The 57,671-nt window shown below is 32.0% G+C and carries 54 protein-coding genes and 2 tRNA genes (1 of these 56 only partly in view); 26 read left to right on the forward strand and 30 right to left on the reverse strand.

The window, feature by feature from the left end:
* Window positions 1-416 carry the 5' end (the start) of a TolC family protein gene (locus Q0945_RS01180; RefSeq protein ID WP_299429937.1) on the reverse strand. The gene continues 1,927 nt to the left of window position 1, outside the view, so the window shows 416 of its 2,343 coding nt (coding positions 1-416); the start codon lies at window positions 414-416; the stop codon falls past the left edge of the window.
* 9 nt (window positions 417-425) lie between these two features.
* Window positions 426-848 (reverse strand): hypothetical protein, encoded by a 423-nt coding sequence (locus Q0945_RS01185; protein ID WP_298501655.1) that lies wholly within the window; start codon window positions 846-848, stop codon window positions 426-428.
* Window positions 849-2,060: 1,212 nt separating this feature from the next.
* On the opposite strand from Q0945_RS01185, the gene Q0945_RS01190 reads away from it, so the two are divergent.
* The 3 genes from Q0945_RS01190 to Q0945_RS01200 all read left to right on the forward strand — a co-directional run bounded on the left by Q0945_RS01190 (window position 2,061) and on the right by Q0945_RS01200 (window position 3,363).
* Window positions 2,061-2,282 carry a hypothetical protein gene (locus Q0945_RS01190; RefSeq protein ID WP_298487780.1) on the forward strand — a complete coding sequence of 74 codons (222 nt, stop codon included), beginning with the start codon at window positions 2,061-2,063 and terminating at the stop codon, window positions 2,280-2,282.
* Between the two features lie 106 nt (window positions 2,283-2,388).
* Window positions 2,389-2,946: a YeeE/YedE thiosulfate transporter family protein gene (locus tag Q0945_RS01195; RefSeq protein ID WP_299429939.1), complete on the forward strand. Its 558-nt coding sequence runs from the start codon at window positions 2,389-2,391 to the stop codon at window positions 2,944-2,946.
* 3 nt (window positions 2,947-2,949) lie between these two features.
* On the forward strand, window positions 2,950-3,363 hold the full coding sequence (locus tag Q0945_RS01200; RefSeq protein ID WP_299429941.1) for a DUF6691 family protein: 414 nt from the start codon (window positions 2,950-2,952) through the stop codon (window positions 3,361-3,363).
* A gap of 1 nt (window position 3,364) precedes the next feature.
* On the opposite strand, the gene Q0945_RS01205 is transcribed toward Q0945_RS01200, so the two are convergent.
* The 6 genes from Q0945_RS01205 to Q0945_RS01230 form a co-directional block, all read right to left on the reverse strand.
* Complete coding sequence (locus tag Q0945_RS01205; RefSeq protein ID WP_299429943.1) at window positions 3,365-3,640, reverse strand: ATP-dependent Clp protease adaptor ClpS; 276 nt, start codon at window positions 3,638-3,640, stop codon at window positions 3,365-3,367.
* Window positions 3,641-3,661: 21 nt separating this feature from the next.
* A complete protein-coding gene (prmA, locus tag Q0945_RS01210) occupies window positions 3,662-4,498 on the reverse strand; it encodes a 50S ribosomal protein L11 methyltransferase (protein ID WP_299429945.1) in 837 nt (278 codons plus the stop codon).
* Between the two features lie 78 nt (window positions 4,499-4,576).
* Window positions 4,577-5,326 carry a triose-phosphate isomerase gene (tpiA, locus tag Q0945_RS01215; RefSeq protein WP_299429947.1) on the reverse strand — a complete coding sequence of 250 codons (750 nt, stop codon included), beginning with the start codon at window positions 5,324-5,326 and terminating at the stop codon, window positions 4,577-4,579.
* A 5-nt stretch (window positions 5,327-5,331) separates the two neighbouring features.
* Window positions 5,332-5,826 (reverse strand): thioredoxin family protein, encoded by a 495-nt coding sequence (locus Q0945_RS01220; RefSeq protein WP_299429949.1) that lies wholly within the window; start codon window positions 5,824-5,826, stop codon window positions 5,332-5,334.
* 6 nt (window positions 5,827-5,832) lie between these two features.
* Window positions 5,833-6,930: a BT_3928 family protein gene (locus Q0945_RS01225; protein WP_299429951.1), complete on the reverse strand. Its 1,098-nt coding sequence runs from the start codon at window positions 6,928-6,930 to the stop codon at window positions 5,833-5,835.
* Between the two features lies 1 nt (window position 6,931).
* Complete coding sequence (locus tag Q0945_RS01230; RefSeq protein WP_299429953.1) at window positions 6,932-7,480, reverse strand: DUF1599 domain-containing protein; 549 nt, start codon at window positions 7,478-7,480, stop codon at window positions 6,932-6,934.
* A 102-nt stretch (window positions 7,481-7,582) separates the two neighbouring features.
* Here Q0945_RS01230 and folP point away from each other — a divergent pair, with 102 nt between their 5' ends.
* The gene (gene folP, locus Q0945_RS01235; protein ID WP_299429955.1) at window positions 7,583-8,410 is read left to right on the forward strand and encodes a dihydropteroate synthase; all 828 of its coding nucleotides are present in this window, start codon (window positions 7,583-7,585) and stop codon (window positions 8,408-8,410) included.
* A 7-nt stretch (window positions 8,411-8,417) separates the two neighbouring features.
* Here folP and Q0945_RS01240 read toward each other — a convergent pair whose 3' ends face one another.
* Both Q0945_RS01240 and Q0945_RS01245 read right to left on the reverse strand, forming a co-directional pair.
* Window positions 8,418-8,831 carry a VOC family protein gene (locus tag Q0945_RS01240; RefSeq protein WP_299429957.1) on the reverse strand — a complete coding sequence of 138 codons (414 nt, stop codon included), beginning with the start codon at window positions 8,829-8,831 and terminating at the stop codon, window positions 8,418-8,420.
* A gap of 2 nt (window positions 8,832-8,833) precedes the next feature.
* Window positions 8,834-9,763: a glyoxylate/hydroxypyruvate reductase A gene (locus tag Q0945_RS01245; protein ID WP_299429959.1), complete on the reverse strand. Its 930-nt coding sequence runs from the start codon at window positions 9,761-9,763 to the stop codon at window positions 8,834-8,836.
* A 276-nt stretch (window positions 9,764-10,039) separates the two neighbouring features.
* On the opposite strand from Q0945_RS01245, the gene Q0945_RS01250 reads away from it, so the two are divergent.
* Window positions 10,040-10,471 (forward strand): Lrp/AsnC family transcriptional regulator, encoded by a 432-nt coding sequence (locus Q0945_RS01250; protein WP_299429961.1) that lies wholly within the window; start codon window positions 10,040-10,042, stop codon window positions 10,469-10,471.
* Between the two features lie 83 nt (window positions 10,472-10,554).
* The gene (locus Q0945_RS01255; protein ID WP_299429963.1) at window positions 10,555-11,340 is read left to right on the forward strand and encodes a diadenylate cyclase; all 786 of its coding nucleotides are present in this window, start codon (window positions 10,555-10,557) and stop codon (window positions 11,338-11,340) included.
* Between the two features lie 3 nt (window positions 11,341-11,343).
* Here the strand turns inward: Q0945_RS01255 and Q0945_RS01260 are convergent, their stop codons facing one another.
* Both Q0945_RS01260 and truA read right to left on the reverse strand, forming a co-directional pair.
* Window positions 11,344-13,110, reverse strand: coding sequence for an ABC transporter ATP-binding protein (locus Q0945_RS01260; protein WP_299429965.1), 1,767 nt, complete (start codon window positions 13,108-13,110; stop codon window positions 11,344-11,346).
* A 1-nt stretch (window position 13,111) separates the two neighbouring features.
* Window positions 13,112-13,852 carry a tRNA pseudouridine(38-40) synthase TruA gene (gene truA / locus Q0945_RS01265; protein WP_299429967.1) on the reverse strand — a complete coding sequence of 247 codons (741 nt, stop codon included), beginning with the start codon at window positions 13,850-13,852 and terminating at the stop codon, window positions 13,112-13,114.
* Window positions 13,853-13,931: 79 nt separating this feature from the next.
* On the opposite strand from truA, the gene Q0945_RS01270 reads away from it, so the two are divergent.
* The 6 genes from Q0945_RS01270 (at window position 13,932) to Q0945_RS01295 (ending at window position 18,982) form a co-directional block, all read left to right on the forward strand.
* Window positions 13,932-14,426: a metallophosphoesterase family protein gene (locus Q0945_RS01270; RefSeq protein ID WP_299429969.1), complete on the forward strand. Its 495-nt coding sequence runs from the start codon at window positions 13,932-13,934 to the stop codon at window positions 14,424-14,426.
* A 387-nt stretch (window positions 14,427-14,813) separates the two neighbouring features.
* A complete protein-coding gene (locus Q0945_RS01275) occupies window positions 14,814-16,163 on the forward strand; it encodes a HEPN domain-containing protein (protein WP_299429971.1) in 1,350 nt (449 codons plus the stop codon).
* Between the two features lie 234 nt (window positions 16,164-16,397).
* A complete protein-coding gene (locus tag Q0945_RS01280; RefSeq protein ID WP_299429973.1) occupies window positions 16,398-16,925 on the forward strand; it encodes a hypothetical protein in 528 nt (175 codons plus the stop codon).
* Window positions 16,926-17,071: 146 nt separating this feature from the next.
* Window positions 17,072-17,572: a hypothetical protein gene (locus tag Q0945_RS01285; RefSeq protein WP_299429975.1), complete on the forward strand. Its 501-nt coding sequence runs from the start codon at window positions 17,072-17,074 to the stop codon at window positions 17,570-17,572.
* Window positions 17,573-17,596: 24 nt separating this feature from the next.
* The gene (locus tag Q0945_RS01290) at window positions 17,597-18,412 is read left to right on the forward strand and encodes a helix-turn-helix domain-containing protein (protein WP_299429976.1); all 816 of its coding nucleotides are present in this window, start codon (window positions 17,597-17,599) and stop codon (window positions 18,410-18,412) included.
* A 75-nt stretch (window positions 18,413-18,487) separates the two neighbouring features.
* Entirely contained in the window at window positions 18,488-18,982 is a 495-nt protein-coding gene (locus Q0945_RS01295) for a VOC family protein (RefSeq protein WP_299429979.1), read from the forward strand.
* Window positions 18,983-19,201: 219 nt separating this feature from the next.
* On the opposite strand, the gene Q0945_RS01300 is transcribed toward Q0945_RS01295, so the two are convergent.
* Window positions 19,202-19,612: a DUF4293 domain-containing protein gene (locus Q0945_RS01300; RefSeq protein WP_299429981.1), complete on the reverse strand. Its 411-nt coding sequence runs from the start codon at window positions 19,610-19,612 to the stop codon at window positions 19,202-19,204.
* Window positions 19,613-19,815: 203 nt separating this feature from the next.
* On the opposite strand from Q0945_RS01300, the gene rho reads away from it, so the two are divergent.
* Window positions 19,816-21,486, forward strand: a complete 1,671-nt coding sequence (rho, locus tag Q0945_RS01305; protein WP_299429983.1) for a transcription termination factor Rho — start codon at window positions 19,816-19,818, stop codon at window positions 21,484-21,486.
* An 82-nt stretch (window positions 21,487-21,568) separates the two neighbouring features.
* Here rho and Q0945_RS01310 read toward each other — a convergent pair whose 3' ends face one another.
* The 5 genes from Q0945_RS01310 to proS all read right to left on the reverse strand — a co-directional run bounded on the left by Q0945_RS01310 (window position 21,569) and on the right by proS (window position 24,756).
* Window positions 21,569-22,552 carry a hypothetical protein gene (locus Q0945_RS01310; protein ID WP_299429984.1) on the reverse strand — a complete coding sequence of 328 codons (984 nt, stop codon included), beginning with the start codon at window positions 22,550-22,552 and terminating at the stop codon, window positions 21,569-21,571.
* Window positions 22,553-22,722: 170 nt separating this feature from the next.
* Complete coding sequence (gene rpsT, locus Q0945_RS01315; RefSeq protein ID WP_121068456.1) at window positions 22,723-22,974, reverse strand: 30S ribosomal protein S20; 252 nt, start codon at window positions 22,972-22,974, stop codon at window positions 22,723-22,725.
* A 47-nt stretch (window positions 22,975-23,021) separates the two neighbouring features.
* A tRNA-Glu gene (locus Q0945_RS01320) sits at window positions 23,022-23,093 on the reverse strand.
* Window positions 23,094-23,131: 38 nt separating this feature from the next.
* Window positions 23,132-23,203: transfer RNA gene (locus tag Q0945_RS01325), tRNA-Glu, on the reverse strand.
* 77 nt (window positions 23,204-23,280) lie between these two features.
* A complete protein-coding gene (gene proS, locus Q0945_RS01330) occupies window positions 23,281-24,756 on the reverse strand; it encodes a proline--tRNA ligase (RefSeq protein ID WP_299429987.1) in 1,476 nt (491 codons plus the stop codon).
* A 96-nt stretch (window positions 24,757-24,852) separates the two neighbouring features.
* Between proS and Q0945_RS01335 the strand changes: the two genes are divergently transcribed.
* Both Q0945_RS01335 and Q0945_RS01340 read left to right on the forward strand, forming a co-directional pair.
* Entirely contained in the window at window positions 24,853-26,139 is a 1,287-nt protein-coding gene (locus Q0945_RS01335) for a hypothetical protein (protein WP_299429989.1), read from the forward strand.
* A gap of 33 nt (window positions 26,140-26,172) precedes the next feature.
* Complete coding sequence (locus tag Q0945_RS01340) at window positions 26,173-27,675, forward strand: aromatic hydrocarbon degradation protein (protein ID WP_299429991.1); 1,503 nt, start codon at window positions 26,173-26,175, stop codon at window positions 27,673-27,675.
* Between the two features lie 49 nt (window positions 27,676-27,724).
* Here Q0945_RS01340 and Q0945_RS01345 read toward each other — a convergent pair whose 3' ends face one another.
* On the reverse strand, window positions 27,725-29,191 hold the full coding sequence (locus Q0945_RS01345) for a T9SS type B sorting domain-containing protein (RefSeq protein ID WP_299429993.1): 1,467 nt from the start codon (window positions 29,189-29,191) through the stop codon (window positions 27,725-27,727).
* Window positions 29,192-29,303: 112 nt separating this feature from the next.
* Window positions 29,304-31,109 (reverse strand): T9SS type B sorting domain-containing protein, encoded by a 1,806-nt coding sequence (locus tag Q0945_RS01350; RefSeq protein WP_299429995.1) that lies wholly within the window; start codon window positions 31,107-31,109, stop codon window positions 29,304-29,306.
* A gap of 137 nt (window positions 31,110-31,246) precedes the next feature.
* On the opposite strand from Q0945_RS01350, the gene folE reads away from it, so the two are divergent.
* From folE to Q0945_RS01385, 7 genes are all read left to right on the forward strand, one after another.
* Complete coding sequence (folE, locus tag Q0945_RS01355; protein WP_299429997.1) at window positions 31,247-31,927, forward strand: GTP cyclohydrolase I FolE; 681 nt, start codon at window positions 31,247-31,249, stop codon at window positions 31,925-31,927.
* Window positions 31,928-31,945: 18 nt separating this feature from the next.
* On the forward strand, window positions 31,946-33,427 hold the full coding sequence (gene cysS, locus Q0945_RS01360) for a cysteine--tRNA ligase (RefSeq protein ID WP_299429999.1): 1,482 nt from the start codon (window positions 31,946-31,948) through the stop codon (window positions 33,425-33,427).
* Between the two features lie 10 nt (window positions 33,428-33,437).
* A complete protein-coding gene (gene yidD / locus Q0945_RS01365) occupies window positions 33,438-33,662 on the forward strand; it encodes a membrane protein insertion efficiency factor YidD (protein ID WP_299430001.1) in 225 nt (74 codons plus the stop codon).
* An 85-nt stretch (window positions 33,663-33,747) separates the two neighbouring features.
* Complete coding sequence (gene lgt, locus Q0945_RS01370; protein WP_299430003.1) at window positions 33,748-34,713, forward strand: prolipoprotein diacylglyceryl transferase; 966 nt, start codon at window positions 33,748-33,750, stop codon at window positions 34,711-34,713.
* A gap of 8 nt (window positions 34,714-34,721) precedes the next feature.
* The gene (locus Q0945_RS01375) at window positions 34,722-35,213 is read left to right on the forward strand and encodes a DUF192 domain-containing protein (protein WP_299430005.1); all 492 of its coding nucleotides are present in this window, start codon (window positions 34,722-34,724) and stop codon (window positions 35,211-35,213) included.
* A 4-nt stretch (window positions 35,214-35,217) separates the two neighbouring features.
* On the forward strand, window positions 35,218-35,736 hold the full coding sequence (locus tag Q0945_RS01380; RefSeq protein ID WP_299430007.1) for a GNAT family N-acetyltransferase: 519 nt from the start codon (window positions 35,218-35,220) through the stop codon (window positions 35,734-35,736).
* The gene (locus tag Q0945_RS01385) at window positions 35,733-36,977 is read left to right on the forward strand and encodes an ATP-binding cassette domain-containing protein (protein ID WP_299430009.1); all 1,245 of its coding nucleotides are present in this window, start codon (window positions 35,733-35,735) and stop codon (window positions 36,975-36,977) included. The genes Q0945_RS01380 and Q0945_RS01385 overlap by 4 nt, the downstream gene beginning before the upstream one ends.
* A 66-nt stretch (window positions 36,978-37,043) precedes the next feature.
* Here Q0945_RS01385 and secDF read toward each other — a convergent pair whose 3' ends face one another.
* The 3 genes from secDF to Q0945_RS01400 all read right to left on the reverse strand — a co-directional run bounded on the left by secDF (window position 37,044) and on the right by Q0945_RS01400 (window position 41,840).
* Window positions 37,044-40,040, reverse strand: coding sequence for a protein translocase subunit SecDF (gene secDF / locus Q0945_RS01390; RefSeq protein WP_299430011.1), 2,997 nt, complete (start codon window positions 40,038-40,040; stop codon window positions 37,044-37,046).
* Between the two features lie 112 nt (window positions 40,041-40,152).
* Entirely contained in the window at window positions 40,153-40,776 is a 624-nt protein-coding gene (locus Q0945_RS01395; protein WP_299430013.1) for a hypothetical protein, read from the reverse strand.
* A gap of 137 nt (window positions 40,777-40,913) precedes the next feature.
* Window positions 40,914-41,840, reverse strand: coding sequence for a malate dehydrogenase (locus Q0945_RS01400; protein WP_299430015.1), 927 nt, complete (start codon window positions 41,838-41,840; stop codon window positions 40,914-40,916).
* 250 nt (window positions 41,841-42,090) lie between these two features.
* Here Q0945_RS01400 and Q0945_RS01405 point away from each other — a divergent pair, with 250 nt between their 5' ends.
* Window positions 42,091-42,471 (forward strand): hypothetical protein, encoded by a 381-nt coding sequence (locus Q0945_RS01405; RefSeq protein ID WP_299430017.1) that lies wholly within the window; start codon window positions 42,091-42,093, stop codon window positions 42,469-42,471.
* Between the two features lie 59 nt (window positions 42,472-42,530).
* Here Q0945_RS01405 and Q0945_RS01410 read toward each other — a convergent pair whose 3' ends face one another.
* The 3 genes from Q0945_RS01410 to asnB all read right to left on the reverse strand — a co-directional run bounded on the left by Q0945_RS01410 (window position 42,531) and on the right by asnB (window position 47,627).
* Window positions 42,531-43,535 carry a DUF6588 family protein gene (locus Q0945_RS01410; RefSeq protein WP_299430019.1) on the reverse strand — a complete coding sequence of 335 codons (1,005 nt, stop codon included), beginning with the start codon at window positions 43,533-43,535 and terminating at the stop codon, window positions 42,531-42,533.
* 71 nt (window positions 43,536-43,606) lie between these two features.
* Window positions 43,607-45,547 (reverse strand): DNA topoisomerase (ATP-hydrolyzing) subunit B, encoded by a 1,941-nt coding sequence (gene gyrB / locus Q0945_RS01415; protein WP_299430021.1) that lies wholly within the window; start codon window positions 45,545-45,547, stop codon window positions 43,607-43,609.
* Window positions 45,548-45,962: 415 nt separating this feature from the next.
* Entirely contained in the window at window positions 45,963-47,627 is a 1,665-nt protein-coding gene (gene asnB / locus Q0945_RS01420) for an asparagine synthase B (protein ID WP_299430023.1), read from the reverse strand.
* Window positions 47,628-47,871: 244 nt separating this feature from the next.
* Between asnB and Q0945_RS01425 the strand changes: the two genes are divergently transcribed.
* Complete coding sequence (locus Q0945_RS01425; RefSeq protein WP_299430025.1) at window positions 47,872-48,411, forward strand: DUF2911 domain-containing protein; 540 nt, start codon at window positions 47,872-47,874, stop codon at window positions 48,409-48,411.
* Window positions 48,412-48,482: 71 nt separating this feature from the next.
* Here the strand turns inward: Q0945_RS01425 and Q0945_RS01430 are convergent, their stop codons facing one another.
* Window positions 48,483-48,899 carry a hypothetical protein gene (locus Q0945_RS01430; RefSeq protein WP_299430027.1) on the reverse strand — a complete coding sequence of 139 codons (417 nt, stop codon included), beginning with the start codon at window positions 48,897-48,899 and terminating at the stop codon, window positions 48,483-48,485.
* A 163-nt stretch (window positions 48,900-49,062) separates the two neighbouring features.
* Here Q0945_RS01430 and Q0945_RS01435 point away from each other — a divergent pair, with 163 nt between their 5' ends.
* Window positions 49,063-50,700 carry an ABC-F family ATP-binding cassette domain-containing protein gene (locus Q0945_RS01435; RefSeq protein WP_299430029.1) on the forward strand — a complete coding sequence of 546 codons (1,638 nt, stop codon included), beginning with the start codon at window positions 49,063-49,065 and terminating at the stop codon, window positions 50,698-50,700.
* 49 nt (window positions 50,701-50,749) lie between these two features.
* Here the strand turns inward: Q0945_RS01435 and Q0945_RS01440 are convergent, their stop codons facing one another.
* The 3 genes from Q0945_RS01440 to Q0945_RS01450 all read right to left on the reverse strand — a co-directional run bounded on the left by Q0945_RS01440 (window position 50,750) and on the right by Q0945_RS01450 (window position 56,779).
* Window positions 50,750-51,874: an OmpA family protein gene (locus Q0945_RS01440; protein WP_299430031.1), complete on the reverse strand. Its 1,125-nt coding sequence runs from the start codon at window positions 51,872-51,874 to the stop codon at window positions 50,750-50,752.
* Between the two features lie 81 nt (window positions 51,875-51,955).
* Window positions 51,956-53,716: a TonB-dependent receptor gene (locus Q0945_RS01445; protein WP_299430033.1), complete on the reverse strand. Its 1,761-nt coding sequence runs from the start codon at window positions 53,714-53,716 to the stop codon at window positions 51,956-51,958.
* A 45-nt stretch (window positions 53,717-53,761) separates the two neighbouring features.
* Window positions 53,762-56,779, reverse strand: coding sequence for a tetratricopeptide repeat protein (locus Q0945_RS01450; RefSeq protein WP_299430035.1), 3,018 nt, complete (start codon window positions 56,777-56,779; stop codon window positions 53,762-53,764).
* 187 nt (window positions 56,780-56,966) lie between these two features.
* Between Q0945_RS01450 and Q0945_RS01455 the strand changes: the two genes are divergently transcribed.
* Window positions 56,967-57,656 carry an ATP-binding cassette domain-containing protein gene (locus Q0945_RS01455; RefSeq protein ID WP_299430037.1) on the forward strand — a complete coding sequence of 230 codons (690 nt, stop codon included), beginning with the start codon at window positions 56,967-56,969 and terminating at the stop codon, window positions 57,654-57,656.
* Window positions 57,657-57,671: the final 15 nt, after the last annotated feature.

Genomic DNA, 57,671 nt, shown 5'->3' on the forward strand with positions numbered 1-57,671 from the left:
ATGATATAAGCTAAATTATTTATCCCAGTAGTATTCTGCTGCGCTGGTAAATCAATAAAATCACTATTAACAGATCCGAAAACAATTACTGGTTTGCCATAAGACTTTTGCTGGTATAAAGCTATATTATTAATTACACCAAAAGCCAAAATGATATTTACTTCGCTTTTTTCTAGAGCTATAAAATTTGTTTTGGCCAATTCTAAATCATAATTATTCTCTAAAGGACTTTTAAAAATCATATTAGTATCTTGTCCCATTACAGAACGAATTTCATTTTTAAGCTTTTCGAATAAAGCCAAATTTTCCTTCGAATCCTTATCGACAAGTACTCCAATATTAATAGTCTTTGAACTTTGAGCAAATGAAAAAAACGATGCTAAAAGAAAGACAACTACAACTAATTGTTTTTTCATAATTTTAATTTATTTCCAACCTTTTCTTTCATAGACACCTTTTAAAAGTTTTTTATAGGTATCTAAGTAATAACCATATTGCTTATCATCTAAAATTGGCTTAACTTCTGAATGTTGTTTTTGTAAAAGCTCTTCGAATTTAGAGCGTATTTCTTTGGGAGTGTATCCTTTTTCTTTTTTTTCTAGAGCCGTCATCTTATAAGTATGATATAAGATTATATTATAAAATTCCTTTCTTTTCTCTCCAGTAACACCCATTATGGTAGCCCTATCATAAAACCATAATTGCAAGCTATCTCTTTCTGTACTTTTAAATATATCTACTCGCTTAGATTTTTCTTGACCATTATCCTCCTGAGAATAAATTGGGCTAGATAATATTACTAAAAAAATTATAAAAGCAACTATTTTTAGAAAGGATTTAATCATCATGTTTTCCATTGTTTGTTTTAAATATAAATAACTTAGCGCAAATATCTAAATAAAATAACTTAGTGCAAATATCTCAATAGAATAACTTTTAATGATAAAAAACATATTAGTAAATTACTTTTTCATTATTAGTAATCACATTAAAAAATTGAATATTGGCTTTAACCTCTAAACCAAAAAAGTTTAGTTTTAATACTTATTGATAATTAATAAACGCCAAACACTCATAAATCTAGTCAAATTCTTTAAAACCTTAAAGCTTTATTAAAAAACGAGCTGATTCGGGGTCACTAGTTTTTTGAACCTCTCAAAACGCTTTTAAAACCTGACAAAATAAGATTTTTGGATAGATCTTCTTTGTCTCAAGCTTAATAAAGAAAATAAATTTTTAAAAGATTATTTTTCAAAAATATATACATTTGTGTTAGACGAAATACCAAATAGTAATATTGAGTATTAGATTGAGTTCACAATCCGTCAACATAAAACATAGAATTTAGCATAGAGCCTAGAAACATTGGAATAAAGCCATAAGGTTTGAATCCTGTCGAGGTCACAAAAAAGCCATTCAACTGGTAACAAAACCATGTAAGTCTTATGATTTACATGGTTTTTATTTTTTTAGGAATGTACAAACCCTTTTTTACTATCCAGTCCAGTGTATCTAAGCACAACGTAGTTTTGGAGGAATCAAAAGAAGACTTTATCGAAGAACAGCTAGATATAAGGGATAAAAAATACACACCCAAAACCTTATGGGAGCTATTTACTATAATTTATATAGAAGTCCATAGCAGCTTATAATTCTAAAAAACAAACCTAAAAACACTTTTTCAAAACTAAATTCGACAAAAAAATAGATACAAAACTTAAAAATTAACTAATCAAAAAAATCTCTTTTCAAAGGTTATACAACGATCTCTATTAAATAATAAAACATATTTTTTAATCATTTCTTAATACAAAACTCTTTTATATGAAATAGAAAAAACTTTTATTAACACCTATTGTTTATAACAAAAAAGAATACAATAAGTGCATCAAAAAACGCATAAAAACCTATATAACAACAAATTAAAACCAATTAAACACAACACTAATATCCTTAAAAAAATCTTAAATATAAAAACCTAATAGCTTTATAAGAAGTAACAATTACAATGATATTTGGAAATGTTCTATATTATATTAACTTTAGCAAAAATTTAATTTATGGATTTAACGGAAAGAGCTCTTGAGTTTGAAACCAGAAAAATGAGTAACATGTCTACTAGTGACCGTGTTGAAGCATCAAGAGAGGCAAAGGCTTTAATATTAGAAATTAACGAAATTTATAAGGAAACTAAAGATTCTGAGTTAATGGATATGATGAAGCGTTTAACAGAAAAGAAAAAGAAAATAGAGAAACGCCTTAAAGGTGCGCCTTTAGTATAACACATTAAAACAATCATTTTATTTTACATTAAAATGTAAAATATAAAAAGGTGTATAGTTTAAACTATACACCTTTTTATATTTTAAGATAAACCCTAGTAAAATTATGGAGTATATATTAAATCCTTGGCCATGGTATATTTCTGGACCTTTAATTACTCTTGTAATGGTGATTCTAATTCTTTTTGGAAAGAATTTTGGAATGTCATCTAACCTAAGAACACTTTGTACTATTAGTGGTGCAGATAAATATGCCGATTTTTTTAAAATAGACTGGAAATCTTACAGCTGGAATTTAGTAGTTGTATTAGGAGCCATTATTGGTGGTTTTATTGCTACACAATTTTTATCTAACGGAGCGCCAATAGATTTGAGCGTGGAAACTATAACAGACTTAAAAAACTTAGGGTTTTCTAATGCTGGTGAAAATTTATTACCACCAGAAATATATAGTTGGGATGCCATTTTATCTTTAAAAGGCTTGAGTGTTTTAATTATAGGAGGTTTTTTAGTTGGTTTTGGAGCTCGTTACGCGGGAGGTTGCACATCTGGACACGCCATTAGCGGACTTAGTAATTTACAGATTCCTTCTTTAATTGCTGTAGTTGGCTTTTTTATTGGTGGTTTGGTAATGACACATTTTATTTTACCCTTAATTTTTTAAAATATGAAGTTTTTAAAATTTTTATTTGTTGGAATTCTTTTTGGAATAATTTTAGTAAAGTCTGAAGCTGTTTCTTGGTACAGAATTTTTGAAATGTTTAAGTTTCAATCCTTCCATATGTATGGCATTATTGGCTCCGCTGTAGGTTTGGGTATTTTATCTATCTACCTTATTAAAAAGTCTAAAATTAAAAGTATAGAAGGGCAGGAAATAAAAATTCCTACTAAGAACAAAAGCTTTATAAATTACTTGTTAGGAGGTACTATATTTGGATTAGGATGGGCTTTAGCAGGTGCTTGTCCTGGGCCAATGTATATTCTTTTAGGAACTGGTGTTTTTAGTATGCTTATTGTTATTGCGGCAGCAACACTAGGAACTTTTGTATATGGCTTACTAAAAAGTAAGTTACCTCATTAAACTATATAATTTCAGCATTAAGCCCAGCTTGTAATAATCTTGTACAACGCGGTTTTAAATCTTTAAACTCTCCAGTTTTAACGGTACACTTACCGTTATAATGTACAATTAAAGAACATTGCTCTGCTTGTTCTGAAGTATGATCACAAACAGCAATTAGGGTATCTATTACATGATCAAAAGTATTTACTTCATCATTAAATAGAACAATTTCGTTTTGGTTTACCGTTTCTTCTTCTAGTAATAACTCTTCTGATAATTCTTCTCTAGTGCTCATAATAATAGAGTTTTATTACAACTAAAATACATATTTTGCAGCTACCCAATTATTTTTTTCCAGTTTTTTTTCAAACTTTAACGAATATTCCTTACACTTAGAAGTAATCTTATCTAAATCTTCTAAATAAAAACCACTAAGAAATAAAGTACCACCAGGGTTTAAACTTTTTACATAAACAGGAATATCTTCTAGTAAGATATTTCTATTAATATTCGCTATAATAACATCAAACTTTTTGTCAGTTAATAGACCAGCATCCCCCTCAAAAACCTGAATATTAGAAAACCCATTTCTTTCTACGTTTTCTTTAGCATTTAAATAACACCAATTATCAATATCTATAGCTTCTATAGGAGAAGCTCCTTTCATAGCTGCTAAGATTGCTAATACACCTGTACCACTACCCATATCTAAAACAGATTTCCCTTTAAAATCATTTTCTAATATATGAGAAAGCATCATAAATGTAGTTTCGTGGTGCCCTGTTCCAAAACTCATCTTGGGCTCTATAACAATATCATATTCCACTCTAGGTGCATCATGAAAAGGAGCTCTAACTACACAAGCATCTCCTACCTGTATGGCTTTAAAATTCTCTTCCCAAGTAGCATTCCAATTTTCTTGTTCTATTTCTTTTACAGAATATTCTATTTTAAAATTTTCATTTTTAAGTATTGCAATATCTTCTACAGCAGATTCTTTCCAATCTGTTTTTTGGATATATGCTAAAACACCATTTTCATTTTCCACAAAACTTTCAAAGCCTATTTCTCCTAATTCTGCAATTAAAATATCGGATGTTGGTTGTACAGGAAAAACTGTAAAAACATATTCTATATATATGATATTTGCCATACTTATTTACTTTAAGTGTACTAAAAAAAGCTGCTTAGAAGATAGCTCCTAAACAGCTTTTACTTATTTATTCTAAAACTAAATAGCTTTAATTATATCTACAAAATTATCGGCAACTAAAGCAGCACCTCCAATTAAACCGCCATCTACATCTGGTTTAGAAAATATCTCTTCTGCATTAGCTGGTTTTACACTTCCACCGTATAAAATAGAAACATTGTTTGCTATTTCTTCGTTATAAGCCTCTGTTATTGTTTTACGAATAAAAGCATGCATTTCTTGCGCTTGATCTGCAGAAGCTGTTTCTCCTGTACCAATAGCCCATACTGGCTCATAAGCCAATATAATAGAACTCCAAGCACTAGCATCTAAAGAAAATAATGCGTTTTTAATTTGACTTTCTACAACTTTAAAATGGTTTCCAGACTTTCTATCTGCCAACTCTTCTCCAAAGCAAAACATTACACGTAAGTTCTTAGCTAAAGCTGCTTTTACTTTTTTTTCAAGAATCTCATCAGTCTCTCCAAAATAGGCTCTCCTTTCCGAGTGTCCTAAAATAACTGTACTAACACCAATACTTACTAACATATCTCCAGAAATCTCTCCTGTGTATGCGCCACTTTCTGCAAAATGCATGTTTTGCGCTATAGCATTAATAGTAGAAGATTCTAAGCTATGTACTGCAGTTGCTAAATTTACAAAAGTAGGCGCTACCATAACTTCTGCATTAGTATCTGGTAATTTAGCTGCAAGCTCTGTTAATAAAGCTTCTGTTTCTGCTAAATTTTTATTCATTTTCCAATTTCCGGCTACGATTTTACTTCTCATTTTATTTATTTTGTAAGTTGTTTTATAATCTCTTTATCTCCTGCCTTAATGGCTTTATATAACTTTATGGTACCATCCTTATCTATCACCATATAACGAGGAATCCAATCCAAATCTATAGCAGTAAACAAATCGGACTTCCATCCTTTACTTGCCCAATAATGGGTTCCATCTTCTATTCCGAATTTTTTTATTCCTTTCTTCCAACTTTCTTTTGTTCTATCTAAAGATATATATAGAAAAGATACCTCCTTAAAATCATTTTTCAGCTTCTTTACTGTAGGCATACCAACAACACAATCTTTACACCAAGAAGCCCAAATATCTATTAAAACAACTTTACCTTTAAATGCCTCTAAAACATCTTCAAAAGTATCTTCTCCTCCTTTTAAATTAACTAATTTATCTTGTAAAGCCTTTTCTGAAAAAGTTTTTTCTTGAGCATTAATGCTCATTAAATTTGCATATAAAAAAACAAGTCCTATTAAAATTTTTCTCATAAGTAATTAATTGAAAGAAAGTTCTTCTAAATCGTTATAATGCACTTTCTGCTTTATTGTTCCTTTTTCTAACACTAAAACTCCTGGATTAGAACGCACAATTGTTTTTAAAGCAGTTTCATCTGTAAAGTAAAAAGGAAACTCTAAATTATATGCTTTACTAATTTCCTGTGTTTGTTTTGGCCCAGAGGCAGACATACCTATAATCTTATACCCTTTTTTCTCTGCTGCAACAGACATTTCTTTTATTTCTACGTAAAAATCGGTATTCGTTTTTCTTAAATCATACGCAACAACCATTACCAATTTAGGTTCTTGTAATAAAGAATCTGCAAAATCCTCCCCATTTTGCTCTATAGTAAAATCGTGTATAGGTGGCTCATATCCTTTTTGAATTTCTGTAGTTTCTACATCTATAAAATCTCCTGCAACAGTTGGGTAATCTCCTTTGGTATGGTGTATTTCCTCTACTCCGTTAACCTTAAATTTCCAAGCATAATCAAAAACAGCTTCTGGAGCTCCTTCAGGAACCACCATACCATCTTTAATATTTGCTCCTATTTTATATGGCCTAAAATCTATAACCGGTAAATGGTTTAAAACATAATACCCGTAACCAACACTTAATATTAAAGCTATTGCAACTGCAATTCTATTAGGGTAAGGCCTAAATAATGGTGTTATTAAATTTCTTTTTATAAAAAGAAATACTATTAAAATTAATAAGATAATATCTTTAGAAAAAGACTCCCAAGGGGTTAGTTTTATAGCGTCTCCAAAACAACCACAATCTGTAACTTTGTTAAAATAAGCAGAATAGAAAGTTAAAAAAGTAAAGAAAATAATCATTAAAAGAAGGTTCCACAAGGTAAATTTTACACGAAAACCAACCAAGAGCATTACTCCCAGAAGTACTTCAAAAATAACTACGCCTATAGATACCCATAATGCATAAGGCTCTAAAAAAGTTAAATTTAAAACTGCTTCGCTAAAATATTCTTGCAGCTTAAAAGAAAATCCTACTGGGTCATTTAACTTTATAAACCCACTAATAATAAAAAGAATTCCAACAAATAGCCTACAAAAACCAACTAAATATTTCATATTATTTAGCCTTGTTTTCGTTAATATGAATCATAGCAAATACTGCATAATTAATCATGTCTTGGTAATTAGCATCTATACCCTCGCTAACTATAGTTTTTCCTTTATTGTCTTCTATTTGCTTTACGCGTAAAAGTTTTTGCAAAATTAAATCGGTTAAAGAGCTTACACGCATATCTCTCCAAGCTTCTCCATAATCATGATTTTTATTTTCCATCAACGTTTTCGTTTCTGAAATATGTTTATCATAAAGAGCCACTGCTTTTTCTAATTGCAAATCTGGTTGTTCTACAACACCAAGTTCTAACTGAATTAATGCCATAATACTGTAATTAATTATGCCAATGAATTCTGAAGCTTCTCCCTCATCTACTTTACGAACCGAGTTTTGTTGTAAACTTCGTATTCTTTGCGCCTTTATAAAAATTTGATCCGTTAAAGATGGAAGTCTAAGAATACGCCATGCGCTGCCATAATCTTTCATCTTTTTCTGAAATAAATCTCTACAAATTTTTATAACCTCATTATATTGTTCCGAAGTATGCTGCATGTAAATCTAATTTCCGTAAATTTCGCTTAAAATATTGTAAACGTCAAAGTTCTCAATTTAATCTTTCTTTGTCAAGTAATTACAACGCTATTATTTAGTAAAATGACTATTAATTGTAACGAAAACCTTATAGATTTATCTACTCCCAAAATTATGGGTATTTTAAATGTTACTCCAGACTCTTTTTTTGATGGTGGTAAGTTTAAAAATATAGAAGATGCTCTTTTACAAACCAATAAAATGCTGCAAGATGGCGCTACTTTTATAGATATTGGTGCTTATAGTTCTAAACCTGGTGCAAATCCAGTTTCCGAAGAAGAAGAGTTAGCACGTATACTGCCTATTGTTACTCAAATACAAAGCTCTTTTCCTAATTGTATTTTATCTATAGATACTTTTAGAAGTTCTGTTGCTAAAGCATGCGTAGAAGCTGGCGCTGCTATAGTAAACGATATTTCTGGCGGAAACTTAGACCCTAATATGTTTACAACCGTTGCCGAATTGAAAATACCTTATATTTTAATGCATATGCGTGGCACTCCACAAAATATGCAGCAAAACACTACTTACGATAATTTAATAAAAGATATTATTTTTTATTTTTCGGAACAAATATATAAAGCTAAGGAAGCTGGTATTAACGATATTATTATTGACCCTGGTTTTGGTTTTGCAAAAACCTTAGAACAAAATTATGAACTTTTACATAAGTTAGATTTACTACAAAACCTAGATGCTCCAATTTTAGCGGGACTAAGTAGAAAGTCTATGATTTACAAAACACTAAAGACCGATGCTAAAAATGCACTAAATGGCACTACTGCACTAAACATGGTATGTTTAAACCATGGAGCCAATATTTTACGAGTACACGATGTTAAGGAAGCTGTGGAATGTGTTCAATTATTTAATGCTTTAAAGAAAAACTAAAAATAGCTTATTCAAAAATAGCAGTGTTACTCTTAAAGCTTTTAAACTCTAGTGCATTATTACTATAATCTAACACAAACATAGTCTGTTGTTCTCCTTTTTTGCCTTTATATCTAGTTTGCGGTTTTACTAAAAAAGTAATGTCTTTACTTTCTAACTTTTCTTGTATTTTTTTAAACTCTTCCTCTTCTAAAATACATCCAAAATGAGGAATGGGAACTTTAAGATTTTCTACTTTACCACAATAATCTAAGTCCGAAATATCTTTAGAAACGTGCGCCGAGAGTTGGTGGCCAAAAAAATTAAAATCAACCCAATCTTTAGTTTGTCTTCCTAAAGAACAACCCAAAATATCTTGATAAAACAAAATAGTACTCTCTATATCTTTTACTTTAAATGCAAAATGAAAAACTGTGTTCATACTTAATATCCTTTTTTTAATGAAACTACATTTACTAGGGTCTTTTTGTTTAGAAAATTCCGATAGTTCTCTATAACTTGTTCTGCAGCACTTTCTATATTAGTAAGACTAGCTACATGCGGTGTAATTTTAATTTTACCATGTTCCCAAAATGGATGTTTTTCTGGTAATGGTTCTTCTCTAAAAACATCTAATAAAGCTCCAGATAGCCTAGAAGAGTTTAATAGTTGTAGTAAATCTTCCTCGACCAAATGTTCTCCTCTACCTACATTAATTAAAAATGCACTAGTTGCTAAGCTTCCCAGTATATCTGCATTTAAAATATCTCTTGTATCTTTAGTTAAAGGCAAAAGGTTAATTAAAAAATTAGTATCCCTTAAACAATCTTTAAACCCTTCTTTTCCATGAAAACTAGTAACACCAGAAAGCTGTTTTTTAGAATTACTCCAACCCTTTACTTTAAAACCAAAATCAGAAAAATTCTGAGCCACATACCCTCCTATACTACCCAAACCAAGTATTGTTACTGTAACATCTTTAAAAGAAGCATACCTATGCTGCTTCCACTTTTTTTCTTTTTGTTGGGCCATATAAAGACTTGTATTCTTAAGTTCTCCTAAAACTACTGCCACTAGAAACTCCCACATATCTTGCGTTAGTTTAGTATCAACAATTCTAGTAACTACAGTATTTGGCTGCAGCGTTTGCGAATTTGTTATATGGTCTATAGAAGCCCCTACAGACTGCACCACTTTTACATTTGGATATTTATTAAATATGTCTTTTTTAGGTTTCCAACATACTATAAAATCTACCAAAGAAGCGTCTTTTACATCTGGATAAACTTCTATTGTGCCCCCTGGTAATTTTTCTTTTAATAGTTTATACCATGGATCTGGGTTCTTATTTTCAAAAATTAAAAGTATGCTCATTACTAATATATTTTACGAAGGAAAGCTAGTAGCCACCTTTTATTTTAACTCTTTTTTAAAACAGATGCTATTTTCTTCTTTATAATAAATTTCCAAACCCACATCTAATTCCTTAAGCTAGTTTCAAAAATCTTGATTATTAGAATCTGTTCTTTTTAACTGTTATCATTTTTTCTACTATCAAAAACTTAAAAGCAAAGGTATGTTGAATTCCAAAAAACTTAAAGCAGATTCATTGGTCAAAACATGAAATTTAGCTATAAAAAGTTTAATTTTATGAAAATTAAGACAGATTCCATGGTTGACACTATTGATATGCAATTATTACGATTTTTAAAAGATAATTCTAGATTGTCTTTTGCTGATTTAGGAAGAAAAATAAACCTATCTCCTTCTGCAGTAAGGGAACGTGTTCAGAAAATGGAAGATTTAGGCATTATACAGAAATATAGTATTACTGTAGACAATAAAAAACTAGGTTATGATTTAGAAGCCTTTATTTTACTTAAAATTTTTCCAGGCCAACTAAAACATATTCTAGAAATAATTAAAGATTTTCCAGAAGTTAAAGAAGCACATAGAATTACTGGTAGCCAGAACATACATTTAAAAGTAGTATTAAAGAACCAAATTGCTTTACAAAAACTTTTAGACCAACTAATGGTTTTTGGAGATACTAATACATTTCTTATTTTATCAGAAATTTAGTTCTTAACATAGCATTTTAGAAAAAATAGCGTTACACTAATAATAGATTTTATTTTCCCTAATTTTACAAAAACGATTATTCATTGGATTTTTTAAATTTTCTAGACTTAAGAATAACAGACATTATAGATATTATCTTAGTGGCTATTCTACTCTATTATATTTATAAATTAATTCGAGGTTCTGTAGCCATAAATATTTTTATTGGTATTGTTATAGTTTGGGCTTTCTGGAAACTTACCGAACTACTTGGCATGGAAATGATAAGTAGCATGGTTGGCGCTTTTATGCAAGTTGGTTTAATTGCGCTTATTATAGTTTTTCAGCAAGAAATACGAAAATTCCTTTTAATGATTGGTTCTACCAATTTTTCTAACAAACGAAATTTCATAAAACACTTTAAATTCTTAAAACAAGAAAGCCTTTCTACAAATGTAAATGTAGACGACCTTATAGGTGCTTGCGATAAAATGGCAACCACTAAAACTGGAGCAATCATAGTTTTGGAGCGTAACAACTCTTTAGATTTTGTAAAATCTTCTGGAGATACCATGCACATAGAAATTAATCAGCCAATAGTAGAAAGTATATTTTATAAAAATAGCACTTTACACGATGGCGCTGCCATTGTTTCTGGTAATTACATTGTTGCTACTCGTGTTATTTTACCTGTTTCTAATGAGCGTAGTATTCCTTTACGCTTTGGGTTAAGACATAGAGCTGCTGTTGGTATTACCGAAAAAACAGATGCACTTGCTATTGTCGTTAGTGAAGAAACTGGTCTTATTTCCTATATTAAAAACGGAGAATTTATTCTTTACAAAGACACACAAGAACTTATAGAAATGATTAGGGAAGACTTAGTGTAACAACTACGCCACTTCTTCCGATAAAAATTGCGCTTCGTACAAATTACTATAATATCCATTTGCATTTAGTAACTCTTTATGCGTACCAGTCTCTACAATTTTACCAGCCTCCATTACAATAATTTTATCCGCTTGTTTTATAGTTGCTAAACGGTGTGCTATAATAATTGAGGTTCTACCTTCGGTAATTTTTTCTGTAGCGCTTTGTATTAATTGCTCCGAGTAGGTGTCTACAGAAGACGTTGCTTCATCTAAAATTAAAATACTAGGATTACTTACATAAGCCCTTAAAAAAGCTATTAATTGTCTTTGTCCGCTAGATAGCATTGCACCACGCTCCTTTACATCATAACTATAACCACCAGGCAAACTGGTAACAAAATCATGCACTCCTATTTCTTTGGCAGCTGCTTGTATTTTGTCTATCGTAACCAATTTTTCTTTTAAAGAAATATTATTCTCTATGGTATCTGCAAAAAGGAAAACATCTTGTAATACTACTGCTATTTTTGCTCTTAAAGAAGGTAAATTAAAGTCTTTAATATCTATACCGTCTATTAAAATTGCTCCAGAATTAATCTCATAAAATCTATTTAATAAATTAATTATGGTAGATTTTCCTGCGCCTGTAGCACCAACAATAGCAACTGTTTCTCCTGCTTTTACATCAAAAGAAATACCGTGTAATACCTCTTCCTCTTCTACATAACTAAAATGTACATTTTTAAAAGAAATGTCGCCCTTAACATCTTCCTTTTCAATAGTACCGGTATTAGCAATAGTACTATCTGTATCTAATATTTTAAACACTCTATTTGCAGCAACCATTCCCATTTGTAGGGTGTTAAATTTATCTGCAATTTGGCGTAATGGTCTAAATAACAAATCAATTAGAAAGAAAAAAGCAAAAACATCTCCAACCTCATTTGCTCCTATATGTACTACATTTTGTAAAATTCCAAACCAAACTACAAGACCTATTGCTATAGAAGAAACAATTTCTGCAATAGGAAAAAAGATAGAGTTATACCAAACCGTTTTTAACCATGCATTTTTATGCTTTTCATTTATGTCTCTAAACTTAGCACTCTCTATTTTCTCTCGAGTAAAAAGCTGAACAATTTTCATTCCCGTAATACGCTCCTGTACAAAAGAGTTTAAATTAGAAACCTGTGTTCTTACCTCATTAAAAGCTACTTTCATTGCTTTCTGAAAAATACGTGTTGCATATAATATTATAGGCATTAAAGCAAAAACAATAAGTGCCAATTTCCAGTTAAGGTATAGCATAACTACTGCGGCTGCTAGCATCTTTAATAAATCGGCCACAATAACAAAAAAACCTTGGCTAAAAATTTCTCCAATACGCTGCATATCTGCTACGGCGCGCGTTACTAAAACCCCTAAAGAAGAAGTATCAAAATACTTCATTTTAAAGCCTAGCATCTTTTTAAAAAGGTTTACTCTAATATCTTTTATTACAGATTCTCCTAACCAGTTAGCATAATAATTAAACAGTAGTTGGCAAGTTACTTGCGCTATAAGCACTCCTACTAATGCAAGTATATAAATTCCTAATAAATCTGCATCTTTTGCTTTTATTCCATCATTAATAACACGCCCTACTAGCATAGGGGTCATTACAGCAAAAACAGATACTAATATTGCTGCAAGCGCAACACCATAAAAAGTAACCCTATATGGCTTGGTGTGGCTCATTAATCTATTAAAAAGGCTTTTGTCAAATGCTTTTCCGGAATCTTTATCCATACTACTCTACAATTGCTTTTGGGTATAAAACTTGGGTCAAATATAACCCTTTTGCAGGTACAGAAACGCCAGCATTAGCCCTATCCTTACTTTTTATAATAGTATTAACATCTTTAACCGTTAGTTTACCTTTTCCTACCTCTAAAAGGGTGCCAACAATGGCTCTAACCATATTTCTAAGAAACCTATTTGCCGTAATTGTAAATACCAAATTCTCTTTATTCTGTGTCCATACTGCCCTGGTTATAGTACACAAATAGGTATACACATCGGTATTGCTTTTAGAAAAACACTCAAAATCTTCTTCCATAAGTAAAATTTTAGCAGCAGTATTCATTGCTGCAATATCTAAAGGCTGTTTTATATAATGCGCCGTATCACTAGCAAAAGGGTCTTTCTCTTGCCTAATCCAATATTCATAGGTACGTGCAGTAGCATTAAACCTAGCATGTGCATCGTGCTGTACAGCTACTATCTTTTGCACAGCAATATCGTCTGGTAAATAGGAATTTAATTTATATTCTAAATTTTCAATTTCTAAAGACGCCATATCAAAATGCGCATACATTTGCTTTGCATGCACCCCTGCATCTGTTCTACCAGCACCTGTTAAAACTATGGTTTGGTTTAGTATAGTGCTCATTGCTTTTTCTAGCACCTCTTGTACCGTAATAGCATTTGGTTGGCGTTGCCATCCGTGATACTGTTTCCCGAAGTATGAAAATTGAATAAAAAATCTCAAAAGAATAGGCTAATTTTGTGAAGCTACAAAGATACTTTTTATAACCCATTTTTGCAGTATTTAAAAATTAGCATATACTTTGACAAAAATTTTACTTCTTTCAGACACACATTCTCATATAGATGATACCATTTTAAAATACGCAAAACAGGCCGATGAAATTTGGCATGCCGGAGATATTGGCTCCCTAGAAGTTACCGATGCTTTAAAGAAAATAAAACCACTACGGGCTGTTCATGGTAATATAGACGACCATGTACTACAAAAAGAGTTTCCAGAAAACAATCGTTTTATGTGCGAAGGGGTAGATGTGTACATGACCCATATTGGTGGGTACCCTCCTAAATACAACATAAGAACACGCGATATTATAAAGCAAAACCCGCCTAAAATATTTATCTCTGGGCATTCTCACATTTTAAAAGTTATGATGGATAAAAAACTTGGGGTACTACATATGAACCCTGGTGCTTGTGGCAAACATGGTTTTCACCAAATGCGCACCATGCTTAGGTTTGTTATTAACGGGGACCAAATAAAAGATTTAGAAGTAATTGAAATAGGAAAGCGTTAAATTTTAGAATACCACAAAATTATACCAAGCTTACTACTGCAATTAACACCAAATAAATTGTAGCATATACCAAAGCTTTTATTTTATACTTTTCTATTTTGTGTGTATTAACCATTACTTACATTTTACTTTGACAAGGTACTTTTTAAAACTACAATACAAGGATACGTATTATCTAAAAAATAGCACATATGTTTAAAATATGCTACCAGCTACAGCTAGTACACAAAACCGTTATCTAGATAACTTCTTTAATACCTGTTAATAATTTCTTACAAACAAATGTAGTTTATACTATAACTTCTTTTATTTTTGAGGCGCTCCCCTAGTATATTAAATAGTAACTATTAAAACTTCTGTTATACGGAAGTTAACTGCAATACTAAGATGACCTCAAATTTTGAACATAAAGGAGAATGGAAATTGCCGAACGATGAAAATTGGATTAATGGCACTCTTAAATTCGATATTGAAGAAGAAACAAGTTTAGAATTGTTCGGAACATTTAATCAACCTTTTTTTGACCGTGAAGAACAGAAAATTATTCTAGGTAAAACTACTAATGGAGATATAACCTTAATCAACAGCTGGTACAGGAGTACGAAAACAAGTCATAATGGAATAATTATTGGAAAATACACTCCTTCAATAATACTTGAAGGTCATCATTTCATAGAATCTTCAGAAATAAAATTTTCAAAAGTAATATTCAGAGTTTTTAATTTATTCCAATGGTTAAACCTTACTGGATTAGAGGTTAATATAAAAAATCAATCAAAATCATATGGAATTGAATATAATGAAATACCCAAAATTGAATTCAAATTAGGAGAAAATTGCGAAGGTAAAATTTCTTTTGATGGACCTATTACAACCAATGGTCCATATAATTCCATAGAATTGAAAGAAGCGGCATATATAACTCTGGATTATTCTAACAGTGAACATTATGAATTAATATTGAGTGATATTTCAAAAGTAATTGGCTTTTTTACTCTTGTTACTTTCGAACAAAGTTACCCACAAAGCATTGTATTAAGTGATGATGAATATAAAAGAAACGCCTTTTCTTTAGAAAGAAACAAGTATATCAAATGCTTCTATAATCACGGTAGTTACAGTAAAAAGCATAGGCTTAGAAATAAAGCTGAACATCTCGTTAGTTTTGAGGATATCTCTACCAAATTCCCAAAAATAATTAAAAATTGGTATAATCTTTATGAGGATACAGAGGAAGTAATATTCTTAATTCTAAATCATTTTAAAGACAAATACAGGTTTACCAATGATAAATTTATAGATACAACAAGAGCTCTTGAAAGTTATCATAGAATTCATTTTAATAATGACCGAATACCAAAAGATGAATTTGAACAACTAGTTGCTAATATCCTAACTCAAGTAAAGCTTGAAGAGCAGGACTTAAATTGGCTTAAACAACGACTAATGGGTAACGAACCTAATTTAAAAATTAGAATCGAAGAATTGGTTCAAAAACATTCAAATGATTTTATTAAACAGAATTTACCTAAAGTTAATAAATTCGCTCGGATAACAACTGAAAACCGTAATTACTATACTCATTACGACATTAGGAAAAAGAAAAAAGCACTCAAGGGTAAAGAGCTTTCAGAATTAACTAGGCAAAATAGAGCAATCATTATATCATGCTTATTAAATCATATTGGAATTGATTCTAAATACTTTGAGGACGGACTTAAATACAATTTAGGCTAAAAAGTACAGCAGCTAACAAAAAGTAAACGTAATGCGGGCTTTAGAATTAAATCTAAAGGATTATGTATATTTATAAAGTCGCTAAATCTTATACCCCAAAGCGTTGGGGTAGCCTCTGGACAGAAAAAAATAAAACTAAACAATAAGCTTTAGGTTCGTGCGCAGACGCAAACGAAAAGTTTCCTTGTCTCCGCACTACGCTTAGCCCAACCATTAGCGTTAATTTTAAAAAAAATGGAAAACAAGACAACAAAATTTATTTTAAAAACCATTTTACTTTTCCCAATAGGATTTGGATTTTGGACTCTCATAAACGGATTTGACCTGAACCATTGGATTTTTCCCGTAATTGCAGGATTTGTGGGCTCGTTCGGAATCGTATTTTGGCAACTATTCGATTATGAAAAGTATGACGAAATTGAGTATGTGGACTTTTTGGAATCAAAACATTCTATAATTGTCGAGAACAGTAATGAAAACTGGAATGAAATAAATAAATTGATTAAAAATCAATTTGTGAAAATAAAAATTCTTGAGAAAACAGAAAACACTTTAAAAGTTCAAATAGAGCGAAAATTTATGGATTCAATACTCACGGTAAACAAAAATCAAAACAATATCGTAATGGATATTGAGAGAAAAAACCTTGGTTTTTTACCAGATAATGCAGAAAACTATCGGACTCTAAGAAAGCTTACAAAGGAACTAAAAGCATCTCAGAACCAAACTAAAAAAACGCTTTTAGATAGGAATAGAGCGTAACCGTTGCACAGATAGACTTCTTATTTGAATGGAAAAACTAACACCAAAAATGCAAACAAACAATTATAACTAGGCACAAAGACGGAAACAAAAGTGCTTTTATTCTTATACTACTCTTATATAAACATATTTACATATTTTATACAATGAAAAAAATTACAAGCTTCTTATTCGTTTTATTGGTCTCCTTAAATGTATTTTCACAAGACGCATATATTAAATTACCACAAGCAAAAACTAAAAATCTAAGCTATATATTCAACAAAAATGTAATTGGTAATGAATCTGTATTAAAAGGTTTAAGAAGCACAGAACAAGAAGTAAAAGATAAAGTGGAGCAACTATCTGTTTTAATAGACAAACCAAATAGAGAAACTGCCGACTATTATAACCAAACAGAACTAGGAATATTATTTATAGATTTAAAAGAAAAACTTACCTCTAAAACACAATGGGAACTAAATGAGTTTTTTGGTTTAGATAAACAAACGGAGGTGTATGTGGATGGCTATTTATTAGAAAGCAAAAAGTACAAAATAGCCCTAAAGGCAATTGTTGCAATGGAAATTGTAGAGCCAAACACCACAAACAGCCTTAAAACTAGAGTTCTAAATGTTTGGACATTGAAAAAAAGTGAACGATATTAAGAATAAAAAACTTTTATCCTACCAATGAACTACCAAACATTTAAACCACACTCAGATTTAGAATCTCTTATAAGTTGTTACTGGACTTTGGAAGTTCCTATACAAAAAGACCCAGAAAAACAACGGATTATTCCAGATGGCTGTATTGAAATGGCTTTTATTCTTGGAGACGATATTAAACGATACACTTCTGAAGATGAATTTATACTGCAACCTCGCGCAATGGTTCTTGGGCAAACCATTGAACCCTTTTATATTAAACCCACTGGATATGTAAATACTTTTGCTATTCGTTTTTACCCTTATGGTTTTGCTAATTTTGTTACTATGCCCATTAAAAATTTGGCAAATAAAGAAACACCCTTAGAATTATTGTTTGGAGAGAGTACTGCTAAAGATTTGGAACAAAAAATAATTAATGCAACAGATATCAAACAACGAATTTCGATTATAGAAAACTTTCTTTTAAAAAAGCTAAATACTAAAACAACTATAGATACTATTGTAAAACAAACGGTTGATGCTCTTTTATCATCAAATGGAACAGAATCTATAAAAACAATTCTAAAAGAGGACTTGTCTAAAAGAAGACAACTCGAAAGAAATTTTAAACAACAAATTGGTGTTAGCCCAAAACAATTAGGCAAAGTAATACGACTACAAACCGCCTTAAAAATGTTGTTAAACAAAAAGACTGACAACCTTACCAAAATAGCGTACCAAAGTGACTATTTTGACCAATCTCATTTCACAAAAGACTTTAAAGAGTTTACAGGAGTTAACCCTAAAGAATTTTTAGAGAATGAAAACATGACGCTCTCAGCACTCTTTTATAAATAAACAAAGTGTCGCATTTTTACAATTTTAATTTATAACAAAACGTAATATTTGTACCACAAACTTTAACTACAAAATATGAGAAGGACAATACTTTTAAGTACTGCTATTATTTCTTTCAGCATTTTAAGCTGTAAAAGTCAAGACAAATTAAATAACACTAACCAGCAAATTAGTTTAAAGAAAACCCAAGAAACAAATACTATGAAAAGTTTTATTTCCATTTTTGAAATTCCTGCTACAGAAATTACAAGAGCAATCAACTTTTACAAAGCAATTTTAGATATTAATATTGAAAAAATGGAATTCCCAGAAATGCAAATGGGAATATTCCCTTATGAAGGACAAGTGGTTACAGGGGTTATTATGAAAGCGGAAGGCTACACCCCATCGGCCAATGGTGTAACTATATATTTAAATGGAGGTAATAATCTTCAAATAATTCTGGACAAGGTCGAAAAAAATGGCGGAAAAATATTGGTTCCAAAATCACTTCACGCAGACGAAAGTGGGTATTATGCAATATTTCTTGACTCGGAAGGGAATAAAATTGGTTTACATTCTCCAAATTAAACCTGTCTTAGGTCTTAGTTTAAATTATAAATGACACCATCAAAAAAGAAAATATGCTTCCCATTCCATTAACTGTTTATTAGGTTTTGTATTGGTATCAATCTTGGCTATAAGTAGTGGCGTGTTTTAGCAATTACCTATAGCCAAGGTAAAATAAGAAATTAAAAAACCCGGGAACAACCCCGGGTTTAACGCACTAATACTACTAAGATATAAGGTTTAACGTAAACGATCTACAGATTTTACAAGATCTTCATCCTTTTTTATAGCTCTATTGGCAAGAACTAAAAAAACGATAGAAAATACAGGAATCAACATCCCAATACCCTTCTCAGAAACCAAAGTTTCTCCGGATAAATTTAGTGACCGATAAACGAAAAATCCTAGTAAAAAAATATTAAATATCATATTCAATCTGTTTACTACAAATTGATTTTTTCTTTGTTTAAAAAGCATAATGGCTATGAACGCTAATGCTGCAATACTATAAAATGCAACTGCAACTAGAACGTCTTGTTTTGCAAAAAATTCTACTCCTTTGGCATCTTTCCATAAAGGGAATATAAATGGTAATACACCACTTAATAAGATAACAACGAATAAATAAACGGATTGTATTCTCTGAATCATACAGTAATTTGCCTTTATTATTTGCAAAAATAGGTGTCTTTTTTAAAAATAACCATGTATTCTTAAAAATAATTTGTATTATTGTTACGTTATAAAAAAATACTTACCTTTTTTCGGGAATTCTTTTCCCTAATAAATTTTCCAAGTATCAACACTTCTTTAAAATAGTCATAAAAAAGACATACTAATTTATTATTCAATTAATGTTTGAGATTTCAGATTTAAAATCAAAAAAGCTTCCTGAGCTTCAAGAGATTGCAAAAGGATTAAATGTTCCTAAATACAAAACACAGAAAAAATTAGATTTGGTTTACCAAATTCTTGATGTGCAAGCTGCCAACCCTAAAGCTGCTGCCGAGGTTATAAAAACAGAACCAAAAGCTAAAGCCGTTACAGCGCCAAAAGCTAAAGCAGAGGCAACAGAAGAAAAACCTGCCGCAAGAAAACCTAGACCAAAAATTACCAGAAAAGTGGTAGAACCTGCTAAAGACACAGAAGCAAAAACTGCCGCCCCTAGTAATGAAACAACAAATACTCCTAAAGTAGCAGAAGCTACTAAAACGGAAAGTACAGAAGAAAAAAGGCCAAGACCTAGACCTAGACCTGTACAAAACAACAATGGCGACAAGAAAGATTTTCAGAAAAAAACGCCACAACATAAAAATCAAAGTACACAAAGAAATCGTCCTAACAAGCACGAAAAAAATAACAACTTTGACAAGGATCTAAAAAATAGGTACAAAGAACCAGAGTTTGAATTTGATAGTATTATTGCTAGTGAAGGTGTTTTAGATATAATGCAGGATGGGTACGGTTTTTTACGTTCCTCTGATTATAACTATTTATCTTCTCCCGATGATATTTATGTGTCACAGTCTCAAATTCGTTTATTTGGTTTAAAAACTGGAGATACCGTTCTTGGTAACGTAAGACCTCCAAAAGAAGGAGAAAAATATTTTCCTTTAATTAAAGTAAACAAAATTAATGGTATAGACCCTCAAATTGTAAGAGACCGTGTTTCTTTTGAGCATTTAACGCCATTATTCCCTCAAGAAAAATTTAGATTAGCAGAACGCCAAAGTTCTATATCTACGCGTATTATAGATTTGTTCTCTCCTATTGGTAAAGGACAAAGAGGTATGATTGTTTCTCAGCCAAAAACTGGTAAAACAATGTTACTCAAAGATATTGCAAATGGTATTGCTGCAAATCACCCAGAAGTTTATCAAATTATATTATTAATAGATGAACGTCCTGAGGAAGTTACAGATATGCAACGTAATGTAAAAGGAGAAGTTGTTGCTTCTACTTTTGACAAAGAACCTTCAGAGCATGTTCGTATAGCCAATATAGTTTTAGAAAAAGCAAAACGTTTAGTAGAATGCGGCCATGATGTTGTTATTTTATTAGATTCTATAACAAGGTTAGCACGTGCATACAACACGGTACAACCAGCTTCTGGTAAAGTATTAAGTGGTGGTGTAGATGCTAACGCATTAAACAAACCAAAACGTTTCTTTGGTGCTGCTCGTAACATTGAAGGTGGCGGTTCTCTTTCTATAATTGCTACTGCGCTTACAGAAACTGGGTCTAAAATGGATGAAGTTATCTTTGAAGAATTTAAAGGTACTGGTAACATGGAATTACAATTAGATCGTAAAATATCTAACCGTAGAATATTCCCTGCAATTGACCTTACTTCTTCTAGTACACGTAGAGACGATTTACTGTTAGATAAAGACACTATACAACGTATGTGGATCATGCGTAAATATTTAGCAGATATGAACCCTGTAGAAGCTATGGAGTTTATAGAACAACGTTTTAAACAAACTAAAAACAATGAGGAGTTCTTAATGACTATGAACCAATAATAGTCTAAGAATTTAAAATAATTTATATATAAAATCCCTAGTAGAAATTTCTACTAGGGATTTTTCTTTTCTCTAATAATTTTTAATATGCTTCCGGATGATAAAAACCATAACTATTATCCGCAGTTTCTAAAACAGTTTGCATCTCTTTAGTAGCCACATTAATTTTTTTAATACGGAATGGCGTTTTAAAAACTTCCAAACTATGAAAGTATACATACTTACCATCTGGAGACCAACACATACTACCACCATTTGAATTAGCATTATCTAACAAAACAGATTCTTTTTTTGTTACCAAATCATACAACAGTAAATCTACATTACTATATTCTACATTGCCTCCAGAAAAAACTATTTTAGTATTATCTGGAGAAAAATCTGGGTCATGATCACGAGTACTATTTTGTGTAAGTGATACTATATTAGTTACCGTATTGCTTTCCTTATTATAAATTCCTTTTTGCAATTCTAATTTTGTTAGATCAAAGGAAAGCTCATTATTAGCAAAACCCATAAATACAACAGTAGAATTATCTGTAGAATAATTACAATCTATAGCCCAATGGTTAGACAAAATTTTAGGATTTTTGCCTAAAGCATTAGTTTCTACTAAACGCCATTGCAAACCTACATTTGTTTCTACCTCAGCACACATTAAAATTTTTGTTCCATCCTTATTCCACCTACAAACTCCTTGTGCATTCCACCCGTTAGCGTTTTTAGGAAGTAATACTTTCGAATTAGCCCCATCTATATTCATAACCAATAATTCTGCATTTAAATAATCATCATGGTTTTTCTCTGAATTCACAACAGACCTATACACCAATATTTTAGAGGCATCTGGACTTACCTTAGGCCACCAAAAATCATAATTTGAGTCGCTTAACAAAAGTGTTTCCTCCCCTTTATGCAATTTATAGAGTTCATTATATCCCTTAGGATTCTTAGAATAAAGCAATGTAACATCTGTTTCCTTAGGTATACTAGTATCCTGAGAATCATCACTACATGAAAACATTAGGAAGACAATAGATACAAGTAGTAATTTAATTGTTGCCATAAAACTATTTTGAGTTTAGCGAATACATCCTACTATAAAAGAATAAACGCCTTATTACATTAACGATTAAAAAGCATCGTATTATATAATACATTTATAATTTTAAAAGCAGAAAACAAAAAAAGCCCTAACCAATGGTTAGAGCTCTTACATCTTATAAAAAGAGTAAATTATAAAGCCGCTACGTGTTTTGCTAATTTACTTTTTAAGTTAGCTGCTTTATTAGAATGAATAATGTTACGCTTAGCTAAACGATCTATCATACTAACAACACTAGGAAAAAGTGCCTCAGCATCTTTCTTAGTTTCTTGTGTACGTAACTTTCTTAATGCATTACGCATTGTTTTGTGCTGGTATCTGTTACGTAAACGTACTGCTTCGTTTCTTCTAATTCTCTTTAATGCTGACTTGTGATTTGCCATCTTATTTTTATTATTATGTTGTTGTTAGGGATATTATCCCAATTTTGTAGTCCGTAGGGGAATCGAACCCCTGTTACCAGGATGAAAACCTGGCGTCCTAACCCCTAGACGAACGGACCGTTAAGACATTTAAAATTCAATATTTCAGAACTTTTTGTAGTCCGTAGGGGAATCGAACCCCTGTTACCAGGATGAAAACCTGGCGTCCTAACCCCTAGACGAACGGACCATACATTGTGTAAATGCGGATGCAAAAATACAATTATTTTTTACTATCGCAACACCTGCACTTATTTTTTTTAAAAATTAATATGCTTTTGCAAATAACACTCTTCTTTTAGAGGGTTTTCCAGATATTATATCTACTCCATTTTCTTCTTTTGCATCCATAGGGATACAACGAATAGTTGCTTTTGTTTCTTCTTTTATCCTATCTTCCGTTTCTGTAGTACCATCCCAATGCACAGAAATAAAACCACCTTTGTTTTCTAAAACATCTTTAAATTCTTCGTAAGTATCTACTTCTGTTATATGGTCTTTCCTATGTTTTAATGCTTTTTGATGTATGTTTTTCTGAATATCTTCCATCAAAAATTCAATTTTAGAAATTACCGCATCAGCTGCAACCGTTTCTTTCTCAAAAGTATCTCTTCTTGCAACTTCATAGGTACCATTTTCTAAATCTCTAGGACCAATTGCTAAACGCACTGGAACTCCTTTTAATTCGTACTCATTAAATTTAAATCCTGGCTTGTGCGTGTCTCTATTATCAAACTTAACAGAAAACCCTTTTACACGTAATTCTTTTACTAACGGATTTACTTTTTCCGAAATAGCATCTAATTGCTCTATCCCTTTATAAATTGGAACAATCACAACTTGTATTGGAGCTAACATAGGAGGTAAAACCAATCCACTATCATCACTATGCGTCATAATTAACGCCCCCATTAAACGTGTAGAAACTCCCCAAGAAGTTGCCCATACATGTTCTTTTTTTCCTTCTTTAGTTGCAAATTTAACATCAAAAGCTTTTGCAAAATTTTGACCCAGAAAGTGAGATGTACCAGCCTGTAAGGCTTTACCATCTTGCATTAAAGCTTCTATACAATACGTTTCTACAGCACCTGCAAAACGCTCACTCTCTGTTTTTACTCCTTTAATTACAGGCACCGCCATGTGGTTCTCTGCAAAATCTGCATACACATGCATCATTTGTTCTGCTTCTTCAATAGCTTCCTTTTCTGTGGCATGCGCAGTATGCCCTTCTTGCCATAAAAATTCTGCTGTTCTTAAGAAAAGACGCGTACGCATTTCCCAACGCACCACATTTGCCCATTGGTTTATTAATAATGGTAAGTCTCTATAAGATTGTATCCATTTACGGTACGTATCCCAAATAATAGTTTCAGATGTTGGTCTAACTATTAATTCCTCTTCTAATTTAGCTTCTGGATCTACAATAACACCAGAACCATCTTCAGCATTTTTAAGTCTGTAATGCGTTACCACAGCACACTCTTTAGCAAAACCTTCTACATGACTAGCTTCTTTACTTAAATAGGATTTTGGTATAAAAAGTGGAAAATAAGCATTCTCATGCCCGGTTTCCTTAAACATTTTATCTAATGCTGCTTGCATTTTTTCCCATATTGCGTAACCGTATGGCTTAATAACCATACACCCACGAACTCCTGAATTTTCAGCTAAATCGGCTTTTACTACAAGTTCATTATACCATTTAGAATAATCCTCGCTTCTCTTCGTTAATTTTTTACTCATTATATGTAGTTTGGCACAAAACTTGTGTTTATGTTATTGAAAATAATTCGGTAAAACTAATTATTTTTACTATGTTCAACAATTAATTTTACAACGATGATATATTCTAGACCCCTCTATTCTTTTAACAAAGTGCTTTCCTTTGCTATTTTAGGTGTTTTTGCCGTTTCTTGTGGATCTTACCAACAAGCCTCTTATTACGATAACGATGGCATTTACTCATCTGGTAATGAATTAACTACAGAAACCAGTACACCAAATAGAACTGTCGTAAAAAAACAAAAAGAGAACAATACTTACGCAGATTACTTTGGTGAAAAAGCAAATCAATATAACGAAATATTAGACGAAGAAATCTTTACAGATGTTGATTCTTATTCTAGTAAAGTGGTTAATGATAGCATTAGCGAAGCACAACTAACAGATTATTACACATCTAACAATGATTACGAAGGGTATGGTAATTGGGGCGACAATACTTCTGATGTAAGCATTACAGTATATAACAACGGTTGGAATAACGGCTGGAACAATTTCGGCTGGAACAATTTCGGCTGGAACAATTTCGGCTGGAACAATTTTGGTTGGAACAATTTTGGATGGGGAGGTTATGGATATGGATGGGGAAACCGTTATTTTGATTACGGATGGGGATACAGCAGCCCATGGAATTACGGATTTTACAACCCATGGGGATGGGGCGGCTACGGATTCGCAAACCGCTGGAACTATCCACACTATTATGGTTATGGAGGGTATTACGGTAACAGATTTAACAGATACAATAGAAGCTACGCATACAATAATTCTAGAAGAGGATATTACTCAAGAGGTAATGTAACAAATAGATCTAGCAGAATAACCACTAGATCTAGTTATTCTGGTAGAACAAGTTCTCCAAGATATAGAAGCACAAGTACACGTACTTCCAATACTAGAGGTACCACATCTAGAAGTTATAGAAGTGGAAGCTCTAGCAGATCAGTTGGTGTAGATCAAAACAGAGCCTACAGAACAAGTAGAAGTACCAGAGCTACTCCTAGATATAATAGCTCTTCTAGAACTAGTCAAACTAGTAGAAGTTCTTCTCCAAGGTCAAGTACTTACAGAAGTGGAAGATCTACCTCTAGAAGCACAAGTACCGCACCTAGAACATCTTCGTACAGAAGTTCTAGCTCCAGAACAAGTAGCCCTAGAACAAGCAGCTCTAGATCTAGTAGTTCTAGATCCAACCAATCCTACAGAAGTTCTTCTCCACGTAGCAGCAATTACAGCTCTGGAAGAAGTAGCTCATCTAGCAGAAGTAGTGGTAGCTATAGAAGCTCTAGCAGTTCTTCTAGAAGTAGCGGTTCTAGGTCATCTAGTAGCAGAGGTAGAAACTAGTATTTTAAGCTTTTAATTGATAAAAAATATTCTATGAAACATATATATACTTCATTATGTCTTTTGGCATGCATTACATTAAGCGCCCAAAGTAGCGCCGATGCATTACGATATAGCACAGAAAACACTACAGGAACAGCTCGTTACAATGCAATGAGTGGTGCATTTGGAGCCTTAGGCGGAGACTTATCTGCTTTAAATACGAACCCTGCTGGATCTGCAGTATTTACAAACAGTCTTTTCACTATATCTGGCAGTAACTACAATAGAGATAATTATGCAAGTTATTTTAATACAGGAAACGGAACAAAATTAAATAGCTTAAATATAAACCAAGCTGGCGGTGTTTTTGTTCTTAAAAATAATGGCGATAGTGATTGGAAAAAAATTACACTTGCCATAAATTATGATTTAGCTACAAATTTTGATAATGAGTTTTTTGCATCAGGAGAAAGTAGACAAGGGATAGATAATTATTTTTTAAATTTTGCACAGGGAGTTCCTTTTGGATCTATATTAAAACAAGATGGTGAATTTTTAGAAGATGCCTATTTAGATATTGGTGCTAATGCAGGTTTTGGAAGTCAGCAAGCATTTCTAGGATATTATGGAGGTATATTAGACCCTGCTAATGAAAATGATGATACGGATCAATATACAAGAAATGCTAATTATACCACTGTAAACCAATCTTATTTAAAAAATACTTCTGGATACAACAGCAAAATAACTCTGAATATAGGTACACAATACCAAGAAAATTTATACTTAGGAGCTTCTTTAAACTTTCATAGTATTGTGTATGATGAACTTAAAGAGTTTACAGAAAGAGGCTATGACAATGACTCTCCTATACAAGAAACATTTTTTGATAGTTTTTTACATACAGAAGGAAATGGAGTATCATTAAATATTGGCGCTATTGCAAAACTTAATCAATTTATACGTATTGGTGGCAGTTACCAAACTCCCACTTGGTACAGAATTAATGATGAATTTTCGCAAAAAGTAGATTCAGACTTAGCAGATGACGATATAGGTTTTATTAATTTTAATGTTGTAAATATATTTGACACCTATACTCTTAAAACCCCTAGTAAACTTACAGGAAGTTTAGCCGTTGTTTTTGGTAAGCAAGGACTTCTTAGTTTTGACTATGGCTACCAAGATATGTCTAAAGCAGAATTTAGACCCACTAATGACCCTAATTTTTCTATTGAAAACGACAACATAAGCAGCACTCTTGGAGGTGTTTCCACATTAAGAATTGGTGGGGAATATAGAATAGCATTAGTTAGCTTAAGAGCTGGATATCGTTACGAACAAAGCCCATATAGCAACAACAATTTTACTGGAGATTTAAGTGGATTTTCTGGGGGAATAGGATTTAACTTTGGAGGAAGTAAATTAGATTTTGGATTAAGTAGAACTGACCAAGATGTGAGTGAATTACTATTTACAACAGGACTTACAACTCCTGCCGTTGTAAATAGGATTAATACAAATGCTACTATTAGCTATACTTTAAACTTCTAAAAATTAAAGCATTTATAAAAAAAGAGCCTATAAGGGCTCTTTTTTTGTTTTATCTTTTTAATGTAAAATGTGTCTTTCGATTTTTTGCGACTATAAGACCACCTTCATCCTCGGTATATTCTAACCTAAACCAGTAATCTGTAGAAGGTAATTGCCTGCCATTATAGGTACCATCCCAACCAATTGTATTAGCATCTAACTGTTTTAACAATTTTCCATAACGATCAAAAATAAATACTCTTGCATCGGTTAACCTATCAATACCTAAAACATTCCAGAAATCATGAAATCCATCACTATTTGGTGTAAAGAATTTTGGATATCCTATTATAAAAAAGTCTATAGGCTCTGTAATTCCACAACCATTCTTATCATTTATAATTAGTGTATTTAAACCTGGCGGAATATCATTAAAAATGGGATCATCCTGAAATTCCCCACCATTTATTGCAAATTCATATTTACTATTACCAACCACGAAAATCTCTATATTATTCTTATCTGGATCTGCAGATAAGTTTGTTTCTAAAATTTCTACTCTATCTAGTACTGGCTCTCCATGAAAAGTAATTAACACCCCTCCATCATCAGCAACAGTAGGGGGCGTACCACTAGCAGTAGTAATTACCGCAAAATACCTTCCTGAATTTGGACTTACTACTACTAATTCTGCTCCAAAATCTCCAGAACCTGGCAAAGTAGCATCAACTTGCCCATCATCTTCATAATCTACCGTCCACTCTACACTTCCTATATCTGAACCCGCAGGGGAATTAAGTGCACTTAATGTAATATCTGGATCCCCTTCACAAGCAACAATGTCTAATCCTAAAAATTCATCACGCAAAGTGCAATCTAAAGCTGTATTTTGATCTGCTTCTACAGAGCTCCCTGTAAATGTTAATGAATAAGGCTCAGGGTCACCATCAAAATTAGTATTAAAATTATTTATTAAGATATAATATATTTCACCAGGCTCTACATCTAACCATTCGTCATAAGTATTTTGGCTACCAGTTAAAAATGGTGCTCCTTCTTGACCATTTTCTGGATTTACTCCTACCCCTGTAAAATTTGTAGTATTTACCTCGTAATTACATCTAATTGGCTGCGCTACTCCGCTACCAATATCTCCACAATCTACATCTGGACCATATACTGCAAAATCCCATTCTGCAGTTGGTGTTCCACTACCACCGCCAATTGGTAAAGATTCTATATCAAAACCAACTTGTCCGCCAGTACCAGCTCTAAAAACATACCAAGATGTATTGTTTTCTATGTTTGCAGAAGAAATACTTCCTTTTTCTAAACAGCCGGACTCCCTGACTACATCTGGGTCAAAATCATCTATATCTCCACCTCCATCAGCTTCAGAAAAAATAGGAGCATCTGCACAGACTGGAATTGCAGTCCTACAGTCTGCCGAATTTTGTTGCGCATTTGTATTAAACAAAATAAATAAAAAACAAATAATCGTTAAATAAGGTAATCGCATAGATTGTGGTGCTAACATTACATTAGAGATTACTACTATAACTAGTACACCATCAGTTTAGTATATTAAACGTAAAAATTAGACACTTAATCGATGAATAACATAAAATATCCTATCCAAGGCTAGAAAATTATCGTTTTAAAGAAAAATGATTATTTATATATTTTGCAGTTTGAGTTTGCCCATTTTCATCTGTATAATCTAATTTAAACCAATAATCTGCTACAGGTAAAGGCACTCCATTATAGGTGCCATCCCAACCTTTTGAAGCACTTCCAAATTGGTATAAAAATTTACCAAAACGGTCATAAATATATACCTGTGGATTTTGCAATTCTGCAATTTCTTTTATTTGCCAGTAATCATTAATAGAATCTCCGTTTGGTGTAAAGAATTTTTCAAAACCTATCACTACAATTTCTTCGGCTACTTCACCACAACCTTTAGGGTCTATCACTTTTACAGTATGCCTACCAGGTAACACATTACTAAATTGTCTAGATTGTTGCACTGTTTCTTCATCCATTTGATAGCTATACTCGCCTTCTAAATTTATAAACACTTCTACAGTATTACTACTTTGCAAGTCCTCTATTTTAACATCTATTATTTCTGGTAGATCCGACTTAACAACAGTAACACTTCTTGTATTTGTGCAACTTACACCATTGCTTGTATGTATTGCTGTTAAAGTATAAATCCCAGATTGACTTGCAATAATGCTAGAAGATGTTTCTCCTGTATCCCAACTATATGTATAATTTGAATTTGGAGACAACTCCCCTATAGTTCCAGAAGTCTCATTGGCGCATAAAAACAATTCTTCATCAAAAGTTAAAACAGGGGTTTCTACACTTGTATATCTAAAACTCTCGGAGGCATCAAAACACTTAGGGTTTTCTATAGAAGTTGTGCGAACATAAATGGTTTGCGTACCTACTAAAACTGTACCTTCTTTCTCTAATGGATTTACACCATTTGTTGCATCATTTTGTAATGTATGATAACTAACTCTAAAATCACTAGAACTTTGCGTTCCTAATGCTTCCAAATCTTTTAATTGTAAATTAATTTGTGAATTTCCAGAACAAGAAACTTCATCTTGCAAAGGATATGTAACTGGCGATGGTGAAAAAGCCACCTGTGCCTCACTAACAATATTATTTCCTGAAGGCATTACAACAAGAACACGATATAATGCAGAAACCGCAACATTTAATGTGGGTGCACTTTCACCAGGTATTCTTGAAAATCCTGTTCCTAAATCTAAATACCATTCATAACCAATAGCGGTAGCTGTTGTTGCGTCTAAAATAACCGTATCTGTATCACAAGCAGATACAGGCGGCCCTAATAAATTATTAATTATAGAACAATCTAAAGCATTATTAGGGTTTGTAACAAAAATATTCCCCGAAAACTGAATAGAAAAACCTGAGTTTGTATTACTAAAATTATTTATCAGCAACAAATAATCTTCTCCTGGTTCTACCTGTAGCCATTCTTCATACAAAAAAGTATCTTCATCTCCTGTTGGATCCACACCAACCCCCATATAGGTATTGGCATCGGTATTATCAAAAAAATTGCAACGAACAGGCATTCCTAAATTATTACAATCTGATGCTTCATATAATGCAAAATCCCAATCTTCAGAAGTATCAAAACCTATATTGAAACCCAACTGCCCGCTAGCACCAGTTCTAAACTTATACCAAGCAGAATTAGTCTCTATTACTCCGGATGTTGTTTGTCGTAAACAACCACTTTCTGTAGCTCCACTAAAATCATCTACACCATAACCTGTTGTACCACCATTTACTGGTGTATTATTACATATTGGAATAGCATTAGAGCAATCTGGAGAAACTTGAGCATTTAGCAACAAACCAGAAGCAAAAAAAAGAAAACATATTACTGCACCTAAACGGTTCATAAACATATACAAATTTGTAATTCCTAAAAATAACCAACCTGTTTTCTTAACACTAATTTATGTTGTGTAAGCACTAGAATATAGTATAAAGTGCCATATTATGTATATCTTTGCGCTTCCATTAAAGTTGAATTTAAATGAAAATCGACACAACATTAGAAGAGCAATTTGATAACATGGGAGACGACCATATATCCTCTGCAGAAGACACTCCTATGCGAGAAGATGCATTTGCTCTAAATGACAAAGAGAAAATAGAAAAGATTAAAGCTAGCGTTACCGATATTTTGCACACCTTAGGTTTAGACTTAAATGACGATAGTTTAAAAGGAACTCCTAATAGAGTAGCAAAAATGTTTGTTAATGAAATTTTTGGCGGATTACACCCAGACCGCAAGCCTAAAGCATCTACTTTTGATAATAAATACAAGTATGGAGAAATGCTTGTAGAAAAAAACATTACTCTTTACTCTACCTGTGAGCACCACTTATTACCAATTGTTGGTAGGGCTCATATTGCATATATTTCTTGTGGTTCTGTAGTTGGCCTTTCTAAAATGAATCGTATTGTAGATTATTACGCAAAAAGACCTCAAGTACAGGAAAGACTTACTATTCAGGTTGTAAAAGAATTGCAAAAAGTTTTAGGCACGGAAGATGTTGCTTGTATTATTGACGCTAAGCATTTATGCGTAAATTCTCGAGGAATTAGCGATATAGAAAGCAGTACAGTTACTGCAGAATATGGTGGAAAATTTAAAGAAGAAGCCGTTCGTAGAGAATTTTTAAATTTTATTCAACTAGAAACTAAATTTTAATACCATTCCCTTTCCAAAATGCAAGCATTTAAAAATCAGACTTTAAAAATATATAATTCCCTTAGTGGAAAAAAAGAAGTTTTTAAACCCATAAATGAAGGCCACATAGGTATGTATGTTTGTGGGCCTACAGTTTACAGCAATGTCCATTTAGGAAACTGTAGAACATTTATGTCCTTTGATATGATTTTTAGATACTTTAAGCATCTGGGATTTAAAGTAAGGTATGTAAGGAATATTACAGATGCTGGCCATTTGGTTGATGATGCAGATGATGGAGAAGACAAAATTGCTAAAAAAGCACGTTTAGAGCAATTAGAACCGATGGAAGTTGTACAACGTTACACGGTTGACTTTCATAATATTTTAGAAAAATTTAATTTTCTTCCTCCAAGCATAGAACCTACTGCTACTGGACATATAATTGAACAAATAGAAATCATTAAAACAATTATAAACAATGGCTTTGCATATGAAGTAAACGGCTCTGTTTATTTTGACGTAACCACTTTTAATGAAAAAAAGGAGTACGGAAAACTTAGCGGGAGAAAACTAGAAGACATGATTGCTAATACTCGTGAATTAGCAGCACAAAGTGAAAAAAGGAATCCGCAAGATTTTGCTTTATGGAAAAAAGCAGAACCAGAACATATTATGCGTTGGCCTTCTCCTTGGGGAGATGGTTTTCCTGGCTGGCATTTAGAGTGTACAGCAATGAGCACAAAATATTTGGGAGAAACTTTTGATATACATGGTGGTGGAATGGATTTAAAATTCCCACATCATGAATGTGAAATTGCACAAGCAGAAGCTTGCAACGGACACTCTCCAGTTAATTATTGGCTACATGCCAATATGCTTACTTTAAATGGTAAAAAAATGGCAAAATCTACTGGAAACAGTATATTACCAAATGAAATTTTTACTGGAGAAAACACTTTCTTAAGTAAAGCTTTTTCTCCTTCTGTGGTTCGTTTTTTTATGATGCAAGCACACTACACTAGTATTTTAGATATTAGTAATGATGCCCTTTTAGCATCAGAAAAAGGGTTTAACAAACTTATGGAGGCTATAGACAGCTTAAATAAATTACCTGTAAAAAACAACTCTACTTTTAATATAGAACAATGGCGACAACAATGTTATGATGCCATGAACGATGATTTTAATAGTCCAATACTTATTGCAAAATTATTTGAAGCTGTAAAACAAATTAACCTTATTAAAGAAGAAAAAGGAAGTATTACGCAAGAAAACAAAACAATACTAACCGAAACACTTAACAGTTTTGTTTTTGATGTTCTTGGTTTAGAAGACAAAAACACTACAGATAATAGCAGTAATAAAATAGACGGTGTAGTAGAACTTTTAATTGAATTAAGAAAAGAAGCTAGAGAGAATAAAGATTTTGCTACATCAGACAAAATTAGAAACCAATTAGCTGAAATGGGGATAGAATTAAAAGATGGAAAAGAAGGCACTACTTTTAATATTCTGTAATTAAAAAAGTATGGCAAAAAAAATACTAATAGCACCTTTTGTTTTTTTAGTTAAGTTTTACCAAACTGCAATATCACCCTTTACGCCTGCAACATGCCGCTACTCCCCCACATGTTCTCAGTATACTTTAGAAGCCATGAAAAAACATGGCCTTTTTAAAGGAGGGTGGCTAGCAACAAAAAGAATATTTAGCTGCCATCCTTGGGGAGGAAAAGGATATGATCCTGTACCATAAATTTAAAAAAATACTAACATTTAACTCCTAAGTAGGTAATAGTAATTACTTATCTTAGGCATTCATAAAAAAACAAAACACAACTATGTTTTTCTTAGGCTTTACTTGGAATCCCAATGAAACTCTTTTTAATATAGGTTTCATTCAGATTAAATATTACAATTTATTATGGATTACCTCTTTTGCTTTAGGATGGTATTTAATGAAAAAAATATTTTTGAATGAAAAGAAAACTGTAGAGCAGTTAGATTCTCTTTTTATTTATACGGTATTAGCCACAATGCTTGGCGCTCGTCTAGGCCATGTTTTCTTTTATGATTGGCCGTATTACAAAAACCATATAATTGAAATCTTGTTACCAATAAGAGAGTCTGCAAATAGTGCTTTATTTGGTTTTATTAGTGGCTATGAATTTACAGGTTTTACCGGTCTAGCAAGTCATGGTGCTACTATTGGTATTATTATTGGTATGTATTTATACACTAGAAAATTTCCAGAGTTTAAAATTTTATGGATATTAGATAGATTGGTTGTTCCTGTATCTATAGGTGCTTTTTGTGTGCGTTTAGGAAACTTCTTTAATTCTGAAATCAACGGAAAACCTGTAGAAAAATCATTTGCATTTGCCACTCGTTTTATTAGAGACTCGGATGATTTACACCCGTCTAAAGCACTCGCAATAACAAAAGAAAAAACATTAAACGCAGCATACGCAGCCATAGAAAACAACCCTAAGTTTGCACAATATTTAGAAGAAATTCCATATCGTCATCCTGCACAATTATATGAAGGAATAAGCTATATTTTTGTTTTTATAATTCTTTACTTTTTATATTGGAAAACAGATAAAAAAGATAAATCTGGTTATTTATTAGGTTTATTTTTAGTTCTTCTTTGGAGTATTAGATTTATTGTAGAATTTGTTAAGAAAAGTCAAGGTGGTTTTGAAGAATCTTTAGGATTACTATCTACTGGACAATGGCTAAGTATTCCTTTTATAATTATTGGTTTCTATTTTATGTTCAAACCATCTAAATTAAGTTCAAAATAATATTTAAGATGAAATCTTTACGAAACTCTTTATTATTCATAATATTTGTGGCTGCAACCTTATTTTCTTGTAAAACGGAAAATAAAAAAATAGTTAAAACTGCCGCAATAGAATTTAAGAAAGAAGGCACACTAACCATACGTAAAGGGGATAAAGATTCTGTCTTAACAAAATTAAATATTGAGATTGCAGAAACGGAATATGAGACCCAAACGGGTCTTATGTACAGAAAAGGTATGGCTACCAATGAAGGAATGCTTTTTATATTTCCAGATGTAAGAATGCATTCTTTCTACATGAAAAACACGCAATTTCCATTAGATATAATATATATTGATGAAAATTTAAAAATTGCTAGTTTTCAAGAAAATGCAAAACCACTAGACGAAACTTCATTATCCTCTATTGTTCCTGTAAAATACGTTTTAGAAGTAAATGCAGGATTAGCCGAAAAATGGATTTTAGAAGTTGGAGATACTGTAGAGTTTACCAAACTTTAAATCTGTGAAGCTACTTTTAGAAGAAAAAGAAACGGAACGCCTAATATTTAGAAAAATAATTCCTTCCGATTATAATTCATGGCTACCTTTTTACAAAGACCCAACAAGCACCCAATTTTGGGAAGGGATAGATAAAGACCCAAAAATTGCTTGTAATAACCACTTTAAAGGAGTATTTCATAGATATAATAATAATCTAGGGGGAATGAATGCCTTACTAGAAAAAGAGTCTTTAGAATTTATAGGAATGTGCGGCCTACTAGTACAAACAGTAGACGCTATAAAAGAAATAGAAATTGGCTACTCTATACTTCCTAAATATAGAAAATTAGGTTATGCTACAGAAGCTGCTAAAAAATGTAAAGCTTATGCATTAGAAAATAAAATTGCAACTTCTATTATTTCCATTATACAAATAGATAATATTCCTTCACAAAAAGTTGCCATAGCTAATGGCATGCATTTAGACAAAACAACTACATATAAAAATAATCCCGTACATATATTTAGAGTACTATTATGAAAAACAACCACCATTGGGGAATTTATATTACTAATACGTCAAACAAAAAGAAATTGATACATGAGTTTTTAATAAACAGCTCTTATCAAAATATAGCATCTTATATTGGCAATAAAATAGCTTTATTTTCTAAAATAACTATTGCGCAACTAATTGAAGACGAAGACCGTTATGACAGTAAAACTATTGCTAAAGAAAACAGTCAACCTTTAAAATCCATGTCTAGTGGAGAACAAAAAAAAGCACTTTTAAAACATCTTCTTAGTACAGATAATAAAGTAATTATCTTAGATAATGTTTTTGACAACCTAGACATAGAGTCCCAAAAAAAAATAAAAAAAACACTTACAGAGAAAGCTGATAAAATTTCTTTTATACAACTAATAAGTAGAAAAGAAGACAAACTGCCATTTCTTACCCATTTTGCAGTTTTAGAAAATGAAACTCTAAAAACATATTCTTCATTAAGCTCTATTCCTTTTTTTAAAAATAAAAATACCTTAACAGGTGTTATTCCACCTCCAATTAACGACTCTAATTATACGGAACAAGTATTAATTAAACTAAATAATATAACAGTTTCATTTGGAGAAAAAACCGTTCTAAAAAATATTAATTGGCAAATAGACCGTGGTTCTTTTTGGGAATTAATTGGGGCAAATGGTAGTGGAAAAACTACAATACTCTCTATGTTAACAGGAGAAAACCCTAAAGGCTACGGACAAGATTTGTATATTTTTGGTAAGAAAAAAGGTAGTGGAGAAAGCATCTGGGATATAAAAAAACGTATTGGATATTTTACCCCTTCTATGACCGATAAATTTAAGGGCAACCATACTATAGAAAATATGCTAATCTCAGGTTTTAATGATTCTATAGGTCTTTATGTAAAACCAACAGATGTTCAAAAACAACTGGCAAAACAATGGCTAAAACTCTTGCAGATGGAAAATTTAAAAGATACCTTATTTAAAGAGTTGTCTATGGGGCAAAAAAGAGTAATTATGACCACCAGAGCTATGGTTAAGCATCCTGAATTACTTATACTAGACGAACCAACCACAGGATTAGATGATTTTTCTGCCAGCTTATTAGTTTCTCTTGTGAATAAAATGGCACAAGAATCGCAAACCACTATTCTATTTGTTTCCCATAGAAAAGAAAATAATTTAACACCACAATACCAGTATTTATTAACTCCTTCTACCGCAGGGTCCACAGGAACAATAACCCGTTTATAATATTTTTTAGTCAAAAAAAAGGCTTAAGTAAAATTACTTAAGCCTTTTCATAGTTATAAAAATATACTATTCTTTTTCTTTACTATCCTTTATAATAGTATCTGCTTTACCTGAAAGTATTTTTTTCTTCAAGGTATCAAACATAACAGGAGTTGCAATAAATACTGAAGAGTATGTTCCCACAATAACACCAATAATCATTGCAAACATAAACCCTCTTAAAGATTCTCCTCCAAAGATAAATATTGCTAATAATACCACTAAAGTAGTTAAAGACGTATTTAAGGTTCTACCTAACGTACTATTAATAGCAGAGTTTACATTTTCTCCTTTGTTCCAACCTCTTTCCGCTATTATTTCTCTAATACGGTCAAATACTACAACGGTATCATTTAAAGAATACCCAATAACCGTAAGTATTGCCGCAATAAATGCTTGGTCTATTTCCATATTAAAAGGCATTACTTTTCCTAATAAAGAGAAGATACCTAATACTATTAATACATCATGGAAAACGGCTACAACTGCCCCTAAAGAGAATTGCCACTTACGAAAACGTATTAAGATATATAAAAATACAACTGCTAATGAACCTAAAATTGCTAAGAATGCATTATTCTTAATATCATCTGCAATAGTAGGACCTACCTTTATGGATTGTAAAATACCTATAGATGCCTCATTACTACCAACATTAAAATCTTGTTGTGAAATCCCATCTGGTAAATATTTTTGTAATGCAGTAAATAATTTTTCTTGAATTTCAGTATCTACTTCAATACCTTCAACATCTACTTTATAAGGTGTTGTAATTTTTATTTGATTTGATTCTCCATAAGTTTTAACATTAGTACCACTACCAAATACAGTATTTAGCTCTGATGCTATTTCTGAAGGATTTACCTGCTGCTCAAAACGTACTTGATACGAACGTCCACCAACAAAATCGACACCCTGTTGTAATCCTGCTCCAAAGAATAATGAAAATAAACCTACACCTACTAATATTGCAGAAATTACGTAAGCAATTTTTCTTTTTCCTAAGAAGTTAATACTAATATTTTTAAACAGGTTTTTCGTTGCTCCTGTAGAAAAATCTAGTGTTCTTCCCTTGCCACTTAGGTACCAATCTACTAATAATCTAGTAATAAATATTGCAGTAAATAAAGAAGTAAGAATACCTATTAATAATGTAGTTGCAAATCCTTTAATTGGACCAGAACCAAAAACAAATAAGATTATTGCTGTAAGACCAGTAGTAATGTTAGCATCTAAAATAGAAGATAATGCATTACCAAAACCATCTGAAACGGCTTGTGATTTTCCTTTCCCTTTTGCTAACTCTTCTTTAATACGCTCAAAGATAAGTACGTTAGCATCCACAGACATACCTATGGTTAATACGATACCTGCAATACCAGGTAAAGTAAGAACAGCATTTAAGCTTGTAAGTACTCCAAAAATTAATAATATGTTTAATAATAAAGCAATATCTGCAAATGCACCAGCTTTACCATAATAAGCTATCATCCATAATAAAACAATTGCCATTGCTATTAAGAAAGACATAAAACCGCTATCTATAGCTTCTTGTCCTAAAGATGGCCCAACAATTTCTGATTGAATAATTTCTGCAGATGCAGGTAATTTACCAGCTCGTAATACATTAGAAATATCTTTAGTTTCGTTAATTGTAAAGTTACCTGTAATTTCTGAACGCCCACCTGTAATTGGTCCTGTAGAAACTCCAGGAGCGGTATACACTTTATTATCTAGAACAATTGCAATACCTGTTTGATTGTTATATGCATCTCCTGTTAACTTTTCCCATAATTTAGCACCTTTAGTGTTCATGGTCATAGAAACTGCAGGCTTGTTAAATTGGTCAAAATCATCTCTAGCATCACTAACTACATCGCCACTTATTCTTGGCGTAGCGTCTCTGTTAGATTTTAATGCATATAAATCTATAACCTCAACTTCTTCACTAGTAGGACGTTCCCATACAAATTTTGTAAACTGAATATCTGCAGGTAATAAACGTCTAATTTCTGGCATTCTTAAATACGCCCCTAATTGTGCAGTATCTTTAATTGCAGCTCTAAACATTGCATTTGTTCCTGGATTAGCAGGAATTAATAAATCGTATAAAGGATTTACCTGGCTTGCTAAATCTAAAGAGTCTGCAGCTACATCAGATAATAATGAATCTATTTCTGACTCTATAACCTCTGGTTCTGGTTTTTTAATATCTACTATAGTTTTTAATTTCTCATTAGCAGAAATTAAAAAATTATTAAAACTTGGGTTTCCTTGTTTGTACGTTTCCCAGAACTCTAATTGTGCAGTACTAGATAATAAGCTTTGCGCTCTAGCTATATCTCTTGCCCCAGGAAGTTCTACCAAAATACGACCAGAATTTCCTTCTCTTTGTATGTTTGGTTGCGTAACACCAAAACCATCAATACGCTCTCTTAATACTTCGAAAGCAGAAACAATAGATTCGTCTATTTTTTTTCTGATTACTGGCTTAACTGCATCATCAGACATTTGAAAGTTAACTTCTTCGCTAAGCGCTTTATTTGCAAAAATATCTGGAGAAGCTAATTTAGTTTCCCCTTTAATTTTATCAAAAGCTTCAAAAAATAACTCTACATACGTATCATCACTATCTTTAGATAAAGCATCTGCATCTGCTAACGCTTTGTTAAAAACAGGGTTTTTAGTATTATTTGCAAGTCCTTTTAAGATATCTTTTACCGAGATCTGAAGGGTAACATTAATACCACCTTTAAGGTCTAACCCTTTATTTAATTCTTTCTTTTTTGCTTCGTTATAATTAGTATAACCAAAAACACTATTACCACCTATAGAATCTAAATAGCTTGCTGCTAATGTTTCTCTTTTAGAAATATGATCCGCTTCTGATTCTGAAATACGGCTGGCAGCAAAAACCTGTGCCTCCTTCTCTACTTTACTTGTAATAAAAGTATAGGAAAGCTGGTAAATACTTACTAACCCAAATAATAAAGCAAAAAGCTTTATAAGTCCTTTGTTTTGCATTTTAAAAATTTATTTAATTTATGTTGATTATGATTGTATGAAATTTATAGCCTAAAGTAAATTACTCTTATATAAAGTAATTACATTCTCTAGTAATATTCTTTTAATGGAATTAACTATTTCCATTTACATAAGGTCCTGCCCTTACTTCTGGAATTATTTGTGAAGTGTTGTATTTTGCAATTGCAATATTCTTGTTAATCCTAAATGCTGCCTCTACAACTGCCTCTTGTTTAAAAACGACTGTGTTTTTAGAAGGTAAAACTACTAGTCTAGATAATGTATTTAAATCTTGCTTTACTATAAAAGCATACTTTCCATTTAAATTTTGACCTTTTTTAACGTGCTGATGAAGGTCTGAAACTACTAAATTATAACTTTCTGGAAGTTCATCTATTGGAAAATCTAGAGGAAACTTATCTAAATCTTTATTCTTTACAGCAAGTTTACTGCCTACAGAAAGAAATTCTTTTACACTATCTGCATCAATAGCGCTATAGTAACGTATACTTAATTGCGCCTCGCCGTTTTCTATTATTTCAATAGTATCTACGCCTAACGCCTGCAGCTTTTTAGTAATGGTGGCCAAAACCTCATCATGAACAGTATCTGAAGCTAATTCTACATCTGTAAATTCTAATAAAATTTGCTGATTAGAAGCTTTTGTTTGCTCTTGACTTAGCCCAAATACGGCTAGAATAATAATTAAAGTACTTACGCACCATTTTGCATTCATGCGGCAAATATAAAAAGAAAGATTATACTAGGCAGTATATTTTTTACAATATATGTTTCTGACCGCTATCCTCTTATAAAAAGAAAGCCTTTATAGCATAACTATAAAGGCTTTCCTATAGATTTATAGTATGTAAACTACAACTCTAAAAGACCGTTAGTTTTAGTAACACCAGCAGCACTTTCTTGCATTTTCGCTTTTTCTGCATCACTTAAAGGAACATCTACGATACGCTCAATACCGTCTTTTCCTAAAATTACAGGAACACCAATACAAATATCATTTAAACCATATTCTCCTTCTAAATATGTAGAACAAGGGAACATTTTCTTTTGGTCACATGCAATTGCTTGTACTAAACCAGAAACTGCTGCACCTGGAGCATACCAAGCACTTGTTCCTAAAAGTCCAGTTAATGTTGCACCACCTACTTTAGTATCTGCAGCAACTTGCTCTAATCTTTCCTCAGATAAAAACTCAGAAACTTTAATACTGTTTCTTGTAGCATGCGATGTTAAAGGAACCATTCCTTTATCACTATGACCACCAATTACCATTCCGTCTATATCAGAAATAGGAGCTTCCATAGCCTCTGCCAATCTATACTTAAAACGTGCACTATCTAAAGCTCCCCCCATACCAATAATACGGTTTTTAGGTAAGTCTGTTGTTTTGTGTACTAAATAGGTCATAGTATCCATAGGATTACTAACCACTATTAATATTACATTTGGAGAATGCTCTATTAAACTAGAAGAAACTGTTTTTACAATTCCTGCATTAATACCTATTAACTCTTCACGAGTCATTCCTGGTTTTCTAGGAATTCCTGAGGTAATTACAGCAATATCACTACCTGCAGTTTTAGAATAGTCATTAGTAACTCCAGTAATTTTTGTGTCAAAACTGTTTAAAGAAGCTGTTTGCATTAAATCCATTGCTTTACCTTCTGCATAGCCTTCTTTAATATCTAATAATACTACTTCAGATGCAAAATCTTTAATAGCTATGTACTCTGCACAACTTGCCCCAACGGCACCTGCCCCTACTACGGTAACTTTCATATACTTATATTTTTTAAAATTTTCTTTTACATTCCAAAAGTACTGAATTATCCCTGAAAAGTAAGGAAGATATCCATCAAAATTTAACTCTTAGACCGATAAAATAAACGTGTGGTCTAACCTTTAACCCTAAAAAAAAGTCACTTAATCGATTATCTAACAATTTTGATGCAATACGTCGAATTTTAGCAATACAACTTTCTTAAATGGCGTTATAAATTAAGAAAACCCCAAATCTAATATCTACAAAATGAAAAAAGTATTTTCATTCTTAGCTATTATAGCTATAATCTTAGTGAGTAACTGTTCTCGTATTGAAGAAAACAACGACCCTGTAATTGGTATTTGGTCTAATGCAAGTACATCATCAGACAAAGAAAGTAATAAGCAAACCACGAGCAAGCAAGAGTGGATATTTAATGATGCTTATTTAGGGAGGTATCATGATTTACAAAATGGTTCTATTACTATGAAAACGGATTTTAAGTGGACTCAGGAAAACGGAATTTACACTGTTTCTTATCCTGGATTACCAGATAAAACTAATGATGTTTTTGTAATTGTAGACAAAAGTCCAGAAGGTATTCTTTTACAAGATCAGAATGGCGATTTAATTGCGCTGAGAGAATAAAAAAAACATAAAACGGTGATTAAAAAAGGAGCTTTTTTTTAAAAGCTCCTTTTTCATTTTTATCTAAATCCAAAATTAATACCCATAGATAGGGTGTTAAATTCTGCAAGTGTATAATCTGCATGTAATCTAAAAAATCCTAGTTTTAATTTTGCTCCAATATTCCCAGTTACGCCGCTTATTTTATTATTAATAGAAAAAGGGTCTGTTACACTACCAGCTAATAAACCTCCACTATAAGTACCTAGTACATCTATTTCAGATTTTCCGGTTACATAACCTAGACCACCATAAAAGTTAATTATTGGTAATTTAGTAGACACTATAGCTTGAAAAACCCAGGTATTCATTTTTGCATCTAATCTTTGATCATCTCCTGCTATTACCCCCTGTTCTGTAAAATCATAAGAACCATTTAAATGGGTATAGCCAATTACTCCTGAAATAGCTATAGGCCAAATTTTTTCTGCTGGTAATAGACTAGTAAATTCATGTTGCAAACCAACACCATAAAAACCTAATTTAGCTTCATCAGTATTAATCTTTGGCAAAAACCTTGCTTTAATTTCTGTGCCTTTTATTAAACCTAAACTTACCTGCACAAAAGCTGAAGGCACAAAATTTATATTTTCTGACGACAAGCCTGTTGGTAACTCAAAATCTTGACGATCTATATTACCCGCTAAAGGACCATCTACATATACACCAACCCCATCTATATCACCAAGAGCAGTAGCTACTGTTTTTACAATACTACCATCTTGAAATTGCAAATTTTCATAATCTGCTGTATTTAACTCAAATCCTTTTTTATCTTCTTTATTTTTAAAAGAAGCCATATTCCCTATTATAGAAATTTCAAAACCTCCAAGTGGTTTTGCTTTTCCTGAATTATACCATCCATTAGACATACTATAAAGCAAGCCTTCAGACATTGGAGTTACATATGCATTTGTAAATTTTTCTGCATCGTTTACCCCTGCTGCAAATAAATCGTTAGCATTAGATTGCGCCATTATGTGCAAACTAGATACTAATGCGATTAAAAAAAGTATATTTTTCATAATTAAAATTTTCCCTAAAACTAAAAAACTCGCCCTTTTGAGGCGAGTTTTTGTTGTGTAAGTAGCTATTCTTATACATCAATGTTAGCATAAACAGCATTTTTCTCAATAAATTCTCTTCTAGGAGGAACTTCATCTCCCATTAACATAGAGAAAACTCTATCTGTTTCTGTTGCATTATCTATAGTAATTTGACGTAATGTTCTAAATTCTGGGTTCATTGTTGTATCCCATAATTGTTCTGCATTCATTTCTCCAAGACCCTTATAACGTTGTATTCCTACACTACCGTTAAAACTTTCTGCAATTTCATCTCGCTCTTCATCAGTCCAAGCATAACGTTTTTTAGCTCCTTTTTTAACTAAATATAATGGTGGCGTAGCAATATAAACATGACCTCCTTCTATTAATTCACGCATATAACGGAAAAAGAAGGTTAGTATTAAAGTTTCAATATGGCTACCATCTACATCGGCATCACACATAATAACTACTTTATGGTATCTTAATTTTGATAAGTTTAAGGCTTTACTATCTTCTTCTGTACCAATAGTAACACCTAAAGCAGTATATATATTTTTTATTTCTTCGTTTTCAAAAACACGGTGCGGCATTGCCTTTTCAACGTTTAATATTTTTCCACGCAATGGCAATATTGCTTGAAACATTCTATCTCTTCCTTGCTTAGCAGTACCACCTGCCGAATCTCCCTCTACTAAGAACACTTCACATTGTGCAGGATCCTGCTCTGAACAATCGGATAATTTTCCTGGCAAGCCTCCAATACTCATTACTGTTTTTCGCTGTACCATCTCACGAGCCTTTGTTGCTGCATGACGTGCCGTTGCCGCTAAAATTACCTTTTGAATAATTGTTTTAGCTTCATCTGGGTTTTCTTCTAAGTAATTGGTAAGCATTTCTGAAACTGCTTGGCTCACCGCTGAAGAAACCTCACGATTACCCAATTTTGTTTTAGTTTGTCCTTCAAACTGCGGTTCTGCTACTTTTACAGATACAATTGCAGTTAACCCTTCTCTAAAGTCATCCCCTTGAATTTCAAACTTCAACTTATCTAACATACCAGAAGCTTCGGCATACTTTTTTAAAGTACTAGTAAGCCCTCTTCTAAAACCAGATAAATGCGTACCTCCTTCGTGTGTATTAATATTATTTACATAGGAATGCAGGTTCTCTGTATAGGATGTATTATAAATCATGGCAACTTCTACAGGGATATTGTTTTTTTCCCCTTCCATAGAAATTACATTCTGGATTAATGCTTCTCTAGTACCGTCTAAAAACTTAACAAATTCTTTAAGACCTTCTGTAGAATGAAAAGTTTCGGAAATAAACTCTCCTTTATCGTCCTTATTTCTTTTATCTGTAATAGTAATAGTTATTCCCTTATTCAAAAAGGCCAATTCTCGCATTCTATTTGCAAGCGTCTCGTAATTATACTCTGTAGTTTGTGTAAAAATTGAATCGTCTGGTTTAAAAGTAACAACTGTACCCCTCTCCTCTGTTTCTCCAATTCTTTTTACTGGGTATTGGGCTTTTCCTCTTTTATATTCTTGCTCCCAAATTACACCTTCTCTATAAACAGTAGCTTTTAAATCATTAGATAAGGCATTTACACAAGATACACCTACACCGTGTAAACCACCAGATACTTTATAAGAATCCTTATCAAACTTACCACCTGCTCCAATTTTGGTCATTACAACCTCTAAAGCAGATACTCCTTCTTTTTTATGTAAACCTACAGGAATACCTCTACCATTATCTTTTGTTGTAATAGAATTATCTTCATTTATAGTAACGCTAATTTCGTCACAATGCCCTCCCATAGCTTCATCAATGGAGTTATCTACTACTTCATATACTAAATGATGTAATCCTCTAACCCCAACATCTCCAATATACATAGATGGACGCATACGTACGTGCTCCATACCCTCTAAGGCCTGAATACTGTCCGCCGAATAATTATTCTTTTTTGCTTCTTCGCTCATATTAATTTTATTCCTAATTTAAACTTATTGCAATAGCAACTTAACAAAGATAAAATAAAGGATATGTCTTTTTTAAATGATTTTAAGCCAATATTAAATAGTTATCAACAATTTACCTAAGCTTAGCAAAAGTTCATAAAAAAGCCTTAAAAGTATCTTAAATACGATTTAACAAAAAAGAAAAAGAAAACACAGAATAACTAAAATAGTAAAAGTCGCTAAAAAACCTTTTAAATTAACTTCCTTTTTTAGTAAAAGATATTTACACGCATATAGAAACTATAAGTTACTTCTTATAACAAAAGAAGCACCCAATTGGGCGCTTCTTAAGGACTAATTAAAATAAAAAAAACTGAGACTATTCTTTCGAATAGACAAACAGAATTATTGTTAATGTATAATTACTAATTAATTGTTAATACGCCTCATCATGTACATTGGCTATTGCTCTACCAGAAGGGTCATTCATGTTTTTAAATGCCTCATCCCACTCTAAAGCTGTTGCAGTACTACAAGCTACACTTGCTTCTTGCGGTACGCTTAATGCCGCAGCGTCACTCGGAAAATGTCCTTCAAAAATAGTTCTATAGTAGTACTCTTCTTTATTTAAAGGTGTGTTTATTGGAAAACGAAAAGCTGCATTTTCAATCTGCTCATCTGTTATTTCGTTTTCTACCAATTCTTTTAAGGTATCAATCCAACTATACCCAACACCATCGCTAAATTGTTCTTTTTGTCTCCATGCTACACTTTCAGGTATCATATCTTCAAATGCCTTACGAACTACCCATTTCTCCATACGCTCCCCATTAATCATTTTATCTTTTGGGTTTATACGCATGGCAACATCCATAAATTCTTTATCTAAAAATGGCACACGCCCTTCAATTCCCCAAGCAGCTAAACTCTTGTTAGCTCTTAAACAATCGTACATATGTAATTTATCTAATTTACGCACAGTCTCTTCATGAAACTCTTGCGCATTTGGTGCTTTATGAAAATATAAATATCCTCCAAAAATCTCATCTGCTCCTTCACCAGACAATACCATTTTTATACCCATAGACTTAATAACTCTTGCCATTAAATACATTGGTGTAGAAGAACGAATTGTAGTAATATCATACGTTTCTATGTTATAAATAACATCTTTAATAGCATCTAAACCTTCTTGTATAGTAAACTTAATTTCGTGGTGTACGGTACCAATATGGTCTGCTACTTTTTGTGCTGCTGCTAAATCTGGAGAACCTTCTAAACCAACAGAAAAGGAGTGTAATTGTGGCCACCAGGCATCTTTAGTGTCTCCAGATTCTACTCTCTTTTGCGCATATTTTTTAGCAACTGCAGATGTTACAGAAGAATCTAAACCTCCTGATAATAAAACACCATAAGGAACATCAGACATTAATTGTCTATGCACTGCTGCTTCTAAAGCTTCTTTTACTTCCTGAATACTAGTTTCGTTATCCTTAACTGCATCATACTCCATCCAATCTCTAGTATACCACTGCTTAATTTCTCCGTCTTTACTATCTAAATAATGTCCTGGAGGAAATAATTCAATTTTAGTACAAGTACTTTCCAAAGCTTTTAACTCTGACGCCACATAAAAAGTGCCGTTTTTATCCCATCCCATATATAAAGGAATAATCCCCATATGGTCTCTTGCTACAAAATATGAATCATTCTCTGTGTCGTAAATAGCGAATCCAAAAATACCGTTCAATTCATCAATAAAACTAGCTCCTTTTTCTTGGTATAGAGCTAATATTACTTCACAATCAGACTCTGTTTGAAAATTATAAGTACCATCAAATTGTTTTCTTAACTCTCTATGGTTATAAATTTCACCATTAGCAGCTAATACTAATTTTTTATCTTCACTAAACAAAGGCTGAGTTCCTGAAGCTGGATCTACAATAGCTAATCTTTCATGAGCTAAGATTGCCTTTTCATCCGCATATATTCCACTCCAATCTGGCCCTCTATGCCTAATCTTTTTAGACATTTCTAACAACTGAGGTCTTAAAACCTCTGTGCTTTCCTTTACATCAAACGCACATACAATTCCACACATATTATTATGATTATATCAATTCTTAAACAAAGATGCGCATTAACTTTCAATTAGAAAACATAAATAAGTTAATTAATTACATATTTAAACTTAAAATAACCAAATAAATTAAAATATATCACTTACTAACTACTTTATTCCTAGAATCCCTACATTTTGTAAGTTATAAAAACTTTAACGACTTTTTATGTCTCATTACATCTAGAACTCATTAGATTTGAATTTATATTAAACAATCTTTATCATGAAAAACTTACTTGTACTTTTTACTCTAGTGCTTTCACTAGCATTTACTACCAGCACAAACGCTCAAAAATTTAACGATTTAGATAGAAGCCCTATGGATATGGCTACTTTTCCTACTAGCTATAAAATTTCTGAAAAAGTGGTACGTGTAATCTATAGTCGCCCACAATTAAAAGGAAGATCCATAGCGCAACTTGCTCCTGCAGGAGAAATATGGCGTACTGGAGCAAATGAAGCTTCTGAAATTACTTTTTATAAAGATGTTAAAATAGCTGGTAACGATATTAAAGCTGGAACGTATGCTTTATTTACAATCCCTGGAGAAAAAGAATGGACCATTATCCTTAATAGCAAATTAAACCAATGGGGCGCTTATACTTACGAAAAAGCTGATGACGTATTGCGCGTTAATGTAAACGCATCTATTGCAAAAGAAACCTTAGATGCTTTTTCTATAAGCTTCAAGGAAGAAGAAAATGGAGTATCATTAGTAATGGGTTGGGATACTACCCGAGTTACAGTTCCTGTGTCATTATAACGTTACAAATAAAAGCATAAAAAAACAAGGTAGATACCTTGTTTTTTTATGCTTTTATTTTTTACTTATTATTACTGTAATAAAACTTCCTTAACTCCTTCTACTTTATGGGCACCAGAAGAAGAATTACTTGTGCCAGAAATTCTATGGTTAGTAACTGAAAGAGAAAAAGAAACCTTCTCTTTATTTATAACTATTTGAAATGAAATTTCATCATTATTAATGACTATATTTTCTGCATAAAGAGAACCAGCTTCTACATTAAGTTTTACTACATACTCTCCTTTAACTTTAGCAATAATTAACTGCCCTTCTGCATAAGATTTAGAAGCTCCCTTAACGTTAAGTAACCAAGCTCCTTCTAAAGAATCTTCTATATTAATATTTAACACAGCACATTCTGTAGCTTCACTATTTATAATTGGTGATGCTACTATTACTGTAAAACCGCTTAAAAAAGCAGCGAACACAAATACTATCTTTTTCATTCTTCTAATTTATATTACAACAATTATAACGCTCAGGAGCTTTTTTAATTATAAAAAAGCTATTTATTATATCAATCTTTTATAAAATTAAATATCTAAGAATGTAATTTAACCTCTAAAAATGCTATAGTTTTTGTTAGTTTTGCTCTCTTAAAAAACAACTATGATTTCAGTAGATGGTGTTGCCGTAGAATTTGGTGGAGAAAGCTTATTTAGCGATGTTTCTTTTGTTATAAATGAGCAAGATAAAATTGCCCTAATGGGTAAAAATGGAGCCGGAAAATCTACTCTAATGAAAATTATAGCAGGCATGCAAAAGCCAACAAGAGGTAATATTAGATGCCCTAAAGATGCTGTTATTGCATACTTACCGCAACACTTACTTACCGAAGATAATTGCACCGTTTTAGAAGAGGCATCTAAAGCTTTTGAACATATTTTTGCTATGCGCGATGAAATTGAAGAAATAAACAAAGCTTTAGAAACCCGTACAGATTATGAGTCTGAGGAGTATATGAAACTTATTCAAAAAGTGTCTGATTTAGGTGAGAAATACTATGCCTTAGAAGATATTAATTACGAAGCCGAAGTAGAAAAAGCTTTAGCAGGATTAGGTTTTAAACGTAAAGACTTTAAAAGACCTACAAGCGAGTTTAGTGGCGGTTGGCGCATGCGTATTGAACTAGTAAAAATACTATTACAAAAACCAGATTTAATACTTTTAGATGAGCCTACTAACCACGTAGATATAGAATCTGTTCTATGGCTAGAAGATTTTTTACTTAATAAAGCCAAAGCTGTAGTTGTAATATCTCATGACCGTGCTTTTATAGATAATATTACAAACCGTACCGTAGAAATAACTATGGGTAAAATTTACGATTATAAAGCAAACTACTCGCACTACTTACAATTAAGAGAAGATCGTAGAAGCCACCAAATTAAAGCCTACCAAGAACAACAAAAATTCATAGCAAACAACCAAGCTTTTATAGACCGTTTTAAAGGCACTTATTCTAAAACCAATCAAGTTTCTTCTAGAGAACGCATGCTAGAAAAACTAAAAATAATTGAGATTGATGAAGTTGATAATAGCTCCCTAAGGCTTCGTTTTCCTCCTGCACCGCGTTCTGGAGATTACCCTGTTACCGCAATAGACCTTTCTAAAAAATATGACGACCATATAGTTTTTAAAAATGCTAATCTAAGTATTGCTAGAGGAGAAAAAGTTTCTTTTGTTGGTAGAAACGGAGAAGGAAAATCTACCATGATTAAAGCCATTATGGGACAAATAGATTTTGAGGGCAACTGTACTTTAGGGCACAATGCTAAGGTTGGCTATTTTGCCCAAAACCAAGCATCTTTATTAGACCCAGAGCTTACCGTTTTCCAAACTGTAGATGAAGTTGCTAAAGGTGATATAAGAAACCAAATAAAAAATGTACTTGGCAAGTTTATGTTTAGTGGTGATGCAATTGACAAAAAAGTTAGTGTACTATCAGGAGGAGAAAAAACCAGATTAGCAATGGTAAAACTTTTATTAGAACCTGTAAATGTTTTAATATTAGATGAACCTACAAACCATTTAGATTTAAAATCTAAAGATGTTTTAAAAGATGCTTTATTAGAGTTCGACGGAACCTTAATATTAGTTTCTCACGATCGTGATTTTCTCCAAGGATTATCTAAAAAAGTATTTGAGTTTAAAGAAAAAAGAGTCATAGAACATTTTGAAACTATTGATGCTTTCCTAATTAGAAATAAAATTGAAAGCATAAAAGAAATGGATCTAAGTAAATAAGCTAGTTAAAAATTTCAGAACACTTATATCTTGATTGTCAATTAAACAGCTAATCGTCTTCAAATAGGGTTTCTGCATAATTGTTTCTGCTTTTTGGTATAAATCTTTTTTCGGATAAAATAAACTCTGCTCTTCTATTCTTTTGTTTCCCAACTAAAGACTTATTAGCTACTGCTGGTTTATTTTCTCCATAGCCGTACCATTGTATACGGCTTTGTTTTACCCCTAAAGCTATTAAATAATTAGCAACAGATTTTGCTCTTTTGTTAGACAAACTTTTATTATAGGATAAATTACCATCATTATCTGTGTGCGCATGTATAGAAATAAACATTTCAGGATTTTTCTTAAGATGCTTGTAAAGCGATTTTAAATCGGTTTTTGAAACAACATCTAATCCGTAATCATCTACAGGAAAATGAACTTTTTTAAATGCATATACCCTATCTACTTTTAAATTTTCATAGGAACTAGTTTCTATTGGCAGCACAGAAACCATATCAATATAATAGTAAGAAGCATTTTTTGTCCCCTCTGCTTGTAAGGTTTTTGTATCTCTATTATCCTTAAAATTTCCAATTATCAAAAAATTCTCAGTGCCAGAAGCTGTTATTTCTGTATAAACTTCTGTCCAACCTTTTTTATCTTTAAAAAAAGAAGGTTTCTTTATTTCTTCATAATTAAAGCTGTTATTTTTTTCATTTTTCAGAGAAGGCCTTTTAATCACCTTAGTACTCTTTATATTCATTTGCTTGGCAGATAATAAAACCCCAATATCTCCAATTGCATACTTAGATTTTTCAGAAAGACTTATATAAAAACTTATACCATAACGTTTTCCTTTTTCTAAAGTCTTTATTAACTTTCCTTGTATATACTCTCTATAATTATTAGGTGCTAAAAAATATGCTCCAGCATAAGCAGAACCAAAAGCAGCTGTTTGGCAGCCATTAAAATTATTGGGTACTCCCATTTTAGAACTACATGTATTAAAATAATCTGAAGTTCCTTCTGTGGCTTTACTCCAGCTCCCAACATCTTCAGCTACATTACCATGCTCATCTGGGCAAATACTAAACTTTTCAAAGCTAGGGTTTGAAATTAAATTTTGAGCATTAACAGTATAAAGCTGTAATCCTACAAAAGCAATTAAAAGTTGAAAAACATTTTGCATAAAATATCTGTAAGTTTTTACTTACATAATTCATTAACGATATCCAGAGCAAAATAGTATATACTTTTAATTTTGAAGTAATTAAAAATCAAATTTATAGGTTGCTCCGCCTAACACCTGTATTCCCTGTACTGGAAAATTTGCCCAGTTTTGGTAATCTGAATTGGTTAAATTAGCTCCTTTTATAAAAAAAGACCACTGGTCTGTGTACCTATAACCTACTTGCAAATTAACATCAAAATAACTCTCTAAGTTAATTAAAGTTGCTGGATAATCCCTCTGTGGTATATTTTGTACTACTCTTGAAGAATAATCTTCACGCTCTCCTACATAAAACAAATTGGCTCTAGTAAACCATTTTTTTCCTATTTGGTAATCTAAAAACACCGAAGCTTTTGTTGTTGGTAGATTCCATGCTGGGTTTTCTGTTTCTGTAGAATAATCTAAAAACTCTGCATTAACACCTAATGTAAAATTTCTATTTACATCTACATTTAATTCTGCAAAAAACCCAAGTGTTTTTATATCATCATAAAAAACTTCAAAAGAATTACCGTAGTAATATCCTTTTTCATCGTCTCTAAAATCATTTTCTGGGTTTAATTTAAACAAAGGACTCTTGTTTTCTGCACTGTAAAATGCTTTTACATTATAGCTTAAGTTAGGTAACAATTGTCCTTTTAAACCCAAATACGCATTGTACTGTTTATCTGTTGGCGCAATAGTAATTGTTGGAGAAATGTATGGGTTTTCTTCTACAAAATCATAATAAGAATTTTGTTTTAACTCTCCTACTATTCCTCCATAAGCAATAGCATTTTCTCCTAACAAACGATAGGAAGCAGTTACTGCCGGATATATATAAAAATTACTATCGCTAGTATCTGCATCAGCATTTAAACCATATACTAAGTTTACTCCTAACCGTAAAGATAAATCATCACGCAACATGGTTAAACTTGGATTAATACTTGCTTGAATATTTCGGTATTCTATTCCTACTAGATTAGCAGCGCTGTTTACGTCACTATTTTTAAAATTACCATTAACATAATCTACATTAAATCCAATATCTACAGTTTCATCATTTACAGGAAAAGAAACTCCTGCATTAAAAACTACTCTATTCTCTCCAGATTTAATAGCATCCCAAAACCTTCTATAGGCAATATCTGCATTTGTAAAAATTGCATCTTCTACATTTATGTGCGCTCCCGCTTCTCCCATATAATAATTTTGGCGCTCGTCTATAGATCCTATAATAGCTGGATCTGTAATTGTAGTTGGTAAACCATACCAATTATAAAGTTGGTGTTGTAAAGCTACATCTGCTCCCCAATCCATATCTCTATCCCTTTTAGAATAAGAAGCATCTAATTTAGAGTCCGAAAATATATTACTTAAAACCACACCATCTAAATCTCCTCTAGATGAAATATGATTAAAACCTATATCTAACCTCTCATCCCTATTCAAAGCTCTACTAGTATAAAAATCTGCTGTAGCATTACCATAATTACCAACACCAACAGATGCATAAGAATTATATAACACTGGAGGCGGAAGTTTTTTTACTTTAGATGCTTTCCCTTTTGCTGGTGTAAAAGTAGAAGCTACAGGAACTGAAAAAATGCTATAGTTTATAGGCTTTTTTTGCAACTCTATAGAGTCATTTATACTTGGCGATGATTTAATTTTAAAAGCATCAGAAACTGTTGGCGAATACGCTTTAGTTACCGTAACTGTTTCTGTCCCTAAATCGTCCTCCTCTGTTTCTTGCGCTATTCCTATTTGAATACACCCTAAAAAGGTAATAAGTGTAAATTTTATGTACTTATGCATATATGGTTCTTTTTTCCCAAAAAAACGGGATACTATTAAAATCTATTAATTAGGATTTACAGATGAATTACTTTGTGCTTCTTTTGCCTTTATGATAGACAATTCTCCTTTTGCTTCTGCAACTAAATCTGGATATTGACTAAAATTGGTAATTACACTTTCTAAAATATAAGTTGCTTGGTAAGCATCATTTAAAGCATAAAAATTCTTGGCCATTATAACCAAGCCTTTACCTCCCCATTCTTTATAACTAGAATAGTCTTTTGCTAATTTTTGTACCGCTATGTTAGAATCTTCATAATTATTATCTTGGTATTTAAAGTAAGCATCATAATACAAAGCTTCCGCAGCTGTTTCTCCAGACGCTATTCTTAAAACCTTAGTGTATGCCTCTTTTGCTCTAGAAGCATCGTTAGTTTTTATAGCAGAACGCGCTATCATTATTTGAGCATCACTTTTAATTCTATCATCAATACTTGCTGTTGCTAGTACCTTTTCCGCATAAGAAATAGTATTGCTGTAGTCTTTTTTCTGATAATAGCCTTTCATTAAATTAGACTGCGCAAATGTTCTGTTTTGTTGAATATTTGCAACTGTTTCTAAACGCTTTAAGTACGGTAGAGCTTTGCTATAGTTTTTATCTGCAATATATACTTCGCATACACGTGTTAAAGCTTGCTCAGAATATTCACTAGTGCCTGTATCTGCTACATATTGGTAGTATGGTAATGCCTTTTCTTTTTGACCTTTTCCAAAATATAATTGCGCTAAATTAAAATTAGCAGGTATACTATGCAATCCATTTGGAAATTGCTTTATATAATTAACATATCCTTTTATAGCGGCATCTTTATTGCCTTCTAAATTTTGTTTATCTGCTGACTCATAACTTGCATTATCTAACTCTGCATCTGTTACCTCTACAAAATCTAAATCTTTTACCCAAGCAGCATATTCATTAACTTTCCCTAAATCTACATATACCAATTTTGCGGTTGCTACTGCCTGTATTGCTTCTTGCGTTTTTGGAAAATCTCTTACTACTGTTTTAAACTTATCCAAAGCTTGCTCATTTCTACTTGCATTATAATGTACTAAGCCTTGACGCATTAAAGCCTGAGGAACTAAAGAGCTTCCTCTAAAATCTGTAACCAATCTATTATAAGCATTAAGACCTTTACTTTCTTGCCCTTCTGCTATGTAGGTGTTCCCAAGTTCAAATAAAGCATCATCTCTAAGGGTGGATTTAGAGTAGGTAGAAACAAAACTATTTAACCCATCTATCTTTTTTGCTTTGCGATCTACAAAACCATAACTCATTGCTTTTTGGTAAGCAGCATAATCTTTTTCAAGACCATTTAATGCTAAAGACTTATTATAAGTTTCTATTGCTGGCCAATATTTTCTGGTAACAAAATAACTATCTCCTAAACGTAAATAAGCATCATTAAGTTTCTGAGTATCTGTAGTTCCTTGTTTTGTAAAACTATCAAAATAAGAAACCGCATTTACATACTCTTTCTTTTTAAAATACGTGTAAGCTAAATTATAATCAACATCCTTATTCTCCTCTAACAAAGAAGCATTAGGACTTTGTTTAAAAGCCGTAAACCCTGCTAGAGCGGCATCAAAATTATTTAAAAGATAATCAGACTCTGCTTTCCAATAACTTGCTCTTGCTTTAAAACTAGCATCTTCTGCACTTGCCAAAGATTTTGAAAAAACCTCAGATGCATTTCCATAATTCCCATCAACAAACAACTCTACTCCTCTATAAAAAGCAACTTTTTGATAGGTAGTTTTACTAGCATAGTTTTTATTTTTTTCTAATAACTCCATTGCCCCAGAAAAATTCTTAGAAGTTATATAAGAATCTACCAAAAGCTCTTGCATTTCTTCGGTATGCGCATCATTAGGGTATTGCTTTAAGTAATTTGTTATTACTTGTGGTACTGGCTCATAGGCGTTACCAACCTCATAACTTAAACGAGCATAATTTAAATAAGCGTCTTTCTGTATTTCTAGAGAAAAATCCATTTGCGAAGCGTTCCTAAATGCATTTAACGCCTCTTGTTTCTTTTCTAATTTTAAATAGCACTCTGCTAAATGGTAGTAAGCGTTTTGAGAAACACTATTAGTACCTCCAATTATTTTATTAAACTGCTGAATGGCATTCGCAAAATCTTGCTGCTTATAATATGCGTAGCCTAATAAATAGTAATCTGTATTATTCCATTTACCTTTTTTTCCTTTGTACTCCTCTAAATAAGGAACTGCATTTTGATATTGCTTTAAATTAAAATAACTTTCTCCTATTATTTTATTTAATTCTGATATTTCTCTGCGATCTGCTTTAGGTAATTGTTTTTTTGCTAAAGCTATAGCTTCTTCAAATTTCCCAAGCTTAAAATTCATATCTGCTTGGTAGTACGACAATTTTTCTTCTAAAACCTTTTGATCTGTTATTTGGTCAAAACGTTCGTTTGCTGCTTCATAATCATCTTGTTGGTATGATATATAGCCTAAATAATATTTAGCTTGCGAACCATAAACCGGAGAAGAAGTTACTTGTGATAGGTATTTTTCTGCTTCTTTAGTTTTCTTTGAAGAAAATAAAGCATACCCATAATTAAAGTTAAACTTATCCATCTCTTTTCTAGAAAGAGCGCCCTGATTTACTTTATTATACCACTTTAGCGCATACGGATATTTCCCTGTTTCAAAATAATACTCAGCCACATCTGCATAAGCAGAGTTTCTTTTGGTAGAAGTTGGGTAATTTTCCACAAAATCTTCCATAAGGCGATCTGCACCTAATTGGTTTAACCTAACCGCAGCGTTTGCCGCATAATATGCACTATTAGCTGCAACTTCCTCATCGGTAGTAGAAACCGCTACTTTTTCAAATACAGTTTGCGCTGCTTGGTACTGCTCATTATTATAAAGCGTTAAAGCATCTTGGTATTGTTTATCTTGGTGTGTGTATATTGTTGTTTCTTGGGCACTCCCAAAATAAACCATTCCCATAAGTATGGGAAGTATTGTAGTACTTTTTTTAAACATAGCGTTCTCTAACTATTAACTAAAATATACAACGACAAATATTGTTCCGAAGTATAAATTAAAAGGTGGATAAGTCTTAAATTTTTACTAAAACTTAAATCAAAACTAATTAAAGAAAAAGATTTTTAAAAAAGCGTACTAGCTAATCCTTTAGAACTTATTACTTTTATATTAACAATACTTGAATATGGAAGAGAATACAACTGTGCTAGAACTTAAAGATGTAGCAATATTTCAAAAAGATAGCTTAGTACTTAATGAGGTTAGTTTACATGTACAAAAAGGAGAATTTGTTTACTTAATAGGAAAAACTGGTAGTGGCAAAAGTAGTTTTATGAAAACACTTTATGGCGATTTACCTCTAAAACAAGGCTCCGGGAAAATTGTAAATTTCGATTTAAAAACACTTAAAGAAAAAGACATTCCGTATTTAAGAAGAAAACTAGGTGTTGTATTCCAAGATTTTAAACTTTTACCAGATCGCAATATTAATAAAAATCTACTTTTTGTCTTAAAAGCTACAGGCTGGAAAGATGCTACTAAAATGAATAACCAAATAGAAAAGGTTTTAGACAAAGTAGGCATGAAAACCAAAGGATTTAAATTTCCTCATGAACTTTCTGGTGGCGAACAACAACGTATTGCTATTGCTCGTGCTTTACTTAATGACCCCGAACTTATTATTGCCGATGAGCCTACTGGTAATCTTGACCCACAAACTAGTGTTGAAGTAATGAAAGTTTTACAAGAAATAAATAAAGCTGGCAGAACCATACTTATGGCAACTCATGACTATGCTTTAATACTAAAATACCCCGCTAAAACATTAAAATGTGACGCCAATAAAGTATTTGAAGTGGTACAAAGAGCTGTTTAGATGGTTGATGGTAAG

This window comes from uncultured Maribacter sp. (assembly GCF_947500405.1).
Lineage (GTDB): Bacteria > Bacteroidota > Bacteroidia > Flavobacteriales > Flavobacteriaceae > Maribacter_B.

Bases quoted from the DNA above. Each gene is read 5' to 3' on its own strand.
- Q0945_RS01185 (WP_298501655.1), bottom strand. From the start codon at position 848: ATGATGATTAAATCCTTTCTAAAAATAGTTGCTTTTATAATTTTTTTA.
- Q0945_RS01190 (WP_298487780.1), top strand. From the start codon at position 2,061: ATGGATTTAACGGAAAGAGCTCTTGAGTTTGAAACCAGAAAAATGAGT.
- Q0945_RS01195 (WP_299429939.1), top strand. From the start codon at position 2,389: ATGGAGTATATATTAAATCCTTGGCCATGGTATATTTCTGGACCTTTA.
- Q0945_RS01200 (WP_299429941.1), top strand. From the start codon at position 2,950: ATGAAGTTTTTAAAATTTTTATTTGTTGGAATTCTTTTTGGAATAATT.
- Q0945_RS01205 (WP_299429943.1), bottom strand. From the start codon at position 3,640: ATGAGCACTAGAGAAGAATTATCAGAAGAGTTATTACTAGAAGAAGAA.
- prmA (WP_299429945.1), bottom strand. From the start codon at position 4,498: ATGGCAAATATCATATATATAGAATATGTTTTTACAGTTTTTCCTGTA.
- tpiA (WP_299429947.1), bottom strand. From the start codon at position 5,326: ATGAGAAGTAAAATCGTAGCCGGAAATTGGAAAATGAATAAAAATTTA.
- Q0945_RS01220 (WP_299429949.1), bottom strand. From the start codon at position 5,826: ATGAGAAAAATTTTAATAGGACTTGTTTTTTTATATGCAAATTTAATG.
- Q0945_RS01225 (WP_299429951.1), bottom strand. From the start codon at position 6,930: ATGAAATATTTAGTTGGTTTTTGTAGGCTATTTGTTGGAATTCTTTTT.
- Q0945_RS01230 (WP_299429953.1), bottom strand. From the start codon at position 7,480: ATGCAGCATACTTCGGAACAATATAATGAGGTTATAAAAATTTGTAGA.
- folP (WP_299429955.1), top strand. From the start codon at position 7,583: ATGACTATTAATTGTAACGAAAACCTTATAGATTTATCTACTCCCAAA.
- Q0945_RS01240 (WP_299429957.1), bottom strand. From the start codon at position 8,831: ATGAACACAGTTTTTCATTTTGCATTTAAAGTAAAAGATATAGAGAGT.
- Q0945_RS01245 (WP_299429959.1), bottom strand. From the start codon at position 9,763: ATGAGCATACTTTTAATTTTTGAAAATAAGAACCCAGATCCATGGTAT.
- Q0945_RS01250 (WP_299429961.1), top strand. From the start codon at position 10,040: ATGAAAATTAAGACAGATTCCATGGTTGACACTATTGATATGCAATTA.
- Q0945_RS01260 (WP_299429965.1), bottom strand. From the start codon at position 13,110: ATGGATAAAGATTCCGGAAAAGCATTTGACAAAAGCCTTTTTAATAGA.
- Q0945_RS01275 (WP_299429971.1), top strand. From the start codon at position 14,814: ATGACCTCAAATTTTGAACATAAAGGAGAATGGAAATTGCCGAACGAT.
- Q0945_RS01280 (WP_299429973.1), top strand. From the start codon at position 16,398: ATGGAAAACAAGACAACAAAATTTATTTTAAAAACCATTTTACTTTTC.
- Q0945_RS01285 (WP_299429975.1), top strand. From the start codon at position 17,072: ATGAAAAAAATTACAAGCTTCTTATTCGTTTTATTGGTCTCCTTAAAT.
- Q0945_RS01290 (WP_299429976.1), top strand. From the start codon at position 17,597: ATGAACTACCAAACATTTAAACCACACTCAGATTTAGAATCTCTTATA.
- Q0945_RS01295 (WP_299429979.1), top strand. From the start codon at position 18,488: ATGAGAAGGACAATACTTTTAAGTACTGCTATTATTTCTTTCAGCATT.
- Q0945_RS01300 (WP_299429981.1), bottom strand. From the start codon at position 19,612: ATGATTCAGAGAATACAATCCGTTTATTTATTCGTTGTTATCTTATTA.
- rho (WP_299429983.1), top strand. From the start codon at position 19,816: ATGTTTGAGATTTCAGATTTAAAATCAAAAAAGCTTCCTGAGCTTCAA.
- Q0945_RS01310 (WP_299429984.1), bottom strand. From the start codon at position 22,552: ATGGCAACAATTAAATTACTACTTGTATCTATTGTCTTCCTAATGTTT.
- rpsT (WP_121068456.1), bottom strand. From the start codon at position 22,974: ATGGCAAATCACAAGTCAGCATTAAAGAGAATTAGAAGAAACGAAGCA.
- proS (WP_299429987.1), bottom strand. From the start codon at position 24,756: ATGAGTAAAAAATTAACGAAGAGAAGCGAGGATTATTCTAAATGGTAT.
- Q0945_RS01335 (WP_299429989.1), top strand. From the start codon at position 24,853: ATGATATATTCTAGACCCCTCTATTCTTTTAACAAAGTGCTTTCCTTT.
- Q0945_RS01340 (WP_299429991.1), top strand. From the start codon at position 26,173: ATGAAACATATATATACTTCATTATGTCTTTTGGCATGCATTACATTA.
- Q0945_RS01345 (WP_299429993.1), bottom strand. From the start codon at position 29,191: ATGTTAGCACCACAATCTATGCGATTACCTTATTTAACGATTATTTGT.
- Q0945_RS01350 (WP_299429995.1), bottom strand. From the start codon at position 31,109: ATGAACCGTTTAGGTGCAGTAATATGTTTTCTTTTTTTTGCTTCTGGT.
- folE (WP_299429997.1), top strand. From the start codon at position 31,247: ATGAAAATCGACACAACATTAGAAGAGCAATTTGATAACATGGGAGAC.
- cysS (WP_299429999.1), top strand. From the start codon at position 31,946: ATGCAAGCATTTAAAAATCAGACTTTAAAAATATATAATTCCCTTAGT.
- yidD (WP_299430001.1), top strand. From the start codon at position 33,438: ATGGCAAAAAAAATACTAATAGCACCTTTTGTTTTTTTAGTTAAGTTT.
- lgt (WP_299430003.1), top strand. From the start codon at position 33,748: ATGTTTTTCTTAGGCTTTACTTGGAATCCCAATGAAACTCTTTTTAAT.
- Q0945_RS01375 (WP_299430005.1), top strand. From the start codon at position 34,722: ATGAAATCTTTACGAAACTCTTTATTATTCATAATATTTGTGGCTGCA.
- Q0945_RS01385 (WP_299430009.1), top strand. From the start codon at position 35,733: ATGAAAAACAACCACCATTGGGGAATTTATATTACTAATACGTCAAAC.
- secDF (WP_299430011.1), bottom strand. From the start codon at position 40,040: ATGCAAAACAAAGGACTTATAAAGCTTTTTGCTTTATTATTTGGGTTA.
- Q0945_RS01395 (WP_299430013.1), bottom strand. From the start codon at position 40,776: ATGAATGCAAAATGGTGCGTAAGTACTTTAATTATTATTCTAGCCGTA.
- Q0945_RS01400 (WP_299430015.1), bottom strand. From the start codon at position 41,840: ATGAAAGTTACCGTAGTAGGGGCAGGTGCCGTTGGGGCAAGTTGTGCA.
- Q0945_RS01405 (WP_299430017.1), top strand. From the start codon at position 42,091: ATGAAAAAAGTATTTTCATTCTTAGCTATTATAGCTATAATCTTAGTG.
- Q0945_RS01410 (WP_299430019.1), bottom strand. From the start codon at position 43,535: ATGAAAAATATACTTTTTTTAATCGCATTAGTATCTAGTTTGCACATA.
- gyrB (WP_299430021.1), bottom strand. From the start codon at position 45,547: ATGAGCGAAGAAGCAAAAAAGAATAATTATTCGGCGGACAGTATTCAG.
- asnB (WP_299430023.1), bottom strand. From the start codon at position 47,627: ATGTGTGGAATTGTATGTGCGTTTGATGTAAAGGAAAGCACAGAGGTT.
- Q0945_RS01425 (WP_299430025.1), top strand. From the start codon at position 47,872: ATGAAAAACTTACTTGTACTTTTTACTCTAGTGCTTTCACTAGCATTT.
- Q0945_RS01430 (WP_299430027.1), bottom strand. From the start codon at position 48,899: ATGAAAAAGATAGTATTTGTGTTCGCTGCTTTTTTAAGCGGTTTTACA.
- Q0945_RS01435 (WP_299430029.1), top strand. From the start codon at position 49,063: ATGATTTCAGTAGATGGTGTTGCCGTAGAATTTGGTGGAGAAAGCTTA.
- Q0945_RS01440 (WP_299430031.1), bottom strand. From the start codon at position 51,874: ATGCAAAATGTTTTTCAACTTTTAATTGCTTTTGTAGGATTACAGCTT.
- Q0945_RS01445 (WP_299430033.1), bottom strand. From the start codon at position 53,716: ATGCATAAGTACATAAAATTTACACTTATTACCTTTTTAGGGTGTATT.
- Q0945_RS01450 (WP_299430035.1), bottom strand. From the start codon at position 56,779: ATGTTTAAAAAAAGTACTACAATACTTCCCATACTTATGGGAATGGTT.
- Q0945_RS01455 (WP_299430037.1), top strand. From the start codon at position 56,967: ATGGAAGAGAATACAACTGTGCTAGAACTTAAAGATGTAGCAATATTT.